This is a genomic window from Chryseobacterium oranimense (assembly GCF_900129755.1).
Lineage (GTDB): Bacteria > Bacteroidota > Bacteroidia > Flavobacteriales > Weeksellaceae > Chryseobacterium > Chryseobacterium oranimense.
Genome location: NZ_FQWT01000001.1, coordinates 576,713 through 634,383 on the forward strand (window position 1 = coordinate 576,713; position 57,671 = coordinate 634,383).

The following is a 57,671-nucleotide window of genomic DNA, read 5'->3' on the forward strand; positions in this document are numbered from 1 at the left end:
TCAACTATAGAAAGTACAAATTTTATTTTAGAAAAAGTAAAAGTTTTTTTTAATGAAACCAATGTCAAAACTTTCCTTTTAACATTTAACTTTTCTTGTGAAACTTTAAAGGAATGTCTACAATCAAAAAATAGTAAAGAAATTTATGATTTTTTCTTTCATTCGAAATTCACAAAAATAACAAGTGATTTCTTTTCTTTACTTGATTCACACAGTCTAATATTACGCCAACGGTTCATACAATCTCTTTCATTATATTATAGATTAAATGGGAGAATAAATATTAATGAAATAGTCAATATTGATAAAAAAATAAATGAAGGAAAATATGAATCATCATTAGAACATATTTATACTATTGCAGAAACAATCAATAGATTAATTAAAGCATACAGAGATGTAAATGATAATAAATGCAATATCATAATTGATTCACTTAAAAACTCATTTGAAGTAAATTTTTTTAAAGAAAGATTTTCCGGGTTTTATTTAGTAACTGTGAACAAGAAAGAGAAAACAAGAATTATAGATATTGAAAATAAAGTAAAATCCCTATACTTGAATGATTCCGAAAAAGCTGATAAAGAGTTTAAAGAGAACAAAAATTTTGACGATAAAGAATACCGAACTGATGATTTCAAAAATGGTTTATTTAGTTCACCCGATGTAGAAAATTGCATCCAAAAAAGTGATTATCATATTTTTATCGATGATGATAATTTACATAATAAAAATATAGACGCCATTATGTATAAAGAGGACAGTGATGATTCAATGATTCATACCGAACATGATGAAGAAACATTAAATAAAGGTGAATTAAAGAATTATTTTACCTATAAGTCATTAGAGTTACAATCTCTAAAACTTATTTGCTTAATTAAACAACCTGGATTGATTACTCCTTCTTCGATCGAAAGAATAATGAATATTGCTTTCAATGCTAAATTAAATTCAGGGTGTATTTCAAGACAAGTAGGTGCCGTTGTTACAGATAGCTCATTTTCTGTTAAAGCAATAGGATGGAATGAAGTTCCTGAAGGACAAACGCCATGCTCACTAAGAAATATTTACGATCTAAAAAATGATAAAAATTTATCAGCTTTCACTAATTATGAAAAAAGTAATACTATAGTTGGCACATATAGAAATGGAAAAACTTTTAAGCAAAATGCTACTGAAAATTTAGCTCCCGAAATAGAAATTTTAGACAAATTACAGGAAAGAAGTTGCTCTTTTTGTTTTAAAGAATTTCATAACTCTTTTGAAGGAGAAAAAAACCAAGTACATACCCGATCCTTGCACGCAGAAGAAAATGCCATGCTTCAAATAACAAAATATGGTGGCCAACCATTAAAAGGAGGAAATCTGTTTACAACAGCGAGTCCTTGTGAATTATGCTCAAAAAAAGCCTTTCAGCTTGGCGTTAAAAACATATTCTATATAGATCCTTATCCCGGAATTGCGAAAACTCAGATTCTTGGTGGTGGTAATATTTCAGATAATAACCCTAACCTTTTTATGTTTCAAGGAGCAATTGGAAAGGGGTTTAATAAATTATATGAACCTTTTATGTCAATAAAAGATGAAACAAAAATAAGATCAAATATTAGGCCTCTTAAGGTAAAGCCTAAACAAAAAGATTTAGATAATATGTTAGCTGAATTTACAACAGAAGAAGTGGTAATGGCACTTGATAGAATTAATAGAAAGAAAACTGATGGAATAATAGATTTTTCTAAAACTGATAAAAAAACAAACACATAATTATCAACATTTATAAGACTATTAAACTTACTAATGTATCCCCACTACAGCACGAATCTCTTCGTATCGTTTTTAGCATTAAATATCCTTGTCAAGGTTTAAAACCTTGACAAGGATGCAAAAAACTCTCTTTCCTTTGCGTGACCACTATCCTTCAAAACAAACTCCCCAAATATTCCGTTTGATTCTTAAATTTGACTCATGCGAAAGAATTCCAAAACGATAAAATCAGCTTCCATATCTATCATAGTGGGATATATTGGGAAAGACTCATTAACTGAATTTTTAAGAATTAGTTGAATAAAAAAACACCCTTTAGTTAGGGTGTTAATTTTTTAAGAGCCAATTGGAACGCAAGAACATACGCAATCATAAATACCCTGGTCTGGATCACATACGTATATAGATTCACATTTGAGATAGTGTTTAGCTGGACATACAATTGGATTATCAGCACCCTTAATTGCTTTTAAATTTTCTCTTGAAAGTTTTTTGAATTTTTTCATGCTTAAATTTTAATTTGTTCAAAGCTAAATATACATAAATTCTTTATTGTGTGAATAATAAATTCCATACTCTCTGCTACACAAAATTTTTACTTTCTGTTGGAAAGTAAGGCTTACTTTTTCTATTCTTCAAAATCTCCTCAACAATAGTATCAAAACAAAAACGATCATCTCTCAAAAGAAAACGCTAAATATTCCGTTTAATTCTTAAATTTGGCTCATGCGAAAGAATCTTTATTTCATCATTATATTATGTTCTCTTACCAGCTGCTATACTTATCAGGTAAAGAAGCCAGCGGATCCGGCGGCCAACGATAAGCAGTCTAAAAAGAATACAGCAATGGCTAATAATACTGCCAACCCAATGAAAAATGCAGCTGCTGAATCCCAAAACCCACAGCCAATGCCCGCCCCGGTGAATGTTCAGGAGAAACTTGCCGCCGGTAAAAATGTGAAAATAGATGTGGATGGCAGGAGCTACAAAGTAATTGTTGATAAGTGGGAAAGCGACAGCCTGGTAGCACACCCGGTTCATAATCCTAAAAAAATCCTGAAATTCCATAAGAACCAGATCAATGGGGAGAAAATTGCAGAAAAACGCTTTTCGCAGCCCATAGCAGATATTATTACCGTAGTGGCTTATGCCGCCATTGGTGTCGGAATTTATCTTCTTGTCCGGTAATTTTCAATAAACAGCCTGGAAAAACATACCGGGAATTAGTAAAAAGCCCCTTACAAAGCCTGTAGGCCTTATCAAAGCGTCTCCGGGCACTTCCCCAACCATCCGGAGGCACTTGCCCAACTGCCGATACCCCTTAAGGAACGGCCGATACCCCCTTACCCAAGGGGGTAAAACCACTTGCAAAACGGTCTCCCGGGGCTTATCAAAGGGGCTTCAGGCCGTTATTAAAGACCTATTGGCCCTGTCACACTCCCTGAAGACGGTTGTGAACGGGGTGCGGACATATCTGATAAGATCATTAAACAAAAAAATGATCAATCTAACTTAAAAAAGAAATACACTACCGCCGCCCACTCTTTTCTGATGCCTTTAGCATAGCCAATAGTACTCCGGCTGCTGTTTTCCACAGTTCCATCGTCTTTAATGTACCCAATGGTGGAACGGCTGCTGTTTTCTACTGTCCCGTCTTTTTTTACATAACCTACGGTAGAACGGCTTTTATCTTCTATGGTGCCATCACTTTTAATGTAACCGATGGTCGAGCGGCTTTTATCCTCGATCGTCCCGTCTGACCTGATGTATCCTACGGTCGAGCGGCTGCTGTTCTCGATGGTTCCGTCCGGCTTGATGTAGCCCGTTGTACTCCGGCTTCCCGATTCTATAGTTTGTGCACACACAATGGAAAGATTCAGTAAAAGGAAACAGATCAATAGAGTTTTTTTCATGGTTTTTAATTTTTTATACTTAAAACAGGTAATGTAAAATACGGATTTATAGAAGAAAATCAGGTACCTGTTCAGCATATCTGTAATTGTTTTGGAATCTGTCTTCTTTCCCGTTAGTTTTAATGCACATTAGCACTGTCTTTAGTAACGGTTGAGGTATCGGAAACTTCAGGTATTACACGGATGGTATCAGACTTTCTATCGTTTACGGTAGATTTCTTGTCAACCTCATTTCTGTATTGGGTTTCAGATTTGGTGCAGCCTGCAAAACAAAAAGAATGATGATAAAAAATAGTTTCATAAGAATATAAATTTTGGTTACCTCAAACTTAGAAAATTAAAAAACGCATTTTTATGATCTGGACCACATTACAGCAATTAATAATTCATTATTGGTTCCGGTTACATGGATACACAATAATAATTTCTGATATAGTCAGTACTTTCATTTTAATATAGCTATTGCTTCCATCATATTATTTGAACGCAGGCTGATTATGACGCCGATCATAAAGTAGCCGATCAGAACTTTATACCTTTGATTAAAGGGGTTGGTAATATACTGTCGTCAATTGACCCAAGTCATATTAACTTCCCTGTTTATTCCCGAAATTAGGTTGGTATAAAGAGGAACTTACGGAATATGAACCTAAGGAATCCACAATTTGATAAAGCCAGAGAAAAATTCTCTGGCTAAAATCCCGGACCGGAACTGTTAAAGCTATTTAAATTATGAATCTTCAAAAAGATTTACTGGAATTTATAGGCCTTCATTTAAAGAAGCAAAACGAGACTGTTTCTATTGCCGAAAGCGTAACGGCAGGCTTTTTACAGTTTTCGTTCTCACAGATAAAGGATGCTTCAGAACTGTTTAAAGGCGGCCTTACGGCCTATACCCTTGAAGAAAAGGTGAAGTTGCTGCATGTAGATGAACATGAAGCCAGGCTATGTGACTGTGTTTCCCCTGAGATTGCCGGGACCATGGCATTGAATGTCTCTCACTTATTCAATACAGACTGGGGAATTGCCGTCACAGGATATGCAACTCCTGTTGAAGAATCAGGCTACAAGCTTTTTGCTTACTTCTCTTTTGCCTACAAAAGTGAAATTCTTCTTTCCAGGAAAATGGATCTCTACCACAGAAAAGAATCGATAGACGCCCAGCTATGCTACAGCGAATTCATTCTTGAATGTCTGAAAGTGGAAATGGAGAAGCAATCTGTACAATAAAGAAAACTACAATTTAAAATATATAAAGGATTTACAAGCAATACGAAATATAATAACAATGAACGGCGTAATTATACAATACTTTCACTGGTATTATTCAGGATCTCTCTGGAACGAATTTTCCGGCCAGGCAGAACTTCTAAAAAATCTCGGATTCACAGCGGTATGGTTCCCGCCTGCTACAAAATGCAGCCTGGGGAAAGACGGAAGGGGCTATGACACCTACGACCCGTATGATCTTGGCGAATTTGATCAGAAAGGAGGAATCCCCACCAGATACGGGACAAAAGAAGAATACCTGGCCGCCATCCAAAAGGCCCATGAAGCAGGTTTGTCCGTATATGCAGATATAGTCCTTAATCACAGGATGGGAGGAGATGAAGAGGAAAACATTACAGTGCATGAGGTGAGCAGTGAAGACCGGAATCAAGTTCTTACAGCCCCTATGGAAGCCTCAGCCTTTACAAGATTTACTTTTCCTGGAAGACAGGGAAAATATTCTGATTTCATCTGGGATCACCAGTGTTTCAGCGGAATAGACATCATCACCCAAAATGGAGAAAAAAAGGAAGGCATCTTTAAAATTCATAACGAATACGGAACAGACTGGACGGACGCAGTAAGCCACCAGTTTGGAAACTACGATTATCTGATGGGCGCAGATATAGAATACAGAAATCCTTATGTAGTACAGGAAATGAAAAACTGGATCCGATGGTATTTTGAAACCACAAAAGTGGATGGAATACGTCTGGATGCCCTAAAGCACATTTCTTCCGATTTCCTTAAAGAATGGATCACTTACATTAAAACAGAACTTGACCCGGATTGCTATATTTTAGGCGAATTCTGGAAAGATGAAGCTGAGAAAATCTCCTATTTTTCAGATAAAATGGATGATCTTATCTCCTGTTTTGATGCGCCTTTACACTATAATTTCTTTGAAGCTTCAAAAGAAGGTAGAAATTATGATCTCTCTCAAATCTTAAAAGGAAGTTTCCTCGAAAAAAAACCGGTATTTTCCGTATCTTTTGTTGAAAACCATGATACGCAGCAGCTTCAGGCACTGGAATCATCAGTACAGGACTGGTTTAAACCGTTGGCCTACGCAGTTATCCTCTTATCCGAAGACGCCTATCCCTGTGTATTTTACCCGGACCTTTTCGGGGCAGAATACACCGATATCCGGGATGATCAGGAAATAAACATTACAATTCCGAAAGTGGAAGCTTTGCCCAAACTCCTGGAAGCAAGGCAGAAGCTTGCGCATGGTGAACAGGTTAATTATTTTGATCATCCCAATTGTATTGCCTGGATCCGCAAAGGCAATCCTGACAATAGCGGATGCATAGTGATATTATCCAACGGCGATGAGGGCTTTAAGGAAATTAACATTGGACAAGAATATGCTCATTTCAAATACAGGGATTTTCTGGAACACCGAAATGAAGAAATCTCAGCAGATGAAAACGGGAAAGCAACATTCCGGGTAAATCCCGGATCGGTAAGCGTCTGGTACAGCTTTTCTCCGGAAACAAACTAAGGTAATCCCGGCCCATATTTCCGGAAAAGGTGCATGAAAACCTGGAATGAATATCCTTATCCAAACATTTAGTTCAAACTGTCATTTCCCTTTTGAACAAAATCATTCCACTGCCTGTTCAGATATACAATGGCTTCCTTTTTCTGGTCTTTATTCAGAGAAGAATAATTAACGGAGTTAAAGACAAGCTTTTTAAGTGCTTTCACATCCAGTTCCCAGTACATAAAAGCTACCCAGAAATCATAGCTGAGGCCTTCATAGCCATATACCGACGGATCGTCGCTGTTAATGGAGCACTGCACGCCGTTGCTCAGTAAAACCCTTGCAGGATGGTTCCTCAGATCGCTTACATAGCCCAGAATCTGGTTGCTGATGGGGCTTACCTCTACCAGTTTGTTCTGCTTCTTAACCTCTTCCATGGTGGCAGGGAAATAGATCAGGTTAAGGCCATGCCCTATCCGCCGGTTATTCAGCAGGGAAACATCCAGGATATTTTTATTGAAAACAGAATTGCTTTCGCCGGCATGAAGGAAAAGAGGCATGTCTACCCCATATTTTTTAGAGAGTTCGTTCAGCTTCATCCAGTCTTTCTGAAATGAATAAATGCTGTTTCCGGCAGCCTCATCCGCCACAAGATCAAAACCCGAAATCATGTCCGGGAATTCTTTTTTGAGCTCAAAAGCAGTTTCAAGCTGCTTTTCCACACTCTTCGGATCCAGAAATTTAAAGCTGGAGTAAATTAATTTTAAGCTGAATTCCGGATTCGTCCGACGGACTTGCTTAAGAACGTCCTGCAGATCTGTAATTGACATTTTTAAAGGATATTTTCCATGCTGAAAATCGTATAGTTCATCAAATATAAACCTGATTTCCACATGCTGCACATGATCTTTGGCCAGATCCTGGAAACCTTTTAAATAATATTCTTTGAAGAAAGGACGGTAAGGCAGCAGGAGATTGATACGCTTGAAACGTTTCTCAAACTCTACCCAGTAATCCGTATAGGTACAGAGCTTATCCCTTTTCAAGGTAAGAAGATCCTGCAGTTCTTTTTCAAAACCAGGATTCGAAGTCAGTTTTTTATCCAGGCTCACAAATCCTGCCGGAACATTTTCCCTTGCAAAGAAAGCCAACTGCCCGAAAATATACTGTTCATTATCCTTCTGATCGTAAACATAGCATTCCTTATATTTTCTTGCCGCCGAAATCACCCATTTTACATCTGCCAGCCCTCCGCTGTGGCTGTGCAGCAATCCTCCTTTCGGCATCGTCCGGATGATTTTAAACAATCTGCTGGTTTCAATCAGGGGTTTCAACTCATTAAAAGAGCTGTTGAACAGGGATATTTTTTGTGTTTCTGCTTCGGTAAGGACTTGTTTTCTCAGCTGAAACAGTTTTTTATCCAACGCTATTTCCGCATCCGATAATTTTATATCTGCATCAAAAGCAAGGGCTTCGTTCTTCTGCTCGGATAATTTCCAGTCCTGAGCATAGGTAGATTGTCCGGCCATTTTATTCTGACCGCCGAAAAAAGGAAATCCAAGGAGTAAAATATAAGTAAGATATCTTTTCATATTAATGTGGGAACTTGTTGTGCATAGGTGCTGCAGTTATCATTAAAACAATTCTGCTGAAAAGTTTCAATAAAACTACAAAGTTAATGCATACCACGCAATTCTACCAGAATATTTCACAAACGGACTTAAAAAAAGCACTGTAATGATACTCTACAATGCTTTTCAAACTGGTTATGAATACAGCTATCAGTTTTCCAGATGATTATTCTTTAAAAACTCCCCTATTTTGTTCCATTCGATCTGCCCGGCAATGGAATTGGAATTCGCATCAAAAACATGTTCACCGTAAGGAATTTCAACATAGGAAACCGGAAGCTTCAGCTCCTCTGCTCTTTTCACAAACTTCCTGGTAGCTTCTACATTCACAACGTGGTCTATTTCTCCGGCAATAATAAATGTCGGGGAAATCCCTTCCGAAAGCTGGTCTATCAAATTCAGCTGTGCATACCGCTGTGGAAATTCAGAAGGAGAACCTCCAAGGTATTTTCTCGCCGCATCTTTGAGGTCGATATTTTTTTTCTCATCTATTTTCTGCCAGAGTTCGAATAAGCTGACCGGCGGATAAATAGCAATAACTGCTGCCGGAAGCGGTGGTTGCAGAGAATCATAAGGCTTTGCAAAACCTTTCCTCAGTCCCAAATCTGCCTGCATCACTAAAGCCGCTCCCGCAGAACCGCCAACCAATACCAGTTTGCCCGGATCAACATTGAACTTCTTTGAATTTTTTGCAATAAACCCCATGGAAGTCACTACGGAATTTACAGCAGATTCCCAATTCTGGCGGTCATATTTTCCCAAAGGATAATCAATAGAAAAAACAGTATAGCCGTGATCTTTAAACCAATTGGCTGCATACCCCACCTGGGTTCTGTTCCCCTCAATGAAGGCACCCCCATGAACAAGAATAACAGGAATTGTGGGTTTTGAAGACTTTTCAGGATAGAAAACATCCATATGCTGTTTTTCATTGTAAATAGTAAGATAAGAATGGGTTTCATCAGGCTTTACGGGTTCTTTCTGACTTTTTAGCCCCTGAGAAAATGAACCAAGGGTTTTATATTTTCTGGCAGTAGACAACATCACCGCCGTGAAATAAACCTGGGCAAGAAAAAACAGAACCGAAAGGATCAGATTAACCCTCAGTAGCTTCCGCCAATACTTTCCATATCTATAAAAAAAGAAACAGATCACTAGTAATACCAGCCCTAAAACCACAAACTGGGAATTGAACTGAATGGTAAACGAACTGCTGTAACCGCTCAGGAGCATCGGCGTTTTCAGATACACCGAAATCATGGGAATAACCAGTAACAACAGGATAATGAAGAGCAAAACGGCAAAAAATATAGTTAAAAACTTTTTCATCATGCTAAAATTTATAGGTTACCGTAAGATAAGCGGAAGTAGGCGGAATGGCAATAGTGAAGTAAGGTGTATTATTGGCTACTGCCGAATTATATTCTGCCTGGGTAAAATTTTCGAAACCGGCAAGCTGCTGCTGAAGCGTTCCCGGTCTTTGATAGCTCATCACACCATACTTATTAAACACATTATTCACATTCACCAGCATACTGATGTTTTCATTTAAATTATACCCTATTCCAAGGTCAAACTGGGAAAATCCGGGCAGTTTATAAACATTGGTGTTACTTCCTTCCCTTTTACCCATATAGCTCCACGTTACAAATCCGTAGGCTTTGCCGACTTTCAGATTCGGGGTGACGTGGGCCATAATCTTCGGGGTATAGGCAATTGTAGTTCCCGAATACGAGGAAACAGTATCATCTGAAGGACCGGCATTTCCCAGATTCCATAAATATCCTTCTTTAACTTTCGGGTTTTGCAGGGTAAGCACCGCTCTGATATTGAAATTATCAACAGGCTTTATATTGGTTTCCAATTCAATACCGAAGGTTTCGTTTTTATTGTACAGGGACGGTGTGGTATAGAATCCGCCTTTGCCGTCATCCGCCATAAAGCTGTAAGGAATATTGCTCAGTAAACTGTAAAACGGGGTTATAAAGGCATCAAAATAAGTGGTTTTGGTTTTAAAGCCCATTTCCACCTGCTGTGTTTTTCGGGATTGCGGGTTTAATAAGTCTATAGTTTCCGGCCTGTTGGCTGCAAAGAACATATCAAGATCCGGAGATTTGCTGCCTTTGGAATATCTGGCATATACCGCTACGTTATTATTGAATTTATAATTCAACGCTGCTGAATAGGAAAAGTTTTCCAGCTGTCTGCTATAGGCAACATTGGTAAGCTTCGTTAAAGCATTGTTATTGTACAGGGTAAAAATGTTACCATCCGTCCCTCCGTTTTTATCTGAAAACAGATAGGTTCTGGTATTATCCCCTTTGATCCATACTTTTTCATACCGGATTCCCCAATCTAGGGTCAGGTGATCCGTGATATCCCAGGTATGCCCAAAAAATACAGCTCCCTGCTGCTGCCTGGCTTTGAATTCAATCAAATCTCCTGTACTGCCTGCTGCCTGTGCAAAACCGTCATTATTGGTCAGCTGGTAAACGCCAGGTTTTGTAAAATCTAAAGTAGTGACACCTGTTAAACTTACATTCAGCATTCTCGGTCTGTTTTCCAAAGTCGTAAGCCCTATCCCGTTGATTCCTGAAAAACGCCATACATCAGAATAGCCGTAATATCCACCAAACGAGAAATTCATATTGTTCCATTTTTTATTGATGGTCAGCTGATTCATGGATTCTTTTACTTTATTTTCATAAAAATTGAGCGCCGACATTACAAATGAATTATTCTGGATCGATTGACCCGGAAGCTGGTTTTTGGTGATCTGGTAAACCGGCAATCCTCCCGCTCCCAGGGTAGCATTCACACTGGCAAGTTCCTGTCCTGTAAGTGCATCCTTAAAAGAGTACGTCCCGACTCCCAATCCGCCAACTAAGAAATAAGAGGTCATATCATCCAGTGAGGTAAGAAAAGAATTTCCCACACTGTTCTGCACCACATCATTATCAGAATATTTGCTTGCAAAGAACAGCTTCCAGTCATTTCCCAGATTATGATCCCAGTTGAGTCCTACGGAACGGTATTTATTGCTTACCAGGCGACCAGAATTATAATCTACATTGCCTCCATGAATAAAATCCGGAGAATTATACTGCAGCTCCGGAATAAGCATAGATGAACTGCTGTTGAACCCTTCTGCCGGTTCGGGAGACGTATAGTTTCTGGTAGGAATCAATTGTGCATAGCCATTTCTGTCATCCAGGTATTTAAGGAAAACTTTAAGGCTTCCTTTATTGTATTTCTTTACAATATTTGCTTTTACCTGGCCTCCGTTATTAAACGGATAGCCTGCATACCGGGCCCCTAAATCATACCGGTAAAAACCGCCTACGTTAAAAAACCAGTTATTTCCCAAAGGTCCTCCAAAGTCGGCATCTAATCTATGATACCCTGAATTATTAGCTCCCTGAATTCCATATTTTGCACGGATCTCCCCCTCAAATTTATTGCCTCCCGTTTTGGAAATATAATTGAAAATTCCTCCCGGTGCGTTGGCCGCCGTAATAGAGGCAGGTCCTCCTCTTACCGCATCAATCTGTGAAATTGTTGCATCTGCTCTCAGGAAAAAATCCGGGCCATAATTATAATAGGTGGTATTGGTTACCGGCAAACCGTCTTCCTGCATCGATATGTATTCATAAGCAAATGTACCGTCCGCAGAACCGGCACTGATTCCTCTTGAGCTTACATTGTTCCTGATCTCTCCCAATGATGAGTTCACGTATACTCCGGGAACGTTTTTCAGCAGATCTGCAGCACTTACAGGGACCTGCTTCTCAATGACCTCGCTTTTCAGAACCGAGATAGCCACGGGGGCATTCATCCTTGTTCTTTTATCAAATACCCCGGTCACGATCACTTCATCAATATCTTTTGCTTTCGCTGTATCAGCTTCTTTTTTCTGGGCAAGCAGGTTTGAGGAGGCGGTCAGAAAAAGTATGGCTGCAGTTATTTTTGTATTTAAAAATCTAGTCTTCATATGTTTAACAGTTAATTTGTACCATATTTTTTAAGCCATTCCGCCACATTGGTGAATACGGTCTGTTCATCTTCCGGTAGTTTTGTGATGAGATGCCCTGCTCCCGGAACTACTATCATTTTATACTGCACACCCTTAGCTTTCAGGGCATTTTCCAGGATGTAGGCCTGCTGAATAGGAACAACTTCATCTTTATCACCATGGATAATCATAGTGGGAATCTGATTCACAAATTTTGCAGGGCTGGTTTTGACGTAAGCATCGGGAATCTTATCGCCCGGACTCCAAACAGCTTTATTACCTGACATTTTATCCAGAACTTCTAAAAGGTTCGCTGATTTTATATACTGCAAGGTCTGAACATCTGTAAAATCCACCGGACCACACATTTCTATTATCGTTTTAATCTGTGGATTCCTGGTATAGGCATACATCAGTGAAACATGGGCTCCCGAGCTTCCTCCGGAAATTGAAAAGCCGTTTTTCCTAGTATTCCATTCTTTGGAATGAGAAGACAGATACTTTACAACATTATCAATATCGTCCAGAAGCTCCGGAAGATGGGTGTCCGTAAGATTGGCGTATCGGTAATTCAGATTGGCAACGGCAATTCCCTGTGAAAGAAGGTATTCGGAGATTTTTGTATCATAGGTTTTGTCACCCTGCGTCCAAGCTCCTCCGTGGATATGAACAAGAAATGCGGTTTTCGGGCTTCTGTCTGCAGGAAGGTAAACATCCATCACATTTCTTTCGTGAGAGCTGTATTTTATGTTGGTAAGCTTTTCCTGCTTCTGATTTGCGGAGACTATTTGAGTGCTTCCGCTATTTTGTGTGAAGCAGCCTGTTGCCAATAATCCAATGGCCAGAACTGCAATTTTAAAATAATTCATTTCAAATGGTTTTTAAATTTTTTTTAAGTATTTTTCCTGTTGCGCTTAAAGGCAACTCGTCAATAAATTCTATAATCCGGGGATATTTGTATTGGGCAATTCTCTCTTTTGTCCATAGCCTGATATCTTCTTCAGAAGCCTGACTTTCTTTTTTCTTTACAACAAAGGCCTTTATTTCTTCGCCCAGCTTTTCATCCGCAACTCCTATAATGGCAACCATAGAAATATCCGGATGCCTCATCATCAGTTCTTCTACTTCCCGTGGGTAAACATTCATTCCACCTCTGATAATCATTTCCTTTTTACGGTCTACAATAAAGAAAAATCCATCTTCATCCTTTACAGCGATGTCTCCGGAAAACAGCCAACCATTTTTCAGGACTTCCCGGGTTTCTTTTTCCTTTTTATAATAGGATTTCATTACGTTGGGACCACGGAAAATGAGTTCGCCTTTTTCACCTACCGGAAGCTCATTGCAGTCATCATCTACAATTTTCACCTCAACTCCCCAGATAGGAGTTCCTATGGAGCCGGGTTTACGCCCTATTGTCAGCTGGTTAAACGTCACGACAGGAGAACCTTCAGACATTCCGTATCCTTCGATAATGGGAACCCCGAAACGGCTTTCAAATTCATCAATGATTTTTACCGGAAGGGATGCTCCGCCGGAAACACAGATTCTCAGGTTTTTAATGCTGTTTGTATTTTCTTCGGAGTTTTCCTCATTCAAAAGAGCCCAGTACATGGATGGAACACCGGCAAAAATCCGGATATCAAAACGGATAATTAACCGGTAAACTGCCTGGGCATCAAATTTCGGCATCAGAACAAGGTGGAGTGATCTCCGGATTCCTGCAAGCATCATCACCGTTAAGCCAAAAATGTGAAATAAAGGTAAAACAACAAGCTGAGCTTCAAATTCTGTAGATGCAATTATAGAGGTGCTTGCTTCCGAGTTGGTATAGAGATTAATATGTGAAAGTTCGGCTCCTTTTGGCTTTCCGGTAGTTCCCGAGGTGTAAATGATAACGGCCGTATCTTCTGATGAGGTGATATAAGACTCAAATTGTGTTTCTTCATCTTTAATCAAATCATCAAAATTCTCCACATCTTCAGCCAGATTCCCTATGCTGATAAAATCTTTGCATGAACCGCTTTTATCAAATCCTTCCTTTCCGAATTTTCCTACAGGCATCTCCGGAGTTCCTGCAAAGCACAGAAACATTTTACTGTCAGAATCGGACAATTGATAAGCAATTTCTTCAGGTTTAAGAAAAATACTAAACGGAACAACAGCTGCCCCGGTTTTTAGTATTCCGAAAAAAATAACCGGGAACTGCAGGATATTAGGACATAGCAAAGCAACCTTATCACCATAGCCAATTCCTTTTTTTGCGAAGGCATTAGCTGCCTGGCTAACTTTTTCATGAAAAATTTTATAGTTGATTGTGGTTTCTCCAAGGCTTAGGGCTGGCTTTTCCGGATTCCTTCTAGCACTTTCTTCCACTAAAATTGATAAGTTCAGCATAGTTTTGTTCACATTAAGTTAATATTGATATGAAAAACTGCCTTAGTTAAAGGAAATTTCATATGAATTAATCTTAACTCCAAATTAACAATATGCTGAACAGGTGCTGACACGAAAAGGAAATTCCGTGATACGAAAAAGAAATTTTTTCAAAGTGTATAAAAATATAAGCCACTATAAACCATGATACAATCAATATTTCCAGTTTTTCATTCAAAAGTGTTTAAGTTTTAAATCATCTTTAAAGACCGACTTGTGATATACAATCATTAAGAAATGATGTTCTTGTCTTAAACTTGTTGTAATCAGGCTTTTTGATTATATTTAAAAAATTAATCCAAAGATTATTTGAAGATATTTATTTAAAGATAAAGCTGCAATAATGAAAATTATTTTACGTCTTTTATGCTCTGTTCAAGGTTTATTTCTATTGGGACAACAACGGGAACCTATACATTCCGATAGTATTTCCACTTATTTCGGGGAGATTCAAAATGCAACTCAAAAAGGATTTAAAGTGTGGAACAAAGATTTATATGGAAGTATTCTCCTGGTTGATCCTAAAACACGACAGATTTACAGTAATGAGCAGAATGCGGATAACAGCTTAAAACTTCAAAATAAAATTTACATTGGTCAATTACCGGATAGTATGAATATTGCCAATACTTCTGTTCAATGGAGTGGCAAAAACTGGGCAATGATCATGCTGCCATTACCCAAAAACCATGATGAAAGGGTCAATCTACTGGCTCACGAACTTTTCCATAAGGCACAACCTTCCCTGGGATTCCCCCAGAGCAACAAGGAAAGTAATCATTTGGACCAGAAAGATGGGAGAATATACCTGCGGTTAGAACTTGAAGCTCTGAAAAAAGCCATCAATTCCGGTTCAGAGAACGAAAGGAAAATGCATTTGACCAACGCCTTTATTTTCAGGAAATACAGAAATACCCTTTTTCCAGAATCTGCAACCATTGAAAACCAGCTGGAACTTAATGAGGGTATTGCCGAATATACCGGGTTCATTATCAGTGGCAGAAATAAAGAGCAGGCTAAAAAACATTTTATCAGCTCTATTGATACCTTTTTTTCAAATCCTACCTATGTAAGATCCTTTGCCTACCATACCGTTCCTGCTTATGGGTACTTGTTGAGTTTAAAGAATAATTTATGGAATCAGGAGATTTCAGCAAATACAAATATTGCTGACTTTTTTATTAAAAAATTTGATATTAATATCCCTGTCAGTTTAAAAGCTGCTGCTGAAAGAAGCTCCAATCATTATAACGGAATTCAAATTTTCAAAGAAGAGCAGGCCAGGGAAAATAAGATCAAAAAACAGATTACTGAATATCAATCCAAATTGATTGAACAGCCTCACCTGGAAATCCGTTTTGAGAAAATGAATGTTTCCTTTGATCCCAGAAACATTTTACCCATTGCAGATAAAGGAACTGTTTATCCTAACATCAGGGTCACTGACAATTGGGGAATCCTTGAAGTGGAGAATGGTGCATTAATGAGTCCTGACTGGAGCAGAATGTCCATAAGCATACCCACAAAAATTGAAGAACAAAAAGCTGAGGGAGATGGCTGGGTACTGCTTTTAAAAGATGCATTTACTATAAAAAAAGACGAAAAAACGAATAATTACAGGATCATCAAAAAATAATAAGTCCTTTTGATGAACAGCAAAATTAGCTGAAAGTTTACTGGCGTTCTTCAGACGGAAGTTTCCCGAAATGACGGTGATAAAGCTGGGAAAAATGCCCTCTGTTATTATACCCGATAAAATCACTGATCTCCCCTACTGATTTTTCGGTTTCCAGAAGCATCGCACGGGCTGTCTCCATTCTGGTTTTGATAATATATTGATGGATCGGTAGTTGGGTATAATCTTTAAATCCTTTTTTCAGATCACTGCTGTTGAGTCCGCAATACCGGCTTATCTCTCTGATAGCCAGGCTTTGGAAGGCATTGGTATCTACAAAATCTTTTGCCAGTTTTATTTTATCTTCAAATGCCTTCTTATGCTCAAAAGTCTTCTCATCGGATAGCAGGTAGTGAATCCAATAGCTTAAGAACTCTAAAATCCGGCTTTCGAGAATGATACTGCATGAAGCATCATCAAAAGGAGTATCGAAAATAGTTTTGAGTTTTTCCTGGCTCAAGTAATTGCGCTGTGCATTTTCCAGCTTTTCTTTCAGGAGTCCTTTGTCTTTTGAAAATATGGTTTTAGGTACAAAAATCCTTACACCATCAATATCAGTAGTATTGTGTTCAAATTTTTTTTCGTCATTAATAAAATTACTGCTGATCTTCCCTTCTTTATTGATACGGAAATCCATCATGCCATTGTCTCCTACTTTATGCGGGGAATGAAAAATAGTTTCTTCATGAAAATTCCATTTTCCCCGGAAAAAATGAAAATTCTTCTTACTGAAAAGAATCAGTTTTCCGCTTCCCAAATCCTCCGGCATTTTCAGAACCGTAGAGTTCAGAAAATCTTGATCACAAAATCTGTAATCCTGAATCAGACCTTGTTTAAAACCATCTGATTCCAGGTAAGGAAGAAGTAATTCCATAAAACGGTAATTTATTGAGTCTAAGTTAATAAAATTCTAAAACATGACAAATGTCATATTTTTTTACTTGAAAATCTGTTGTGTAAACTGATACAGGGACCTTCTCCACGTAAGCCATTCATGGCGGGTTTCGGGAGATTTATATAGGGTATAAGGATATTTATTCTGGTTTAAAAAATCCGTTAACAGCTGATTAAATTTAAAAAACAGCATGTCTTCTTTTTCCCCGATTCCGATAAAGAAGTAAGGCTTTTTCTTTGACTTCAGTAAATTTCCGATGGGAAGTTCTTTAAATGGATCTTTTTCTGTTCCTTCATAAATCACCGGACTGAATGCTCCGATGGCAGAAAATATTTCGGGATGGGAAACACCAATAAGCATAGCCTGGTAGCTCCCTCTGGAAAGTCCTGCAATAGCTTTTTTACCGGAAGTTTTATATTTTTTTTCAATGTAGGGAATCAGTTCGCGGGTAACGATTTGATCAAGGTTTTTAGAAGAGAGAACGGTTCTTGGATAATTGTCCGGCATTTTTTCCTGTTCAGGATTCAGCGCAACTCCATAATCCATTACCACTATCATTTCCTGAGCCTTTTTTTCTGCAAAAAGATTATCAAGGATATTGAGGATATGGCCTTGCTTTTCCCAACCTGTGATATCTTCTCCGGTTCCATGATACAGGTACAGAACAGGTAATTTTTTAGTACCGTAATTTGGGGGCAGATATACTTTAAAGTTTCTCTTACCCTGTGTAATTTGTGAATTTAAACTGTCATTAATGATTTTTCCATGCTTTACATTCTTCTCCGAGAAAAAGTCTTCTCCTGAAGGGACTTCAATCCCGCTGGTTGGTTGGCTATACCCAAAATACAGCTGGGTATTCGGATCATTGGTCCGCTGCCCGTCTACATTGAACCAATAGTAATGAAACCCTGTTTCCATAGGCGTGGTAGAGATATTCCAAAAGCCGTTTTTATCTTTGGAAGCTGAAGATTTTATACTTTTCATTCCGTCACCTCCGTCCAATGTTACGGTTTTCGCATCCGGAAAATATACCCGGAATTCTGCCTTTTTTTCAGAATCTATTCTCGGAAATTCTTTTCCCGGTAAAGCCGTTGATGAAGTTTTGTAATCCTGTGAAAATACGATGGAAGAGAATAATACGAAAACTAATGATATTTTTTTTGAGTACTGCATTCTTTTGGTTTTAAAGTATAAAGAATCGGGATTATTTAAGGAACTGCTTCATCAGTCTGATGGTGATATCTATATTTTCCGGAAGCGGCATTCCGTGGGCATATCCAGCAAAAAGATGCAATTCTGTAAAAATACCTGCTTTTATCAGACGGTCTGCATAGGCCAGCCCACTGTCCCGTAAAGGATCTGCTCCCGCTACAAAAATTACCGCCGGAGGAAGGTTTGAGATATCTTCAATATTTCCTGGCAGTACATATTTCTCTTTCGGGTTTCCGTTTTTCCCGATATAAAAGTCTTTTAAAACCGGAACATCATCACTTTTGAAACCGGGAATCCTTTTAAATTCAATAATTGAAGGATAATCCATTCCAAAATCTCCCGGAGGCATTTCCAGAACCTGCAAACTGATTGCCGGGCCTTTATGATCTCTTGTATATTGTGCCAGGCTTCCGGATATCCCAGCGCCTGCACTTTCCCCTCCCACAGCAATAAGTTTTGGATTTCCGCCAAGACTTCCTGCATTTTTGTTGGCCCATAATAAAGAAGCATAGGCATCATGAAGTGCCGATGGAAAGGGATTTTCAGGAGCGAAACGGTAATCTATATTGATCACGACGGCATTTCCTTTCAGCGCATAATCTGCACACCTCTGATGATCCCATTTGGGTGTTCCGTATACGAAACCTCCTCCATGGAACCAAAGAAACAGGGGAAGATTCTTTGCATTTTTGGGCTTGTAAATTGTTACAGGGATTTCGGGATCTTTTGGGTTCAGGCCGGGAATTTTGGACTGAATGACCTCAACGCTGTCTTTATTTTTGAGTTCCGGCCAGGCCATTTCCGCCTGGGCTTTACGTTCTTTTTTTACTTCTTCAAACGTAATATCGTAAATACGGCCATTGATCAAGGGCCTGAACTGTGACAGTAATCTTTTTTCTGCTTCCTGAAGGGTAAGCGGATGGTATTGCTGCGCCAGAGACCAGCCCGGAATCAGAAAAGCTAATAGGAACAGTATGTATTTTTTCATATTCATAATCATGAGATTCTATTCTTTCAAAAATAATATTATGCTTACCATCGGATGATACGAAAAAGAAATTTTGTGATACGAAAAGGAAATTTGTATTGATCTTTTTGTATTTGCAGTAAGAGTCTTTTTAGTTTTTAAACTGTTTACGGAAAGCAGCCGCGGTCATTCCTTTATGTTTTTTGAATTGCCGGCTTAAATGGCTTTCATCGGAAAACCCCAGATCATCCGCAATTTGCCCTATTGAATATTCGCTGTAGATCAGCCTCTGTTCAACAATATTCATTTTATACTGGGTCAGGTAGCAGTGCAGACTGTTTCCGGTAAGATTTTTAAAATATTCACCGATATAATTGGCAGACAGGTTGAACTGTTCTGCAAGATGCTTTATTCTTAAATTCCTGGGGCAATGTATATGCTGATGCAGGTAAACCAGTATTTTATTGATCAAAGGCTCATCCCTGGTTGTATCCGAAATGATCTGCTGGGGATTCACGTTACGGGAAATAATATTTAAAACCAGAATAACCAGGTGCTGAAGATTTTCATCAAAATAAGAAGGCTTATTGGTGTATTCAATGATCATATTCTCAATCAATGAAGCGATCATATTGCAGTCTCTCTCTTCTTTAATCAATACCTGTTCAAAGCGGTTGTGATGTGTAAAAATGGCTTCCAGCTGCTTTAGCCATTCTATCACTTTTTCTTTTTCGTGCCTGGTTTTGTACTGTTCGAGGAAGACTTCGGAAAAACGGATGGAGCAATAACGGGTATTGGTAGTGCTCTCAAATCCTCTGCAGTCCAGCGGGGTAAATAAAAAAATACTACCTTTACTATAAGGAAACCTGTTTTCATTAACAATCCGGGTGCCTTCCCCTTCCATGATCTGTACAATCTCAAAGAACTGATAGATCAGCGGACGTTCGTGCCAGTGCTCCATATCGGATACCAATATATCTAAAGGTTTATGTAAATATTTATTTTTCATTACCCGAAATGTACAAAAAAAACCGTCCGATATTCCTGTTTTTACCTTCCGGTTCATGTTAATTTTGTTAAAAAAAGATGTTACAGAAAAAATTAACCACTCCGTTTATCAGTGAAAAACTTTCTCTTTCCAGCAGGGTTGTAATGGCCCCGATGAACCGTCGCAGAGCTGTTAAAGGAATTCCGTCACCTTCCATGATTACCTATTATCAGCAAAGGTCCGGTGCCGGATTACTGATATCGGATAATATTGCTGTTTCTTCTAACGGCAGTGCCTATATGAATACTCCCGGAATATATAATCAGGAACAAAAACAGGCATGGGAAAAAGTAGTGGCAGGAGTGCATGCAAAGGGTGGAAAGATATTTGCCCAATTGGTACAGTCAGGCCGTGTCGGGCATCCTGCCATTCAGAATAACGAGCCATTGATTGCTCCATCTGCTCTACAGGTGAATGAAACCATCCGTACTCCCGATAACAGTTATAAAAATATGACACTCCCTGTTGCCATAAGCACAGAAGAAATCCCTGTTTGGGTAAACGTTTTTAAAGAGGCGGCGATCAGTGCAATAGAAGCCGGATTTGACGGTGTTGAAATTCATGCCGCCCATGGCTTTCTGATCGATCAGTTCATCAATCCTTTAAGCAATATCAGAACCGATGAATATGGCGGAAGCATCGAAAACAGGACCAGATTTCTTTTTGAAGTGATGAAAGCTGTAATTGCAGCTATTGGTAAATATAAGGTAGGAATAAGACTGTCTCCTTTCCGCGAAATTTATGATTTAAAGACTTATCCTGAAGAACTGGCTACCCACGAGTACATCCTTGACGAATTACAGAAGCTGGATATTCTGTATGTTCATTTTTCTAATGCCATAAATGACGGAGAGCCTTCAATTCCTGCTATTTTTTTAGAAAATGCCAGACAGCGCTTTAAAAACATCATCATGATTGCTGGCGGCTTTACTGTGGAAACAGCGGAAGAACTATTGCAAACCGACCTTGTGGACCTCATTGCTTTTGGCAAGCTGTATATTTCAAATCCTGACCTCGTGGAACGCATAAAAAACGACCTTCCGCTGGCAGATTGGGATGAAGAAACGTTTTATTATGGGGAAGATAAAGGATATATTGATTATCCGAAAATATCATTTCAGGATTGCTCAAAGTCATAAATTACAGCATCATGAAAAAAATTGGAATAGTCGGCGGAATGACCTGGGTATCCACGGTGGAATATTACCGGCTCATTAATAAAGGGATCAATGAAATTTCAGGAAATTTAAATTCTGCCGAATGTCTTATTTATTCTTTAAATTTTGAGGAAATCATCAATAAGGACTGGGAGGGAATTTATTCTATTCTCCTGAACGCCTGTAAAATGCTGGAGAAAAGCGGTGCAGAACTTATTATTTTAGCGGCCAATACTGCCCATTATTTAGCAGACAGGCTACAGGCTGAAATTTCATTACCCATTATCAATATCATTTCAGCAACTGCTGATGCAATACATCAGAAAGGGCTTGAAAAAGTAGGACTGCTTGGTACAAAATTCACTATGGAAACGGGTTTTTACAAAAATAAACTGGCCCAGGAAGGCATTCAATCTGTAATACCGGAAAAACAGAGTACGAGAGATTTTATACAGGACACTATCAGTTATGAATTAGAAAAAGAAATTATAAAGACCGAAACAAAAGAAGCTTTTCTCACTATCATCAGAGAGCTTACAGACCAGGGAGCTCAAGGAATTGTATTGGGCTGTACGGAAATTCCGCTCCTCATCAAACAATCGGATGTGGAGGTTCCTGTTTTTGATACTATAGCAATTCATTCGGCAAAAGCCGTAGCTTTTGCGCTTTCTTCAAAATGACAAGTATACTTTGAGATTATACAGATCCCCAGGCAGTTACCTTGGGGATTTTATTCAGTCTGCTATATTCTGTTTTTTAAAATACAAACCTAGCTGCGCCTCACGATGTAATAAGCCATTTCGACCTCGCTTCTTTTAAGATTATCCACCCGTGTAAAGCCCGCTTTTTCCAGTACCTTCTGTGAACCTGTATTATCCAGATCCGTTACAGCTACAATCTCATTTCCCTCAGTATTTAAGAAGCAATACTTTACCAAAGCACGGCTGACTTTCGTTGCAATCCCTTTCCCCCAATATTTTTTGCTCAAAGTATATCCTATTTCAATCTGTCCGGATACATCTGCAAAATTTCTGGCAAGGCACATCCCAATAAAATCACTGTTTTCAGCATTAAATATTCCAAAACGGCCAAACGGCCCATTCCGATAGTCTTCCAAAGCGATTTCAAACATTTCCATATACTGTTCCAGGGAACGGTACGGAAGATATCTGGTAACATCTGTGTCTTTAAAAAGATCACAAAACAGTTTCTTTTCTTCTGCAGAAAATTCGCGGATAATAAAATTTTGATCTTGATGAAGAATACGCATATTCAAAGGATATAATTATGAGGAATAAAGGTACGGATTATAATATGTGTCAGCAATAATGGGAAAGGTAAACTTCAGATTTTAAATCCAGCATTTTTTCACTAGCAAAGATTTGTGAGCTGTACATTAATAGTTTAAAGCAATATCAAAACTATGTTAATTTAACTTACAGCTCCCGAAAACATAGCGGATATTTCCCAAAACACCTTTAAATAAATCATTTACAAACTCCTTCACATACAATGGCATACATAATATCAGCAGGTCACTCATTACGGATATTAAAAAAAAGTATTACTTTTGCTTTAACTAACAAGATTGTTTTAAGAGCTTTTTATTAGTAACTTTAAGACACAAATTTATAAAACATTAAAATCCCTCCACATGAGAAAAATAATTCTACTCATTACATGCATGTTCGGTATTTCAGTTTTCTCACAGATTAAAGTGTTGAAAAATGAAAGCTTGGTGGAAATTGGCAAAGATAATTCCGTAGGTTTATATAAAAAAGAAGATAAATTTACCATCAACTATCAGGATCTTAATACCAGTAACCTGAATACCATAAGATCTTTTTCCTTTCAGAATCTGGACAGTGATGTATCCGGTCTGTATAAACTGATCATGGACGGTTTTATATCCACTCCGGATGAAAATATCATTCTGGAACTTCCTAATGATATCATTGAACTTCATTATGAAAAAAATTACGGGCAGCCTACGGTACAATTTATCCAGTACATCAACAAAAACCGTAAGTATGTTGGAAAATCTCAGTTTCTAAACAGAAAACAGGTAGATAAAGTTTTTGGCAAAACGAACGGAAAATCGGCTCTGTATGAAAAACCGGGCACCATGCGTCAGATCAACGGTACAAGATCCGCTTCAAGCCAGGCATCTACAGCATTACCTGCTTCAAGTACCAACAGCAAAAACAAAAAATCAAAAAAATAATCGCATTATTTTTCAATATTACCCAACTCATTCACCCGAATGAGTTTTTTATTTTTACTTTTGCAGAAAGACATTACTTATTATGCCGCTTCAGATAATCAATTTAACCAAAAAATTTGGGGAACAGACTGCACTAGACAACATTAACATTTCTATTGATAAAAATGAGATCATTGGCCTTTTGGGTCCAAACGGAGCAGGAAAATCCACACTGATGAAATCCATTGTCGGAGCATTAAAAATTGATCAGGGCGAAATTATCTTTAACGGAATGAATATTTCCGAAAACGAGATCGAAAGCAAGAAAAAAATAGGTTTTCTTCCTGAAAACAACCCGCTGTACCTGGAAATGTATGTGAAAGAGTATCTTCAGTTTGTCGCGAATATCCACAAAATCTCTCCAGCCAGGGTAGATGAAGTGATCGAACTGGTTGGCATCACTCCTGAAAAATCAAAAAAGATCGGGCAGCTATCCAAAGGATACAAACAAAGAGTGGGACTTGCCCAGGCTATTATTCATCAGCCAGACCTGCTGATCCTGGATGAACCTACCAACGGCCTGGATCCTAACCAGATTATTGAGATCAGAAATGTGGTGAAAGAGATTGGGCAACAGAAAACAGTATTGCTTTCTACTCACATCATGCAGGAAGTGGAAGCATTATGCTCCCGTGTTATTCTTATTCACAAAGGGAATATTCTTCAGGACTGCCCTATTGACGAATTTAAAGGCAGATTTAACAGTCTGGAAGAGGCTTTTGCAAGCTATACCGCCGTCTCTTAATTAATTTTTATGGAAATCCACATCACTCACGGACAGGACATTATCAAAGTTCTGTACGATGGTTTTGCCAGCTGCTTAATCATCAGGCGTCCTGTGGCCGTTAACTGGCCGGACTTCCGGGGAAGTGTAGGTGAATATTATGCTGTATCCGAACTTTCCGAAGACGAAAAAATAGCATTGGCAGACCGTCTTAACCGTTCACTTACAGAAGGAACAGAAGCAGAAATCATGATGGGAATTGAAGATTTCCTTACCCTCTTTGAAAATGGAACCTATCAGGTGAATCTGGGTGAAATTCCGTTTGAGAATTCCACTTTTCATACAATTATATCGCTGCCTGATGAAAATGCCGGCACCCGAAGATTTTCCGGATGGTTCTACCCTTTTAAGGATTTTAATTATCTGTATACTCTGGAAAATAAAAGCATCAATCCAGAAAGAGTACAATATTATATGGAACTCATTAAAAAAGGAAACCGCCCGAAACCCATTATCCTTAATAGTTTGTACAATGTGGATCCGCAGATGTGCAATGCTTTCGTACTGGACGGACATCATAAAATAGAAGCTTATACCCGGCTGAAAATGGATATTCCTGCTGTATTTATTACAAGGAATAACGAAAGTTACAGTCCTGCATCCGAGCTGATGCATGAAGCCCGTAAGCTTCTCAGTGATGTGGAGTTTGAACACCTGTTTCAAAACAACGATAACAATCTGCCCCATATTGATTTCGTCAATGATGAAATACTGACCAATGCTTTGGATACGATGCTGAGAACGTCGGAAAGAATTGATGTTTCCATTATTGAAGTTTTGATCAGGCATCACCAGTCAGCTTCGCCGGATGAAAGAAGATGGCTGACTAAACGCCTTGAATTTTTAAGGGAAAATATTCACCTCAGTACTTTAAATGGAAAAAAAGGGTTAAACTTATATTCGCGTCAATATATCAAAGATTATAAAGCAAATGTCTGGTTCCTGAAAACCCTCATAAATACAATGGAACTGAATGCATGGATCAATGAGACGATCTTAAAGTAAACATCAAATGGCTTCATATTTGATTGGGTGTAACCCTAACCAATAACCTAATATGCAATGATCAGAAAGATTTTACTGGGAGCCTTTTGTACAGCTCAGTTTTCTTTAGCCTATGCCATCGAAAAACCATCTGTAGTGCTTAACTCAGTTACTGTTTCCAATGATATCCAACCTTTCCAGAAGGTGCCCAAAACAGTAATTATCAAAACAAAGAAGTTCAAGATCAGAATCGACAAACAGCCTAACGGAAAATACCTTTACCAGTCGTGGGCTGCCAATGCCAGGATCACTTCGAAGCCAAGCATGATCATCAGTGACGGAGAGTTCATCCCTGACGGTTCCGGAGGAAATTACTATTTCAACTTTGTGAATAAGGGGTATACTTATCAGGTGTGGAGAAACTACCTTACTGATTCTGCTTCCAAAGCACCTTATACTCTTACGGTGACTGATGAAAACGGTAATGAAGTGGTACGTCAGGATGCCCTCGTTGTTAAACAATAAAAACAGCGAAAATCAAAGCTGTAATAGCGTTTAAACTGTAAAAAACTATATTCATCCTACAGATTACAAAGTTCCGGATCGCTGAAATTTGTGTAATCTGTGGGATTTTTTGATTCAAAAATTTAAACAAAGTAATTTAATGAGTGGAATTATGTTCAGGCCTGTCTCAGATGTGTATTAAAACGGCTTGCTTCATAACTCTCTTCAGCAGCTTTATAGCCTACATTGAAAATTTCTTCCAGACGGTCTTTCCTGCGTTCGAAAGTTCCGTAGGATGAAAGTTTTTGTGAAGTGATAAACCAGTCGCAATAATCGAATTTTCCTTTTTCTATCCTGTAGGAAAGAAGATCGTATGAGCGGGAAACAATGGCTTTGATAGATTTCAGGTCTTTGATATCAATATCGTGGGGAGGAGAAACAAAAACACCGATAAGTTTGTCACATTCATCCCTGATGATATCTGCCGGAAAATTATTCAGGACACCTCCGTCACAATACATTTCATCGCCGATGATATAAGGTGTTGTAACTCCCGGAATGGAACATGAAGCAATGATGGCATCCACCACTTCAAAGTTTTCATCAAATATTTTCTGGGTCCCGGAAACAAGTTCCGTAGCTACAATTTTCACTTCTTTTTCCAGGTCTCCAAGCTTCATATCCTGAAAGATCGGTTTAAGATAATTCCTGAAAATAACGGAAGAAACCAACCCCGGCTGGTTGAAGGTAAAATGTTTCCAGTTGAAAAAATAAACCGAATTGAAAAATTCCAGGATCTCATCCGGCGTTTTTCCTATTGCATACAGACATCCCACAATAGACCCTGCACTGCAGCAGGACAGTACATCTATATCTATATTTTTCTCGTTCAAGAATTTTAAAACTCCTGCATGGGCAATTCCTTTGGTACCGCCTCCTGACAAAACCAGCCCTGTTCTCTCAAAATTCATAGAATAAATGTAAGAAAACAGGGCGAGAAATTCAGATTAAATTTTATAAATATTATGTTAAAATTATTTCAACAGGTATTCCTGCATAAACCTGATCACGGCAAGGCGTTGAAAATCTACATTTTCCTTCTTCCTGAACCCATGGCCTTCATTTTTTGCTTCCAGATACCATACTGTTTTTCCCTGGGCCTTCAGCTTGTCCCTCATCTGAACAGCTTCTGTGACAGGAACTCTGGGATCATTGGTTCCCTGGATAATGAACATAGGTTTCTTGATCTTGTCGATATTATTCAGAGGGGCAATTTTAGTGAAGAATTCTGCCATTTTAGGAATTCTCTCGTCACCATATTCTACCCTTCTAAGATCTCTCCGGTATTCTTCAGTATTTTTAAGGAAAGTATTAAAATCGGAAATTCCAACAATATCTACTGAACATCTGATCTTGTCTGCATATTCGTAAGCTGTGGCTAAAGTCATAAAACCACCGTAGCTCCCGCCCATAATCATGATCCTGTCTTTATCCAGCTCAGGCTGTTTGGCGATCCAGTCCAGAAGGGCGCCTATATCTTTCACCGAATTCATTCTCAGGTCCCAGTTATCGGCAGCAATAAATGTTTTTCCGAAACCGGATGAGCCTCTTACATTCGGATAGATTAAAGCCACTCCCATTTCATTGGTAAAGTAATTGGAAGACCCCAGAGAAGATGCCATAGACTGACCTTCCGGTCCTCCGTGGATATTAATAATCACCGGTCTTTTTCCTGTAAATTTTGATGGCACCGGATAATAGAATCCTGAGATCTTCATATTGTCAAAACTCTTCCATTCTATCAGTTTTGGGACGGACATATCGGCTGGCTGCATTTCGCCCTGTTCACTTTCCGTCCATCTTTCAATATTGCGGGTTGCCATGTCCATTTTATAAACATCTGCTCCCGAATCTGCTGCTGATCTGGAGAAATAAAGAGATTTCCCGTCGCTGGAAAATTTCACACCGCCTATAAGGCCGATCGGCAGGCTTACCGGCATATATTTTCTGGTCGTTGTATCAATAATATATAATTTATTGATCCCGCTTTCATTGGTTACAAATGCCAGTCTGGATTTATCTTTAGAAAGATCATAATTTTCCACATTCCATGGAATGGAAGAGGTCAGGTATTCTGTTTTTTTGGTTTTTAAATTTAAAACTGCCAGCCTGCTGAATTCATTATTCCGGTCTGTAAGGTAGAAGATTTCATCAGGATTTTTGCTGAAAACACCAGCGCTTTGCACGACTCCTTTTTCTTTGCGGTCCGTGATGGGCTCCAGCTTTTTAGTTTCCAGATCATACAGATACAGATAGGAATCGTTGGCCGAAACATATTCCGAGATCAGAAGCTTTTTACCGTCTTCGGAAAGATCGGAGATCCCCCAGCCGCCGCCTTTTACTTCAAGAACAAGCTGTGTATCTTCCGGTTTTAAGGGATTCATATAATAAATATCCCTGTCGCCGCCATTTCTTTTGGTGGATGAAAAATAGAATCCTGAGCCGTCTTTTTTCCAGGTTACCCCACCGTTCTGGGATCTTCCGCCATCGGTAAGCAGTTTGGATTCCAGGGTTTTCAGGTCGAGGCTGTAAAGCTGCCCGAATTCGTTTCCGCCAGTATCTTTTGTATAAATAAGGTATTCTCCTTTTACAGGTTCATAGGATGCATTACCAACAGGTTCATCAAAAAAAGTGATCTGCTTTCTGGCTCCCATCGGTACAGAAATCCTGTGCAGCTGATTGGTGGATGCAAAACGGGTTACTGTAATGATTTCTTTCCCGTTGGGATGAATGTCTGCAATACCTGCGTTTCTGCTTTCTGAGTACTTTTTAATAGCCTGATTCAGACTTTTGGGAATGGGCAGGATATTTTCTGCGATAAGATTCTCATTAGGACTTACAAATTCATTTTTTGTTTGCGCGGAGAGGAGCCCGGCTAATGAAAGGGTAAGAATAATATAATGTTTCTTCATTTTTTAATTTTGCCTGAATTTACAAAAAAACCACAGACAAATGCCTGTGGTTGGTATATAAAGATCCTAGACCTTATTAAATATGAAGTGCTAAGACTGATCTTAGATGTGGATTACTTCACCGTAAGCTGCTGCTGCCGCTTCCATAATTGCTTCAGAAACAGTCGGGTGCGGGTGGATCGATTTGATGATCTCATGGCCTGTTGTTTCAAGTTTTCTTGCCACTACTGCTTCTGCAACCATATCTGTAACTCCTTCCCCGATCATGTGGCATCCTAACCACTCACCGTATTTAGCATCAAAGATTACTTTGATAAATCCGTCTGTATTTCCGTTAGCAGTTGCTTTACCGCTCGCAGAAAGTGGGAATTTACCTACTTTGATTTCGTATCCTTTTTCTTTAGCCTGCTTTTCCGTAAGACCTACAGAGGCTACTTCAGGGTGGCAGTATGTACATCCAGGGATATTACCGTAGTCGATTTTCTCAACATGCAGTCCCTTGATTTTTTCAACGCAAGTGATTCCTTCAGCAGAAGCAACGTGTGCCAAAGCCTGTGTAGGAATAAGATCACCGATTGCATAGTAACCCGGAACTGAAGTTTCGTACCATTCGTTCACTAAAACTCTTCCTTTATCTGTCTGGATTCCTACTTCTTCCAGTCCGATATTTTCAATATTGGCAGCAATACCTACGGCAGAAAGTAAAATATCAGCTTCAAGGGTAATATTACCGTTTGCTGTTTTTACCGTTGCTTTTACGCCTTCTCCGCTTGTATCAACGCTTTCTACTGATGCATTGGTCATAATCTCGATTCCTGTCTTCTTAAGAGATTTTTCCAGGTGTTTAGAGATTTCTTCATCTTCTACAGGAACAATATTTGGCATGAATTCTACAATGGTTACTTTGGTTCCCATTGTATTATAGAAGTCGGCAAATTCTACCCCGATAGCTCCTGAACCTACAACGATCATAGATTTCGGCTGCTCAGGAAGAGACAGTGCCTGTCTGTATCCGATTACTTTTTTACCGTCCTGAGGAAGGTTAGGAAGTTCTCTTGAACGTGCACCCGTCGCAATAATGATATTTTCTGCTGCATATTCAGTTACTTTACCGTCTTTATCTGTAACAGAAACTTTTTTACCTTTCTGAACTTTAGCTGTCCCAAGAATTACATCAATCTTGTTCTTCTTCATCAGGAATTCAATTCCTTTGCTCATTTTGTTGGCTACGCCACGGCTTCTCTGGATTACGTTTGGAAATTCAAAGCTTCCTTCCACTTTATTCAGACCATAGTCTTCAGCATGGTTGATATAATGAAAAACCTGAGCAGATTTCAACAAAGCTTTCGTAGGAATACATCCCCAGTTCAGGCAGATTCCCCCTAAGTTTTCTTTCTCGATAATTGCAGTTTTGAAACCCAATTGTGCTGCTCTGATCGCTGTAACATAACCGCCAGGACCGCTTCCGATGACAATGATATCGTAGTTCATTATTTTAAAAATTTTATGCGAATTTAAGGAAAAATATTGGATGTTCTATGTTCTGCCATTCATATTTCACTGAAGGTTAACTTCATTGTATCCACTATTTTAATTTATATCCTTTTTTATCTCTTTTTAAATTAAATGGAAATGTTTTATTGAATTAAACAGATAAAGCAATATTGAAATTACACATGCAATTCAATATAATAATTAAAAAAAATAACCAATTATAAATCAATATATTAAAATAATTTCATAAGTTTATATAAAATTAAATAAATGAAAAGCAATATTTTTATTCCCGTATTTTCTATAATGACTTTGTTTTTTAATGCACAGGTTGGTATTAAAACCTCAACACCTAACAGTACTTTAGCAGTTGCAGGATCTTTGGGTGCCGATTATAAGCAAATTACAGCAGCCACTTACTCCATCACCGCCACGGATCATTATCTGACATACGATGGAACGGGTAATACGACTTTCACCCTTCCTGTCATCGGAACCGGTACAACGAGCTATTCAGGAAGAATTTATAAGATTAAAAATATTTCAACCTCCAGTATTACGCTCCAGGCATCGAGTGGTAATACATTAAGGATCGATAATAATCCTGTTTCATCTTTTGTAATTCCCACCGGGGCATATGCCGAAGTTGTAAACAACAGTAATACCAGCGGGGGAACATGGGACCTTTCTTTTACCGTTCTTCCCAAGCCGAGCAATGTAGAAATTTACGGAATACAGCTTCTAATTCCTCCGCATGCCAACGGCTCCTCCCCTGTTGCCGACTGGTCCAATCATACGGTATCAACCTATGATACAGGAACAGGGACAGATGCATGGTGGGTAATCAGTAAAAGCTCTGTTACCTATGCCCATACTTCCACTTATTCCAATGCGAGCCGTATGACTCTTGTTTATGAATATCAGGGAACTCCCTTTAATGTCAGCAATATGTATCCTATTTTAACGGCAGGAAACAATTCCAGCTTTCCGGATGTTTTCACGGCTTCATTTGTAAGTCTGGCCAACAACGGAACTTCAGGGAGAACAAGACTTACTGTTTCGGTTTCTCGTATAGACTTTATAGGAAGCAACGTAAACAACAGTAACTGGACGGGAACTTTTCTTCTGAATCTGCTGTTGGCAAGAAAGTTATATTAGAAATAAAAAATCCGTTTTACTGCTTGTAAAACGGATTTAATATTAATAGTCTTAACATTACATCTTTTTAAGTAATCTTTTCTCAGTTCTGTATCTTTCATTTAAAGCCTTCATCTGATCTCTCTTCATCTTTTTTGTCGCAAGCGGATGACTCATAATCAGTTTCTTTTCTGTATTGTATTTTTTGTCCAGCTCACGCGATTTAATACTGATCAGTTCACTTTTGGAAGGGTGTGGAGGTGCCGGCGGTCGTTTCTGGGCATTCACACTCATCGATAAACCTAGTAACAATACGGTTGATATAAAAAACTTTTTCATGACATTTTATTTTTAAGAATGATTTCAAATGATTAATTAATTTCCATTCAATTCATTCAGGTTTTGCAATACCTATTACATATATCATACCAGAGTTTAATACTTTCACGCCGATCTTCTGTCAGCAGGCTTTACAAAAGGGTAAATCCATATTAACAAGAAAACTATTCTATTTCAATATTCTGTTTTAAAGGGAGATTTTTGGAGGAATTTCCAACCATAATTCTGTAGGTTCCTTTTTCTACTGTCCAGTTCATATTTTCATTAAAAAAGATTAATATAGCCCAAAGTGGCTAATAAAGAGTAGTTTACAAGAGTGGGAAATCCAATCGGTAACGATTTAGTAATGGTGCTTACTGCACTCGCTTTCATCTGATTACCTTGTAAATCAATACTGCAAATATAAAAAAATAAAGGGTAAAGTACATAGGTGCTTTACCCTTTTTTTCTTTCCTCTCATACAAAAATTATGAAAAAAAATTCCCCCACTGTGGGGAACCTGTGATATTTATTCCAGTATATTTTCCAAATTTTGGTTCATCATCAATAGATGTAATTCCGAAACAGATAGTGATAACTTTTAAAAGACTAAGCTATGGAAATCCTGTTGAGTAAAATATTATCGCAAATAAGGTATCAAGAAGATAAACTCGCTTCCGATTTGATGCCAACGGCGGAAAAGGCGTATCAAATGACCTTATTCCTGAATGAAATGCTTCTTAAAGTAAAAGCCAAGATTGTGCAAAGTGGGTTTAAGAACGAACAGCAGGAAATTAACTTTTTTAAGAACATCAAACCCCAAATCTTAGGAAAGCTCATCTACTACAATAAAGTATTTCGATTTGAAACGACCTGTCCGGTCAGCACAGGGAAAATACATCAGAGTTATTACGAGAATGAATTAAAATCTCTCAAATCAGAATATAAGGAGAGTATTTGCAATACCTATTTTTACAGGTACTACCGTGCAGGAAGAACAGACCGTGACCACAGCTATTTTATGCTCGGAAAAATTAATTACCACGATGGTTTAAATAGCGGAGTTTTTGAAATAGACCTTAGCTTTTCCACTTATTACGATAACAAAATAGCCCATATTATTGCCAATGAACTACTCTATACTTATTTGCTAAACAAAATCAATCCCGAAGAAAATCCTGACTTCGTTTTACTAAATGACGATGTGAATAAGGATATTTCGTGGACTAATTCGCAAAACGCACTTATCGAACTGATATATGCCCTGTATGCTTCCAGTTCTATCTCACACGGAAGTATCGGTATCAGAAAACTGGCTTTGATTTTTCAAATCCTGTTCCGAACTCCTGTAAATGATATACATCACGCTTTCCACAGAATGAAAACCCGTGCAGGTTCCCGAACGGCATTTTTAGACCAGCTTAAAGTTTCATTGGAAGAATATATGGATAAAGACCTTTGACTATTAAAAGGCATTGGTTCAAAGCAGTACATTTATGTGTACTGCTTTTTTTTACCCATATCTGCCAATTGGCAAATGAAGGCAAAATAACGTAGTTAATAATTCAAAAGCCCTCGAAACCCTTATTAAACAAGGGTTTTTCCCGATTGCAAAAATTTTCAAAAAACCGTCAAACCAATTGGCAGACATTGGCAGACAAACTTTGCCACCCTTAGCAATTTTGCATTGTGAACATTAATAGCAATGCAATGAAAATAATCACTATCGAAGAAGAAGCGTGGCAACAGCTCAACAGCCGTATCAATGCGATTGCCGATTATCTCAAAAGGTTAAATGATACAAGCTACGATGACTTGTGGCTGAACAACCACGAGGTATGCCAATACCTGCACATCAGCGAAAAGACTTTGTGGCGTATGCGTACCAAAGGCGAAATAGCTTATTCAAAACTTTACGGGCAATACTTCTATACGATTGGAGCAATCAAGGATATGCTCAATGCCAATGCTATACAAAGCAATGATGAATTTGTACAGGAGCTTATGGCAAAAGGCAAAAGCTATATCAAGAAAGGTAGAAAGCTGAAATCAGGTAAATCTTAAAACGTGCGGTTATGAACATTGACAGAATGGAATTTTTGGCGTGGATGGAACGCCTAATGGAACGCCTCGATATGCTGGGCGACAATATAGACAGCTTACAAAAGAAACGCAACAGCATTGACGGAGAGGAATTGCTCGACAATCAGGATTTACTGCAAATGCTGAAAATCAGCAACCGTTCCCTGCAACGGTATCGCTCCATCGGCAAGTTGCCCTATTACACCATAAGTGGCAAACTGTATTACAAACTGTCTGACGTGCATCAGTTCATCAGGGAAAGTTTTAATCCGCCTTTACCCAAACTGAACGCCAATGGATGACAAACACTGCCTTTGACTGCCATATCAGGCAAGTGAGCAAACGCTTCATATACATTCGGCATTTGAACTTTAAAATATTCAGATTATGAGCGAAGAAACAGAAAACAAACAGCAAACTCCCGAACAGTTATCGGATATATTACTGGTATTGGATAAGCAAAAGAATAAAATACAGGCGGTTACCGGCATAGACGAAAACGGCAAATTGAAGACTACTGACCCCACAAAGGAAAACCAAAGCCAGTTTATGCGTGTGGATAAGCACGGCGATTTGTTCTCCAACTTCTTCTCTAACTTTTGGAGGCAGTTAAAAAATCCGACCAATTTTTCATTCTTCAAAGTATCGGCTGATGAAGCCGTAGATAAGGCTAAGGAAATGCAAAAGCAGGTAGATAATCCTACACCCGAAGGCGAAAAGGAAATGAAAAAGAACGAGGTAAAAGCCGAACCCGAAAATGAACAAAAACAAGAAAATAAAAATGATATGGCAACAACACAGACAACACCGGATACCAGCGAATACCGCTACAAGCCGGAACAGATTGATTGGGAAACAATGAACAATCTCGGAATAGGCAAAGAACGCCTTGAAAAAATGAACCTTTTAGACCCGTTGCTAAGAGGTTACAAGACCAATGACCTTGTACCTGTAAGCGTAAACCTCGGCGGGGCTATTGTTCGCACAGATGCCCGTTTGTCTTTACAGACTGCACCGGACGGAACCGTAGTGGCAGCGATACACGGTATCAGGAAAGAGCCTAACCTGAACTTTGAGTTTTTCGGACACAAGTTTACCGATGAGGATAAGAAAAACCTGCTCGAAACGGGGAATATGGGTCGTGTGGTTGACTTGACCAATTCCAAGACAGGCGAATTGATGCCGTCAATTATCAGCGTGGACAGGCTAACCAATGAGCTGATTGCCCTGAAGACCGAATTTGTCAAAATTCCCGATGAGATTAAGGGTGTAAAATTGAACGATGAGCAAAAACAAACCTTGATGGAAGGCAAATCGCTTTATTTGGAAGGAATGATTTCTAAAAAGGGCGATGAGTTTAGTGCCAATGTACAGTTTAATGCGGATAAAAGATATGTTGAGTTTCTGTTTGATAGAAGTAACAATAATCAGCAAACACAAGAAAACCGGCAGAACAATCAGCAAAGCCAACCGCAGGAAGCTCCGAGAACTTTTAGAGGTAAGGAACTTGATGATGAACAATACAATAAGTTCAAAGCTGGACAAACTGTTTATATAGATGGTCTGATAGATAAAAAAGGACAAAAATATCAGGGCTACATCACGCTCAACAAAGAAACTGGCAAAACAGATTTCTCGTTCCAAAATCCCGACAAGCTCAAAGCCCAAGCGAAACCAACCGAAGCCCACAAAACGCAGACTGCGGTTAATTCCGAGGGAAAAACCAACGAAGCAACCAAGAATATCAAAGAGCCTTTGAAATCGGGGCAGCAAACACCCAAAAATGAAAAACAGCAGGAACAACAGAACAAACCCAAAGCACCTGCAAAATCCAAAGGCGTAAAAAGATAGTGAATAATGAAAACAATTATTGCAGAAAAACCAAGCGTAGCAAGGGAAATAGCCGGACTTGTGGGAGCATCCGATAAAAAGGACGGCTACCTTACGGGTAACGGCTATTTTGTTACGTGGGCATTCGGACATCTGATAGGATTGGGAATGCCCGAAGATTACGGCATTTCGGGGTTTGACAAAGCATCCTTGCCGATACTTCCAAACCCTTTTATGCTGACCGTTCGCAAAGTCAAAAAAGACAAAGGCTATCAAGCCGATGCTGGTGCATTGAAACAGCTAAAAGTGATTGAAAAACTGTTTAACCAAAGTGAAAGCCTCATCGTGGCAACCGATGCAGGTCGTGAGGGCGAACTCATCTTTCGGTACATTTATGAGTATCTGAAATGCTGTAAGCCCTTTAAACGGCTTTGGATAAGCTCGCTGACCGAAAAAGCCATTAAACAGGGCTTTGACAACCTAAAAGACGGAAAGGAATTTGACGGATTATATCAGGCGGCACAAGGCAGAAGCCGTGCCGATTGGCTCGTAGGCATCAATGCTACACAGGCATTGAGCATTGCCGCAGGCAACGGTATTTATTCGCTCGGAAGAGTGCAAACGCCTACACTGGCTTTGATTTGCAAACGGTATATAGATAACAAGAATTTCGCCGTACAGAAATATTGGCAGATACAATTATCCCACTCCAAAGAGCAAATTGATTTTAAAAGTATTTCTGCTACCAAATGGCAGGATAAAAAGCTGGCAGATGATACATTAAAATCTATTGAAAGGAATGGTAATACTGTAACAGTTACTTCCGTAGAAAATAAGAATATAACGGAGCAGCCGCCTTTGCTTTTTGACCTCACAGGCTTGCAAAAGGAAGCCAACAAAAAGCTGAACCTCTCTGCTGAAAAAACTTTGAATATTGCTCAAAGCCTGTACGAAAAGAAATTCATTACCTATCCACGTACCGGGAGCAAATACATCCCCGAAGATATGTGGGCTGAAATTCCCAACCTCGTGAGGGCATTGCAGAACAGGGAAACCTGCAAAGCTGCTTTATCCAAAATTAAATGGGGGCGTTTCAATAAGCGTATTGTAAATGATTTGCGTGTTACCGACCACCACGGATTGTTGATTACAGATAAAGTCCCGTCCGTTTTGAGTGCAGACGAAAATGCGGTGTATGATATGATTGCCTTTCGCCTGCTCGAAGCCATTTCGCAAGCCTGCATCAAAGAAATAACCGATGTTTCCTTACAGGCAATGCACTATGATTTCACCGTAAAAGGCTGTAAAATTTTGGAAGCAGGCTGGCGTATGATTAAGGGTAATTTTTCGGAAGATGATGCAGAACCTATACAGGATTTGCCCGAATTGAAAAAAGGCGATGAACTTAAAATAAAAGAAGCTGCCATTCTCGAAAAGAAAACCAAACCTCCTGTGCTTTATACCGAAGCTGGGCTTTTGTCGGCTATGGAAACCGCAGGTAAGGAAATCGAAAACGAAGAAGAACGGAAAGCCCTGCAAAACATCGGTATCGGTACTCCGGCTACAAGAGCCGCCATTATCGAAACACTGTTTACCCGTAACTATATCCAACGAGAAAAAAAATCTTTAATACCAACCGAAAAAGGATTGCAGGTTTACGAATTGGTTAAAGACCGAAAAATTGCGGACGTGGCTATGACCGCAGAATGGGAACTCGCTTTGCAGAAAATTGAGAACAACGAAGCGAATGCCGGAAGTTTTCAAAAGGAAACGGAAACCTTTGCAAAGTCCATTACCGATGAATTGCTGCAAACCTCCATTGCTCAAAACAGCCTCCCTAAATTGGTTTGTCCGAAATGTAAAAGCCAACAGCTTATTATCCGTGATAAGATTGTTAAATGCTCCGATGAAGTTTGCGGCTGGATACAGTTTCGCAATGTGTGCGAAGTGCAAATCAGTATTTCCGATATTGAAAACCTTGTGAATAAAGGGAAAACCAATCTTATCAAAGGAATGAAAAGCAAGGCAGGAAAGAAATTCGATGCTTATATCGTATTGGATGCCGATTGCAAAACCTCTTTTGAGTTTGATAATAAAAAGCCAAAAAGATAATGACCGATATTACCATATCCCAAAAGGAAATAGCACCGCTTATCCATACCATTAGGGATAAGCAAGTTATTCTTGATGCTGATTTAGCAATGCTCTATCAGGTAGAAACAAAAGCCCTAAACAGGGTTGTAAAGAGAAACCAAAACCGCTTTCCCGAAACTTTTTGCTTTCAGCTTAGCGAACAGGAAGTAAAATCTTTGAAGTACCAATTTGGCACTTCAAACGTTGGACGGGGCGGGAGGCGTACGCTACCCTTTGCATTTTGTGAGCAAGGAGTGGCAATGATGTCCGCATTGTTGCGAAGTGATATAGCGGTAAAGGTCAGCATTGAGATTATGAATGCCTTTGTAGAAATGCGGAAAATGCTTATCAGCAATGCTTCGCTGTTTCATCGTTTGAATAATATAGAACTGAAACAACTACAAGCCGACCAAAAATTTGAGGAAATCTTTAAGGCATTGGAAAGCGACAAGCTCCACAGCGAAAATGGCATCTTCTACAACGGTCAGGTTTTCGATGCTTACGCCTTTGTGTCGGATATTGTACGAAGTGCCAAAAGCTCCATTATCCTGCTGGATAACTACGTGGACGATACAGTGCTGACTTTGCTGGGCAAGCGCAAGGAAAATGTAACCGCTACAATCTATACCAAAACTATCAGCAATCAGCTACGGCTGGATGTACAACGGTACAACAGCCAGTATGCTCCGATTGAAATTGAGGTTTTCTCCGATGCTCACGACCGCTTTTTGATTATTGATAATGCAGAACTATACCACATCGGGGCATCTCTCAAAGACCTGGGCAAAAAATGGTTTGCCTTTTCGAGAATGGATATTGAGGTCGGCAGGATGCTCCAAATTCTAAACAATCCATAAAATGAACCTCTGAATTTTCAGAGGTTTTTTATTGCTCATTGCGACAAATCCTGCCACACAAAGCCAAACCCTGCCACTTCTTCAAAGGCACTTATCTACCGCTATAATTTTAGGCTTCAAGCAAAATTCTAAACAAAATTATAGTATGAGTACACAGCAAAAAGACTTGTCGTATTACAGATTACGACTACAAGAACATCTTAATTCAGGCTTTCCTGAAAAAGCCAGCGACCACAAATTTATCGACCAGCGTTCTTCGTGGGCTGCCAATGCTTACGAGGGTGCTTTCAGTTCGGGAAACGCTATTGAGCAGTGCAACGAAATAGCCAATTACATTCTCTTTGAGGGCTTACATTTTTCAAGGTTCGATACCATTTTTCAGGTGGTCTGCAATGAGTTCGATACCCTAATGGCAGACGAGGAACTTCGACCATTTGCCCTGAAAATGTTCCGTGTTTGCGAGCCTGTTTTTGCCAAATATAAACTGACCGATGATTTCGCCTACGGTTATGAGTTTGATGTACTCTACACCGAAATAACGGGAACCATCGCAATATGGATAACCGAAAATGGGCTTCAGTAAAAAGCAACATCTCCAACAGAATATTGATGCCCTGCGAATTGCTTTTAAACTGGAAAAGGAGAACCGACAAGCCACCGTAGGCGAAAGACTGCTAATGATGCAATACAGCGGATTTGGCGGTCTTAAATTCGTTCTGAACCCCGTTGAATATGAGATGGACATCAACAATTGGAGAAAGACCGAACACGACCTTTTCTCTATTACGCAGGAGCTGCATCAGGTTTTAAAAGAAAATGCCACAGACGAAAAGCAATACAAACGATTTGTGGACAGTATGCGAAGCTCCGTACTCACAGCATTCTACACACCGCCGGAGGTTATAGATGCCGTTTCTTCCGTATTGCGTGATAGCGGTTTGAAGATTGATAAATTCCTCGAACCCTCCGCAGGTATCGGCTCATTTATACAATCCTTTTCGGAAAATCAAAAAGCCAATGTTACTGCTTACGAAAAAGATTTGCTAACGGGCAAAATCCTAAAGCAGCTTTATCCCGCAAATAATATCCGCATAAGCGGTTTTGAGGAAATCCCCGAAAAGGAACAAAGCAGTTACGATGTTGTTGCCAGCAATATCCCGTTCGGTGATACCTCTGTATTTGACCTTTCATACTCCCGAAGTAGAAACCCCGCAAAGGAGCAAGCTGCCCGAAGCATTCATAACTATTTCTTTTTGAAAGGAAATGATATGCTCCGAGAAGGTGGTTTGCAGGCTTTCATTACCTCACAGGGGATTTTGAACAGCCCGAATAATGAGCCGATACGCAGGGCATTAATGGAAAACAACAATTTGGTTTCAGCTATCCGCTTACCCAACAATCTGTTTACAGATTATGCAGGTACAGAGGTTGGCTCTGACCTGATAATCCTGCAAAAGAATACAGCAAAACCAAATTTGACCGAAGCGGAAGAATTGTTTTGCCAAAGCAACAAAACAGGATATGGTACACCCAGCAATGCTTTATTTGAGGACGGTACAAGAATTATACATACGCATTGGAAAGTAGATACTGACCCTTACGGGCAACCTGCATTAATCTATACACACAAAGACGGCGTTGAGGGCATTGCAAATGCCCTCAAAGAGATGCTTTCCGAAGATTTTGGTAACCACCTGAATTTGTCTTTATACAAAGGCGAACAACACGATGAACCTTTTATACAAATTCCAACGCCGGTAATTCCGCCTCCCATTGTTGAGCGTGAAATCATTCAGCCCCAGCAACAGCTTTTTACGACACCTGTGATAAGACAGGAAAGTCCGCAGGAATTAAAACAGCTAAGCATTTTCGACCTATTTGAAAATACAGGTGAAACTGTGGCTGTCCTTGCTCCGCCAAAAAAAGCAACATCAGCCAAAAGACAGACCAGCCAGAGAAAACGAATGCCTATCAGTCGCCAGCCCGACCTGTTCAGTTCTGCAATGCAGCAACCTTACACGCTTCCTGTTTCAAATGGCAATAAAACATTTAATGGCAAAGAACAGGAAGTAATCGGCGATTTGTTTTCGCAACAAAACGGGAATGGCCAAGCTGATAAGCCAGCCATTCCCGTAGCCGTTCTTGCCGCCATTCCCGAACCTGCGCCGTTTAGTAACGAACTGCAATCGTTCCACCGAAACGATTGCCTTGTGGTAGATAATGGCTGGGTGGGTTATCTGCAAAGTGTAGATACCGCAGACGGTACGGCTGTCTTCCACCCGTTGCAATTACCTCCTACGCAAAAAGCAAGAGCCGAAGCGTATATACAGGTACGTGATGTTTACCAACAGCTTTATACCAAAGAAGCACAGCACCAAACTGAACACAAAGAAGAAAGGGAAAACCTTAACCGATTGTACGATGCCTTTATCAAAAGGTATGGCAATCTGAATAGCGCCGATAATATCAAGCTCATTAAAACGGACAGTGCCGGAAAGGAAATGCCTTATCTGGAGCGTGTGGTGGGCGGCGTGGTACACAAAGCGGATATATTCAGCCGTCCGGTCAGCTTTTCCATCACAACATTAGCTACCGACAATCCCGATGAAGCGTTGGCGGCATCGCTGAACAAATACGGAAGTGTGGATTTGGACTATATGTCCGAAGTGAGCAATATGACTGCCGATGTGCTGAAAGAAGCCTTACACGGCAGGATTTTCTATAACCCTTTGCAACAGGAATATGAAATCGCCGAACGCTGGATTGCAGGTAACGTGGTAGAAAAAGCGGCGGATGTAAGAAACTACCTCGAAAACAATCCCGATGATGCCCAAGCCAAAGAAAGCCTTACTGCTTTGGAAGAAGCCCGCCCAAGACGAATTGAATTTGAAGAGCTGGACTTTAACCTCGGCGAACGCTGGATACCGACTGGCGTTTATGCCCGTTTTGCTTCGCATCTTTTCGATACGGATGTGCGTGTACATTATTCCGAAAGCTCCGATGACTTTTCTGTAACCTGTGGACAGAAGAATGTGCATATATGGGACAAATATGCTGTTAAGGCAGAGAGCAGAACGTTTGACGGGATTAACCTGCTGAGGCACGCCCTTGTCAATACTACGCCTGATATTACCAAGAAAATCACAATAGATGATAAGGAAGTAAAGGTTAGGGATATGGAAGCCATTCAAATGGCAAACACCAAGATTGACGAAATCCGAACTGCCTTTACAGAGTGGCTCCACGCCCAAAACAATGAGTTTAAAAACAGGCTGACCGACCAATACAATGATACCTTTAACTGTTTCGTCCGACCGAATTATAACGGAACACATCAGGAGTTTCCGGGATTAGACCGCAAGGGGTTAAAAATCCAAGACCTGTATGATAGCCAAAAGGACACCGTTTGGATGATTAAGCTCAACAACGGTGCTATCTGCGACCACGAAGTAGGTGCAGGAAAAACGCTGGTAATGTGTACGGCAGCACAGGAAATGAAGCGGTTGGGGCTGGCTCACAAACCAATGATTATCGGGCTGAAAGCGAACGTACCCGAAATTGCCGAAGCATATAGAACCGCCTATCCGCACGCTAAAATACTCTATCCGGGCATTGACGATTTTACGCCTAAAAAACGCTTGCGGATTTTTGGTGATATTAAAAACAACGATTGGGATTGCGTGATACTCACACACGACCAATTTTCTATGATACCGCAATCGCCCGAAATGCAAAAGGAAATTCTCGAAATAGAACTGGACAGTGTGGAGCGTAACCTCGATGTGCTGCAATCGCAAGGAAATGAAGTTACCAGAGGGATGCTTGCCGGAGCGATAAAGCAAAAAGAAAATCTCGAAGTAAAGCTGAAAACCCTGCAACACGATATTGAGAACCGTAAAGATGATGTGGTGGACTTCAAAATGATGGGCATAGACCATTTGTTTGTGGATGAAAGCCACCAGTTTAAAAACCTCATTTTTAATACACGCCATTCAAGGGTTGCCGGATTGGGAAATATGGACGGAAGCCTAAAGGCTTTGAACCTGCTCTTTGCCATTCGCACTATCCAAGACCGTATTGATGCGGATATGGGTGCTACTTTTCTTTCGGGTACAACCATCAGCAATTCACTGACAGAGTTGTATCTGCTGTTTAAATACCTACGCCCAAGAGCATTGGCAAAGCAAGGCATTCATTCTTTTGATGCGTGGGCGGCTATTTACGCCCGTAAGACCACCGATTATGAATTTTCGGTGGCTAATAATATCGTGGCGAAAGAACGTTTCCGCTATTTTATCAAAGTACCGGAACTGGCTCAATTCTATTCCGAAATCACGGATTACCGTACAGCGAAAGATATTGGAATTGACCGCCCCGAAAAGAATGAGGTGTTATACAACATACCGCCAACTCCCGACCAGGAAGCATTTATCCAAAGCCTGATGCAGTTTGCCAAAACGGGCAATGCCACTTTATTAGGAAGAGAGCCGCTTTCTCAACGGGAAGAAAAAGCAAAAATGCTGATTGCTACGGACTACGCCCGTAAAATGTCGTTGGATATGCGAATGGTAAGCGATATTTATGAAGACCACCCCGACAACAAGGCTTCTCATTGTGCCGCTAACATTGCGAAGTATTACCACCAATACAATGCGCAAAAAGGAACGCAGTTCATTTTCTCGGATTTAGGTACTTATAAACCGGGTGAATGGAATGTATATTCTGAAATTAAACGCAAGCTCGTGGAAGACCACAACATACCTCCACACGAAGTCCGGTTTATACAGGAAGCTAAGAATGATAAGCAGCGTAAGGAACTTATCAAAGGAATGAACGAGGGCAAAATCCGTGTGCTGTTCGGTTCAACAAGTATGCTCGGCACTGGCGTAAACGCACAGAAAAGAGCCGTTGCCGTACACCATTTGGATACACCGTGGCGACCGAGCGACCTTGCCCAAAGGGACGGGCGGGCTATCCGAAAAGGCAATGAAATTGCAAAGCATTTTGCGGACAACAAAGTACAAGTAATTATCTATGCCGTAGAAAAATCACTGGACAGCTATAAGTTCAACCTGCTATTCAACAAACAGCTTTTTATCGACCAGCTAAAGAATAATAATCTCGGTAAGCGTACCCTTGACGAGGGTAGTATGGACGAAAAATCGGGTATGAACTTCTCGGAATATGTAGCAATTCTCTCAGGAAATACCGACTTGCTGGATAAAGCCAAAATAGAAAAGCAGATTGCCGGACTGGAAAGCGAAAAGCAGGCTTACAGTCGTTCTAAATACAGTGCCAAATATAAATTGGAAGACTATACAGCCGAACTTGACAAAGCCCAATCACGCTTTGACCGTATGAGCCTTGATTGGGGAAACTTAGAGCAACGGTTACAAAAACGGCAGGACGGTACGGTTGTAAATGCTCTTGTGCTGGACGGTTTATCGCCGAATGCCGATGTAAAACAGACGGGTGCAAAACTTAACCAGCTTGCGGACAAAGCACGTACAGGAGGCGATTATGAAGAAATCGGTAGCCTGTATGGTTTTCAGCTATTGGTAAAAACCGAAGTTTCCCAAAAAGAGGGCGTGGATATTCGTGTGAACCGATTTTTTGTACAGGGCGAGGGCAATATCAAATACACGTTCAATAACGGTGTTATGGCAAAAGACCCCGAAACGGCATCACTGAATTTTTTAAGGGCTTTGGAAAAGCTGCCTGTCTATATTAAAAAGGAACAGGAGAATATTGCCGAGTTCCAAAAAGATTTGCCTGTGCTTCAGGAAGTGGTTAACGGTACGTGGTCTAAAGAAACCCGTTTAAGCGAACTTAAAACTGAACTGGCTGCCGTAGAAAGGAAAATACAGCTTTCCATAGAACCTGTTAAACAAGTAGAAGAACCTGCGGAACAAACTGAAAAAAAGCAGCAAGCTCCAAAGGTGTCAGAAAGCATTATCAGAACTAAAGGTATCCATTTGCCACGAGGCGTACTATGAAAAGAAAACGGGGATCTGCAAGTCCCCGTTCCTTTTTTATCAATTTCTAATATTCATCTTCTTCCAGCTCATCCATCCGTTTTATCAGCGCATCACGCAGGCTGTCAAGAAACTTCGTCCGGTTTATTTTTCGGGCTTTCAGCTCCATAAATGTATGGTAAAAGTCGCCTAAATCAACATTAAAGATGCTTTCAAATGTTTTGGCGATTACTTTAATATCCGTATTGTCAAATACACCCTGAGCGTGAAGGGCATATATCAATTCTGTCAATGCAGTTTTACTGCCTCGCCAATTTAAGTTAGGTAATTCTATTGATTTGCTTTTATGTATCGGGCTGTGAAGCTGGTCTTCAAGATATACTTGTATCAGGTCATTGGCGATGATTTTTGCAGCCTTATAATCGTGGGAAGTGGAAAAATTATGGTCCGCTTCAAAATAATAGGTGTCCAGACTTAGTTTAATGTCATACTTTCCCCGTACAAATAGCTTATCATCTATAAAAGTATTATTGGTTCTGTAATATTTATAAAATTCGAGGTTATTGTCAAAATATCTTTTGAGTTTTTCCAATTCATCATTATAGTATTTCTTCACTGCCTTACCGCCATAAGGTTTCTTTGTTTCGATTTTATAGATAGCGTTATAATAGATGAGCTTTGAAACAATAGCGGGCTTTTGATGCTTGAAAAAACGAATTTCTTCCTCTACATTTTTAAATCCTCTGTTCAATACATATTCTTTCACATTAGACAGGCATTTGATGATAAGTTTTATTATCACTTCAATCTGTTGTATGGAGCAATCCGTTTCAGTTTCTAATTCTTTGATTGCGGCTTCCAGATTATTCAACGTTTCGTTATAAAATTTATCCATCCTGTTTATTTTGAAATTTCTATTGGACACCTACATTGAATTAGTTGATGTCATTACATAGGGTTAGCTAATCGGTCAAAGTGCCTTTTTACGATTTCCTTTCGATGATTTAAAGGTTAAAACAGCAATTACCGCCAAAGCCAACGTAAGCATACCTCCATACAAGAACTCTTTTTCGGGAAACCGTGTGCCTAAAAAACCTGCTATCGGGTATGCTATTGCCCACCACAAATGAGAAAACGCAAAGTGAGAACCGTACACCTTACCTTGATTTTCTGATGCAATGTTTTCGCCTATTAATGTTTCTGACGGCATATCGGCAAGCGTTTGACCTATACCTGCCAAAACCCATAAGAACAGCAAGCCGTTGTACGGAACAAAATTGGCAAAGCTGATAGCTAAACCTATCAGGACAGCCCCGCTTATCAGCGATATGCTCCGTGTTTTGGTTTTATCAAGGCTGCCTAACAGAAAAGCCGTGATAGCTGCGCCTACTCCGAAAATTGCCATTATCCAGCCGTAATGCTTATCATCTAAAGCTAAAGATGTTTTTACCAAACCAACGGTATTTACCAATACCATAGCTCCGGCAATAGCAGATATAAATTCAATACTTAAAGAGAACCTTAAAATCTTGTTTCCAAACAATAAGCGAATACCTTTTATTACTTCGCTCCACGTATTGCCGGGCGGTGTACTATCGGTATTCACTCCTTTTTGCAGTGCTGCCACCGGTATAGTCAATATCAGTAGTATGGCAATGAATAATGTTGCTCCATTGACAAAGAAAATCTGCTTGGCTCCTAACCATACCGCAAATATCCCCGCCAATGCAGGACCAAATACGCTTAACAACTGAAAAGTTGCCATTGATAAGCCGTTGGCTTCCCTGTATATTTCTTTGTCTACTATCTGTGGGATAATAGCCCTGTATGTTGGCGTGAAGAATGCAGCGAATACGTTCAATGCAAATATCAACCCATACACCTGCCACTCGGCATTTACAAACGGCAGCATACACACAATTGCCATTCTTGCCAGTTGCGTTATCAGCAATATGTTTTTTCGCTTTAATTTTTCAGACACTACGCCTGCAAAGGGCGAAAAAATGATATACGCCGTTACCCGCAAAGTGAGAGCCGATGCCAATATAGCTGCCGCATTATCGGGGCTGATTTCATAGGTAAGCAATGCCAATCCTAACCACGTAAAGGCATCCCCGAACAAACTTGCGATTTGGGCAAAATAAAGCCTTGCGAAAGTCGAGTTCCGTAATGTTTTAAATGGTTCTGTAAACGCTTTTTTTAATAATTGTAATTCCATTTTACATTTTTAAATTATTCTTATTAAGCGGATAAGCACCGCCGTCAGACGGTGCTTTTTTCTATCCGCTTCGTTATGGTTTCTTAAAAATTCATTATCAGTTTCACACTGATATTACGTCCCATATTGAAAACGCCCATTCTTCCCGTTGCCGGATTTTCAGGAGCATATTTCAGTCTGCTTAAATGACTTTGATAAGCCACATCAGCAAGATTTTCTCCACTAATGAACAAAGACATAAAGTCGCTCCGGTTGAACGCCTTAATATTTGTTCCGATACCTGCACTCAATAAAGTGTATGCGGGTGTTGCTGTTTCTGTTCCGTAAGCACTGAAAAACTTATCCTGCTGAAAGAAGTGGTTAATCCCAAATTTGATGTAAGCGTTGGAAAACGTTCTATTTACATTCCTTAATTCGGCTTTGATTTCGCCCCTGTATCTCGGGGCTGGGATAAACGGCAAGTATTTCGAGCTTTCGGGTTGGCTGCTTTGGGTAGCCTGTACATACGAAAATGAGTTTTCCAAATGCAGCCATTCTATCGGTTGCGGGTGTATGTCCAAATAAATTTCGCCACCAACTAAGGTAGCGTTGCCCGCTGTATATTGAAAGGCTGGCGCACCATCAACAGGGTCGGGAATAATTTCCGTTCCGTCTTCCGCAACAAGTTTTTCGAGATAGATATAATTTTGAATGAAGTTTACAAATGGCGTAAGCTCCAACGTAATGTGTTTGGAGTTCAGAAAATAGGCAACATCTATCTGGTGACTGATTTCTGATTTTAAATCAGGTGTTCCGAACAGATAACGAAACGTTCCCTCGTGTCTTCCGTTCGCTGACAGTTCCGTACTGTTCGGCGCTCTGAAACCTCTCGATACATTGAATTTTAACGTAGAATTTTTATCGACTTGATAAGACAATCCTAAGCTACCGGAAACGCCATTGTAGTTTTTATTAAAGGCACTGAACTTTAATTCCGCATCGGGGTCTGTACTTTGCACAGGCTCTTCGTCTTCATTAAGATAGAGTTCTTTTGAGTTCATAGACCTGTTGTCAAATCTAAGTCCTCCGGCTAAAGTGAGTTTGCCAAAAGTTTTCTGTGTAAAAAGAAATGCTCCGGCATCAAACAGATTATAGGCAGGTATCAAAAATTCTTCCCCTCTGTTGGTGTTGGATTGCCACATACCACCGATACCAACCGAAGTTTCCCAGCCTCTTGATTTTTCAAAATTATACCGCACATTATAATTAAGTGTGTTCAAATCAAAGAACAATGCCGGTTCATTGGGAGCGGCGGGGTTTTCATACTCTCTTCGTTTATTGTTCTGAAAACCGAAATCGGCATTAATTGTACCTTTATTCAATATGAAATAATTGTTGGAAGAAACGCCCAAATGGTTGATGGTCTGATGTGGAAAACCGACCTTATACCCTTTATAATCATTTCCGCTTGCAACTACTTCATCGCCATTGGCATTTTCATAGATAAATCTTCCTAACTCGTCCCTTTCGCCCTCTACAAGATTAAGCGTGTTGTTATAAGAGCTGACGGTGAGGTGCGAGTGTCCCCACCTTTTGTTTATTCCCAAGAACAAGCTGCCGTTAAGTTCCTTAAAACCCGAATTGAAGACTTTCCCATCGTAGGCATTTTGATAGTTGCCCGCAAATTTATTACTAAACCTGCCCAACCATTGTAAACCATCCTTATTGCCTGCATTGGAAAGGGAGTAGCCTATCAGGTTATTATTGCTTTGGTAATTCGTAGAAACCTGCGTTTTTATCTCACCTATTGGCAAGGCTTTAGGAGCAAGAAAGTTAAGCACTCCGGCAATACCGTCCGAGCCGTACATCAGGCTGCCGGGACCTTTCACTACTTCCACTCTGTCCACCGCATTCTCATCTATTTCAATACCGTGTTCATCTCCCCATTGCTGCCCTTCTTGACGAATACCGTTATTCAATGTAATCACCCTGTTGTATCCCAATCCTCTTATGGTAGGTTTTGAAATTCCCGTACCCGTTGTTATCTGGTTTACGCCCGGTATGTTTCTCAAACCGTCAATCAGGTTGGTAGCACTGTTTTGTTTTAAGGTGTTGCCGTCAACCGCTTTGACAATAACAGGGCTTAATCTTAGTTCTGTCGAGCGGGTTACACCTGTGATGATTAACTCGTTCAGCTCCGTAATGGCAGGACTTAATACAAAGTCCATAACCGTATCTTGTGCTATCGTTATTTTCTCGATTATTGGTTCATAACCTGTAAAACTTATCTCTAAAAGATATGTTCCCCGTTTCAGGTTTTTGATTTCATAATTACCGTTTACATCCGTTGTGGTTCCGGCTTTTAAATCAGCAATATAGACTGATACCCCGGCTAAATTTTTATTATTTTCCTGGTCTTTTACTGTACCGGAAATTCTGTTTTGTGCAAATATGTTTAAGGTTGCTGAAACAAAGGCAACCAATAGCAATACGCTTTTTAAATTCATAAATCTGATTTTTTAATTCTTATAATTTGAGCTGGATAAACAGACGCTCCGGCTGCTTACCTCTATAAAAAATCAAATTATTGGCGGACCTCTGTTTTGGGTTTCAGGAAGTGTGGCTTCGTAAAAATTTGCCTTATATAATGTATATTCCGAACGATGTTCAACATTAATGCAAACAAACTGTATAGCGGTAAAAAGATGAACAGATACACAATGATTGTCACAAAGAAAACACTTCTTTAATACTTTGCTAAGGTGGGCTTTATGTTCGCAGAAACTATTGCTGCCATCTGAATAGTAAACAGTTTTTTCACATTTGGTTGCTTTTTCAAATGCAATAATTTCATCGTGGTGGTGAAACATAAGTGCAGGGCTGTTGCCGAACAGGTATAACAGCAACAGAAAAAGTCCTGCAAATTTTATGTTTCTTTTATCTTTCAATTTTAGCTACGATATGGTTAAAAATGTTTTGGATTTTCCTGTAAACTCAACGGGTATCTACCAAAGACAATCCTGAAAATCGGTTGCCATATGTAACAATAAGCCCAGCGCAACAATCCTGACTATTTTGTTGCCGAACAGCAAGAGCAAGAAATACACTGCTATTGCATAATACGAATGCAGGTAGTGAAAGCCAACGCTGCATCTGTTCGGGTCGAATATCGGTTCTGCAAACAGGTGGTCTATATCAACAAGCATTGTTGCTAACAAAATTATCCAGACCATCTTCCATTCCTTTCTGAAAAACACGAAGGCAACCAATCCCGGAAAGAGAAGGTGCAAAGCGTAGTGGATAATATTTTGCAGTACGAATAAGGACATTTAGTTATTTTTCTTTGGTCGTTTTTTAGTCGGGTATGAAGCCTATTAATAGTTTATGTTGATTTGTTATGGAAATAAAGCCTTGCGGAAGTCTTATTCCACAAAGCCTTATTATTTCACCGCCAATTTTAGATGAAAAATTAGTGTTGATGTCCGTGTGCTTTGTCAGCAGCAGAAACCTCATTTTTAAATTTTCCAACCAACTTTTTGCCCTCATAGGTAATCGTAACGGTGCAATTCGTATGGATGCCATTTTTAGGCAATGCCACTGTCAATGCTCCATTTTTACCTGCGATAAGATTAGCTGTTGATTTACTGCCATTTTCAAAAGCAAATTCTACCGAGCCGGTAGCCGTTTTGGTTAACGTTTTAGCATTGGCATCCAGCACATAAAAAGTAAGCGCATTGTTGGCTTTTACCATTTCGATATGGTAGTTGTCAATATCTACCATTTTACCCCCGTGTGGAGCTGCACCGTGTCCGCTTTGAGCCATTGCAGGGCTAATTGCTAAAGTTGCAATAGCAACCACTAAAGCCATTCCGATTGATTTGATTTTTCTCATTTTTTTTGATTTTTAAAAAGTGAATAATTAAGAATTAAATTTTTACCCTAAGTAATTTGATTGAATTAAGAAACACCAGCGTATCAGGTAACAGGTGGATGATGGCTGCCTGCACCGGTCCTAAAACTCCCGTTAACACCAATGTGATACCTACAACGTGTACCACACCCACACCGCCGATGATATTTTCCTTAATTGTCCTGAATGCTTTTTTACTGATGGCTTTGGAACGGGCTATTTTTTCCAGCTTATCTTCCACCAATACAATATCAGCCGCTTCCATTGCAGCTTGTGTACCCACTATGCCCATAGAAATACCTACATTCGCCTGTACCAAAGCAGGTGCATCGTTAATGCCGTCACCAACCATTGCTACTTTTTCGCCTTTGGATTGTAGTTCCTGTATCGCCTTGATTTTGTCTTCAGGCAGCATATCTGCCCTGAATGATGTAATACCTAATTGTCCTGATACGTGTGCTGCCGTCTGTGGATTGTCGCCTGTGAGCATAATGATGTTTTCTACACCGCTTCTTTTCAATTCCTCAATCATTTCCTTTGCTCCCGGACGTATCGCATCTGACACATAAAACACAGATGCCGCATTGCCATCCACCGCCATATAGATAGCCGTATCGGTGAGGTTTTCGCTATTGACGGTTACGGAAATAGTATGGTCGTCCATCAGCGTTTTGTTACCTATCAGCACTTTTTTATTGTTGATGGTAGCACTGATACCTTTCCCTTTGAATACCTCAAAATCCGTAGGCTCTGATAACGAAGCACCCATATTGTCCGCATACATCAGTATAGCATTGGCAAGGGGGTGGCTGGAACGGTTTTCCGCTGATGCCGCTAATTGCACCAATTCTTTTTCAGTAAAGCTGTCATCGAGTATTTCAACTCTGTTTACGGTAGGCTTACCTATGGTCAATGTGCCTGTTTTGTCAAAAACAATGGTTTTTATCTTCGCCAATTCTTCCAAAAACTTACCGCCTTTTACAAGTATTCCTTCTCTTGCGGCTCTTGCTATGGCAGAAATGGTTACTAAAGGCGTAGCTAAGCCTAATTCGGCAGGCGAAGTGAAAATAAGCAGGGCTATCACGAGCTTTACATCTTTAGTTAGTAGGTAAACACCCAATACAAAAACGAAAACAACGGGTATCAGCCACGCCGCTACCTTATCCGTTAATTTTTCAATAGGGGCTTTACTGCTTTCTGCTTCTTCTACCAAAGCGATAATGCGTGAAAACACCGTATCTTTTCCCGCTTTGGTCATTTCTACGTCCAAAGCCCCTAACTCCAGTATTGTACCTGCAAATACTTCTGTACCGGAATTTTTTTCTACGGGTACGCTTTCTCCTGTTATGGGGGCTTGGTTTACAGACCCCGAACCCGCCACTATCTTACCGTCAACGGGTATTTTTTCGCCAGCCTTTACCACCACAATATCACCCACCGTCAGTGATGCAATAGATACGGGCTGCTCGTTACCGTCCTTTTTCAATATGGCTGTCTGTGGCACAGAACCGATGAGTTCCTTTATAGATGCTCTTGCTCTTTCACCGCTTGCACTGGCAATGTATTCGGCAATCAGGATAATCATCAGCACCACAGAACCCGCTAAATATTCTTTACCAACGACCGATACGATTACGGCAATGGAAATAAATAACTCCGTACCTATTTTCCGTTCCCTGATTAATTCGAGAATGGCAGTTTTTAGCAATGCGTATAAACCAAAAGCCGTAGCTGCCAGCAAGACGGGAAGTGGTATAATTTCTAAATAAAACAACAGGCTGGCAATACCCACTGTAATAATGCGTATGATTTCCCAAAAAAATTGCCGGGAAAAAAAGGTTTGTAAATAGTTCATATTGTTATGATATTAATGGGTATGCCCTTTGGATATACCCAAGTTTGAAATAACTACCGATAATATGAGCAATGCTATAAACAATACTACCCCAAGGGCAATCAAACCATACTTCATCTTTTTAGATAGGGGTCTGTTATTTGTACCTCCTTTTCTTTTCGGAGGAGGTACAAATTTTTTCCTCTTTCTTGTTTTCCGACTTCTATTTGTTCTTGATTTCATACAGTAGATAGCATTGTCTTATTCTTCCTCTTCAGCGTTTTTAATTGCCGAAAGAATGGTATAAGCATTTTTAGTAACTACCTTTAATGATTGCTGATTAACACTTTGAGGCAATTCGATAGCCGTATAGCCTTCCTGTTCCATACCTTTGGCAACTTGTACCAACTGGAAGGTATAGCCGTCTTTACTATCCGCTGTTTGAATAATGATGTAATCCAAACCGTCCAACTGAACAATGGCATCATTCGGTACTGCACTCTTTTGTTCCGTTCCTGTTTCTACCCACGCCTTTACATACATTCCCGGTAAAAGTTTTGCATCTTTGGTAAAGCGGCAAAGCACAGGTATCATTTTTTTGTCATCGGCTGCCTGACCTACCAAGTACACTTTTGCTGTGTGGCGGTAATCATTCTCATTAGATAATGAAAACTTAACCGTTTGCCCAACCTGAATTTTTCCCAAGTCTTTTTCAAAGGCATTTAAGGCAAGATGCAGGGCATCTGTACCTGTTATCTCAAACAGCACATCGGTAGGGGCAGCATATTTACCAATGTTGGTATTGCTGCTTTTGATATAACCTGAAATGGGTGCATAAATGCCCGCAGTTCTGGAAATTTTATTGCTGCTTTTTAAACTTGCGCTGCTGATGCCAATGAGTGCCATTTGCTGTTCTAATCCGGCAATACGGGCTTTCATTACATTATAATCTGAACTTACCTGTTGAAAAGTCTTTGCTGCATTCACATCCTCGTTTCTCAATTCCTGCTGCCTTTTGTATTCCTGCGATAAATATTCCAACCTGCCGATACTTTCCAGATATTCCTGCTGAATGGTAATAAATTCCGGGTTTTCAATGGTGGCTAATTGCTGTCCTTTTTTTACAGCTTGCCCCGGTAGCAGCCCTGCTGTTTTTATATAACCTCCCAATGGTGCTGACACTGTGGCTATACTGTTAGGGTCAGCTTCGATAGCTCCCGTCAGCTTGATGATATTACTTAGGTTTCTTAATTCGATAGCACCTGTTTGTATCTCTGATAGCTTATACTGGTCAGGAGTAAACGTAATTTGTCTGACCGAAGAAGCTGTGTCCGCCTTGCTTTCTGCGGTAGTCTGCTCCCCGGCAGCTTGCTCTTTTTTATCCTTACAGGATACTACCACTATTGCTGATAGCAGTAGGAGCGGTATATATTTTTTAAATGACCTATTCATTATTTTAATTTTTTTGAATGATTAATTTTTACCTGAAATTGCTTCTATGGAAATAACGACCCTGTTGAAATTATACAGGTTGTCTATATACTCCGAATGGATGTTATTGGATAGCGTAAGGTTTTGCAAATATTGTGTATAGGAAATATCACCGCTTCTAAAACCTTTATCCGAGTTGTTGATAATCAGGTCTGCCTGCGGCAATGCCTGTGTCTGATAATAGTTTATTGACTTCTGATATTTCACATACTCCTGCGCCAGCTCTTTTAATTGTCCGTTCAGGTTCATCGTTGTCAGTTCCACCTGTTTTTGTGCAATCTGCTCGTTGATTTTAGCCGCATTGATTTTGGATTTATAACCTCCGGGGAAAAGAGGAATAGCAACACCAATCTGGAAAAAATTAAACCGGTCTTTTCCGGTATAGGTTCTGTCTATACCGTTTATTGTTTGCAAGCCTTTGTAGGTTTGACCGTTATAACCTAAAATAATATCCGGTAGCATCTTGCTTCTCTCCAAAGAGATTTCTCTTTGGCTTACATTGATTTCCTGTTGCAGATATTGAATGATGGGATTATTGGCAGTAGATGCGTTATCCATAGGCAATAATATATCTCTTGGAACTAATGCGGTATCTGCTATACTGATATCATCGGTTGTGTTGAGCAATGTCTGTAAAAGCTGCTTGGCAATTTTTATATCGGCTTCGTTCTTTTCCAGCTCATTTTGAATTTGCCGGTACTGTACAGATGAAGTAGCATTTTCAAGGCTTGTACTTTCTCCTGTCCGGTATCTCACGTCGCTTGCTTTGCTTAGCTTACTAAAAATGGTGTCCTGCTCTAACAACAGCTTCCTTTTTTCCAAAATGTACTGGTATTGCAGGTAAGCCAGCTTCACGTCTTCTACAAGGTCGTTTTCGGTCACAGCTTTGTATTTTTCGCTGCTTTGTATTCTTTCCTGCGCCAGCTTTGACTGGTTGCCGTAAACCGTTGGAAAATCAAAACGCTGTGTAACACTGATTAAATTATCATTAATGGTAGGATTACTCACTACGCCCTGCGTATAGGAAATTTCTGTCTTAGGAATAGTAACGCTTCCTTTTTTTAAAGCCTGCTGGACATTGATGTTATACTCCGCTATCTTGATGCTGTTGTTGTTTTTTAACGCCTCGTCAATAGATTGCTGCAAGGTCAGCACTCTCGTTCCCGAATTGGATGGTACTTGCGCCTGCATTACAGATGGGAAACAGAAAAATCCCAATAGCAATATGGCGGTAGGTAAGGCTTTGTTTTTACGCATTTTGAAAGATGATTTAGTGAAGTAGATATACAGTACCGGCAGCACTACAAGGGTTAAAGCGGTTGCCGTTATCAGCCCTCCAATAACTACCGTAGCCAACGGGCGTTGTACTTCTGCACCTGATGAGCTGGACAAAGCCATTGGTAAAAAGCCTAAAGAGGCTACGGCGGCTGTCATCAATACAGGTCTTAACCTTACCCGAGTGCCAATACGCACCCTTTCGTAAATATCTTCTACACCGTCTTTTGCCAATCGGTTAAATTCCGCTATCAATACAATCCCGTTCAGAACCGCAACCCCAAACAACGCAATAAAACCTACACCTGCAGAAATACTGAAAGGCATATCCCTGATAAGTAGAGCAAATACACCGCCTATTGCAGACAATGGAATAGCTGTGAATATTAATAAGCCCTGCTTTACCGAACGGAATGTAAAGTATAAAAGCAATAGGATGAGCAATAGTGCGACAGGCAAAGCTACTGCCAGCCTTGCGTTGGCTTCTTCGAGATTTTTAAATTGCCCGCCATAGGTGATATAATAGCCTGATGGCATCTTAACCTTAGCATTCACAATATCCTGAATATCGTTTACGATGCTTTTTACATCTCGGTTTCTTACGTTGAAACCAAGTGTAATCCGTCTTTTCGCATTATCTCGCTGTATTTGTACCGGACCGGGTTTGTAAGCAATATTCGCCACCTCGCTTAAAGGGATTTGCTGACCTGTGGGCGTACTTACAAATAGATTTTGAACATCTGTAATGTCTGCTCTTGAAGCATTATCCAATCGTACTACCAAATCAAAACGTCTTTCTCCCTCGTACACCAAACCTGCTGCTTTACCGGCAAAGCCTGTTTCGATGGCACTGTTCACGTCCTCAACGTTCATTCCGTATTGGGCTATCTTATCTCGGTCAAACTGTATGCTGATTTGTGGTAAACCCGTAATTTCTTCCACATACAAATCTTCTACACCCTCAACATTTCTTATTTTCCGACCTACATCTGAAGCAAGGTCAGAAAGCACATCTAAATCTTCACCGTATATTTTTAAAACCACATCCTGCTTAGCACCGGTAAGCAATTCGTTAAAACGCATCTGTATGGGTTGCTGGAAACTGAATGTTGCATTGGGGATTACAGATAGAGATTGTTGCATTTTTTCAATCAGTTCTTCTCTGTCGCCTGCACTTGTCCATTCTTTTTTAGGCTTTAGCTTAACAACCATATCTCCCGCTTCAATAGGCATTGGGTCTGTCGGAATTTCACCCGAACCTATTTTGTTTACTACCTGTTCTACTTCGGGATAGTTCTTCAATAAAATGGTTTGTGCTTTTTGGGAAACGTCTATCATTTGGGTGATGGAGCTTCCCACGGGAACCCTTGTTTCCACTGCAAAATCGCCCTCGTCCAACTGCGGGATAAATTCACCGCCCATTCTGTTGAATGTGATAAGTGTGATGATGAACAATACCACTGCAACCGATACTACCAAAAGTTTTCGCTTCATCGCACCATTAATGATAGGTGTATAAACTTTCTGTATGGCTTTCATCATCCTGTCCGAAAAGTTTTCTTTGTGCGTTGTCTTTTTACTCAACACCAATGCAGACATCATCGGAACGTAAGTGAACGATAACAGGAATGCGCCTAAAATGGCAAAAGAAACTGTTTGTGCCATTGGTCCAAACATTTTACCCTCAACGCCTACCAATGCTAATAAAGGCAGGTACACGATTAAGATAATAATCTCGCCAAATGCTGCTGCGGAACGTATCTTACGGGACGACTGATAAACTTCTTCGTCCATTTGGTCTTGTGTCAGTTTAGCCACGCCACCGTACCGTTCCTTGCTACCTGTAATCCTATGCAACACCGCCTCAACTATAATGACCGTTCCGTCAACGATTATCCCGAAGTCAATTGCCCCCAAGCTCATCAGGTTTCCTGAAACTCCAAAAACCCGCATCATTGCTATTGCAAACAACATTGCCAGTGGAATTACAGAAGCCACTACCAATCCGCCTCGCAGGTTTCCTAAGAAAAGTATCAATACAAAAATTACAATTAATGCCCCTTCAATAAGGTTGGTTGAAACGGTTGAAATAGCTCCGTCCACCAATTTTTTACGGTCGAGGAAAGGCTCTATTTCTACACCTTCGGGTAAACCTTTCTGAAT

45 protein-coding genes and 1 pseudogene (2 of these 46 running past the window's edge) are annotated in these 57,671 nt (G+C 39.9%); 21 read left to right on the plus strand and 25 right to left on the minus strand.

The features are described 5' to 3' along the window. Positions 1-1,767, plus strand: partial view of a cytidine/deoxycytidylate deaminase family protein gene (locus BUB03_RS02670; protein ID WP_073060117.1) — the 3' portion only. The gene continues 390 nt to the left of window position 1, outside the view; only the last 1,767 of its 2,157 coding nucleotides appear in the window; the start codon falls outside the window, past its left edge; the stop codon is at positions 1,765-1,767. 335 nt (positions 1,768-2,102) lie between these two features. Here BUB03_RS02670 and BUB03_RS21755 read toward each other — a convergent pair whose 3' ends face one another. Beyond that, entirely contained in the window at positions 2,103-2,273 is a 171-nt protein-coding gene (locus BUB03_RS21755; protein WP_155859086.1) for a bacteriocin-like protein, read from the minus strand. 220 nt (positions 2,274-2,493) lie between these two features. Between BUB03_RS21755 and BUB03_RS02675 the strand changes: the two genes are divergently transcribed. Beyond that, entirely contained in the window at positions 2,494-2,955 is a 462-nt protein-coding gene (locus BUB03_RS02675; RefSeq protein ID WP_073060120.1) for a hypothetical protein, read from the plus strand. Between the two features lie 314 nt (positions 2,956-3,269). Here the strand turns inward: BUB03_RS02675 and BUB03_RS02680 are convergent, their stop codons facing one another. Further along, positions 3,270-3,680, minus strand: coding sequence for a 5-fold beta-flower protein (locus BUB03_RS02680; protein ID WP_073061282.1), 411 nt, complete (start codon positions 3,678-3,680; stop codon positions 3,270-3,272). A gap of 732 nt (positions 3,681-4,412) precedes the next feature. Here BUB03_RS02680 and BUB03_RS02685 point away from each other — a divergent pair. Both BUB03_RS02685 and amyA read left to right on the plus strand, forming a co-directional pair. Further along, positions 4,413-4,910, plus strand: coding sequence for a CinA family protein (locus tag BUB03_RS02685; RefSeq protein ID WP_073060122.1), 498 nt, complete (start codon positions 4,413-4,415; stop codon positions 4,908-4,910). Between the two features lie 58 nt (positions 4,911-4,968). Continuing rightward, positions 4,969-6,453, plus strand: a complete 1,485-nt coding sequence (gene amyA, locus BUB03_RS02690) for an alpha-amylase (RefSeq protein WP_073060125.1) — start codon at positions 4,969-4,971, stop codon at positions 6,451-6,453. Positions 6,454-6,521: 68 nt separating this feature from the next. Here the strand turns inward: amyA and BUB03_RS02695 are convergent, their stop codons facing one another. The 5 genes from BUB03_RS02695 to BUB03_RS02715 form a co-directional block, all read right to left on the minus strand. After that, the gene (locus tag BUB03_RS02695) at positions 6,522-8,027 is read right to left on the minus strand and encodes an amidohydrolase family protein (RefSeq protein ID WP_073060128.1); all 1,506 of its coding nucleotides are present in this window, start codon (positions 8,025-8,027) and stop codon (positions 6,522-6,524) included. Between the two features lie 189 nt (positions 8,028-8,216). After that, positions 8,217-9,395 carry an alpha/beta hydrolase gene (locus BUB03_RS02700; protein WP_175547473.1) on the minus strand — a complete coding sequence of 393 codons (1,179 nt, stop codon included), beginning with the start codon at positions 9,393-9,395 and terminating at the stop codon, positions 8,217-8,219. 4 nt (positions 9,396-9,399) lie between these two features. Next, positions 9,400-12,057: a TonB-dependent receptor domain-containing protein gene (locus tag BUB03_RS02705; RefSeq protein WP_073060134.1), complete on the minus strand. Its 2,658-nt coding sequence runs from the start codon at positions 12,055-12,057 to the stop codon at positions 9,400-9,402. An 11-nt stretch (positions 12,058-12,068) separates the two neighbouring features. Further along, positions 12,069-12,947, minus strand: a complete 879-nt coding sequence (locus BUB03_RS02710) for a prolyl oligopeptidase family serine peptidase (protein ID WP_073060137.1) — start codon at positions 12,945-12,947, stop codon at positions 12,069-12,071. Between the two features lies 1 nt (position 12,948). Further along, positions 12,949-14,475: a long-chain-fatty-acid--CoA ligase gene (locus BUB03_RS02715; protein WP_073060140.1), complete on the minus strand. Its 1,527-nt coding sequence runs from the start codon at positions 14,473-14,475 to the stop codon at positions 12,949-12,951. Positions 14,476-14,857: 382 nt separating this feature from the next. Between BUB03_RS02715 and BUB03_RS02720 the strand changes: the two genes are divergently transcribed. Further along, entirely contained in the window at positions 14,858-16,150 is a 1,293-nt protein-coding gene (locus tag BUB03_RS02720) for a hypothetical protein (RefSeq protein ID WP_139258749.1), read from the plus strand. Positions 16,151-16,187: 37 nt separating this feature from the next. Here BUB03_RS02720 and BUB03_RS02725 read toward each other — a convergent pair whose 3' ends face one another. The 4 genes from BUB03_RS02725 to BUB03_RS02740 form a co-directional block, all read right to left on the minus strand. Beyond that, entirely contained in the window at positions 16,188-17,063 is an 876-nt protein-coding gene (locus BUB03_RS02725) for a helix-turn-helix transcriptional regulator (protein ID WP_073060147.1), read from the minus strand. A gap of 63 nt (positions 17,064-17,126) precedes the next feature. Beyond that, a complete protein-coding gene (locus BUB03_RS02730; protein WP_073060150.1) occupies positions 17,127-18,257 on the minus strand; it encodes an alpha/beta hydrolase-fold protein in 1,131 nt (376 codons plus the stop codon). 31 nt (positions 18,258-18,288) lie between these two features. Beyond that, a complete protein-coding gene (locus BUB03_RS02735; protein ID WP_175547474.1) occupies positions 18,289-19,284 on the minus strand; it encodes an alpha/beta hydrolase in 996 nt (331 codons plus the stop codon). A gap of 130 nt (positions 19,285-19,414) precedes the next feature. Further along, positions 19,415-20,272 (minus strand): AraC family transcriptional regulator, encoded by an 858-nt coding sequence (locus tag BUB03_RS02740; protein ID WP_175547475.1) that lies wholly within the window; start codon positions 20,270-20,272, stop codon positions 19,415-19,417. A 77-nt stretch (positions 20,273-20,349) separates the two neighbouring features. Here BUB03_RS02740 and BUB03_RS02745 point away from each other — a divergent pair, with 77 nt between their 5' ends. Both BUB03_RS02745 and BUB03_RS02750 read left to right on the plus strand, forming a co-directional pair. Further along, positions 20,350-21,450 carry an alkene reductase gene (locus BUB03_RS02745; protein ID WP_073060158.1) on the plus strand — a complete coding sequence of 367 codons (1,101 nt, stop codon included), beginning with the start codon at positions 20,350-20,352 and terminating at the stop codon, positions 21,448-21,450. Positions 21,451-21,461: 11 nt separating this feature from the next. Beyond that, positions 21,462-22,148, plus strand: coding sequence for an aspartate/glutamate racemase family protein (locus tag BUB03_RS02750; protein ID WP_073060159.1), 687 nt, complete (start codon positions 21,462-21,464; stop codon positions 22,146-22,148). A gap of 89 nt (positions 22,149-22,237) precedes the next feature. On the opposite strand, the gene BUB03_RS02755 is transcribed toward BUB03_RS02750, so the two are convergent. Next, entirely contained in the window at positions 22,238-22,738 is a 501-nt protein-coding gene (locus tag BUB03_RS02755; RefSeq protein ID WP_073060161.1) for a GNAT family N-acetyltransferase, read from the minus strand. Between the two features lie 384 nt (positions 22,739-23,122). On the opposite strand from BUB03_RS02755, the gene BUB03_RS02760 reads away from it, so the two are divergent. From BUB03_RS02760 to BUB03_RS02775, 4 genes are all read left to right on the plus strand, one after another. Then, the gene (locus BUB03_RS02760; protein WP_040994103.1) at positions 23,123-23,692 is read left to right on the plus strand and encodes a hypothetical protein; all 570 of its coding nucleotides are present in this window, start codon (positions 23,123-23,125) and stop codon (positions 23,690-23,692) included. 82 nt (positions 23,693-23,774) lie between these two features. Continuing rightward, positions 23,775-24,476 carry an ABC transporter ATP-binding protein gene (locus tag BUB03_RS02765; RefSeq protein ID WP_040994101.1) on the plus strand — a complete coding sequence of 234 codons (702 nt, stop codon included), beginning with the start codon at positions 23,775-23,777 and terminating at the stop codon, positions 24,474-24,476. Positions 24,477-24,485: 9 nt separating this feature from the next. Continuing rightward, a complete protein-coding gene (locus BUB03_RS02770; protein WP_073060163.1) occupies positions 24,486-25,520 on the plus strand; it encodes a hypothetical protein in 1,035 nt (344 codons plus the stop codon). 57 nt (positions 25,521-25,577) lie between these two features. Next, positions 25,578-26,024 carry a hypothetical protein gene (locus BUB03_RS02775; protein WP_073060165.1) on the plus strand — a complete coding sequence of 149 codons (447 nt, stop codon included), beginning with the start codon at positions 25,578-25,580 and terminating at the stop codon, positions 26,022-26,024. 155 nt (positions 26,025-26,179) lie between these two features. Here BUB03_RS02775 and BUB03_RS02780 read toward each other — a convergent pair whose 3' ends face one another. The 3 genes from BUB03_RS02780 to lpdA form a co-directional block, all read right to left on the minus strand. After that, the gene (locus BUB03_RS02780) at positions 26,180-26,974 is read right to left on the minus strand and encodes a patatin-like phospholipase family protein (protein WP_040994097.1); all 795 of its coding nucleotides are present in this window, start codon (positions 26,972-26,974) and stop codon (positions 26,180-26,182) included. 63 nt (positions 26,975-27,037) lie between these two features. After that, positions 27,038-28,975, minus strand: a complete 1,938-nt coding sequence (locus tag BUB03_RS02785; protein ID WP_073060167.1) for a S9 family peptidase — start codon at positions 28,973-28,975, stop codon at positions 27,038-27,040. A 102-nt stretch (positions 28,976-29,077) separates the two neighbouring features. Then, complete coding sequence (lpdA, locus tag BUB03_RS02790; protein ID WP_040994093.1) at positions 29,078-30,466, minus strand: dihydrolipoyl dehydrogenase; 1,389 nt, start codon at positions 30,464-30,466, stop codon at positions 29,078-29,080. A 273-nt stretch (positions 30,467-30,739) separates the two neighbouring features. Here lpdA and BUB03_RS02795 point away from each other — a divergent pair, with 273 nt between their 5' ends. Continuing rightward, positions 30,740-31,627 carry a hypothetical protein gene (locus BUB03_RS02795; protein ID WP_040994091.1) on the plus strand — a complete coding sequence of 296 codons (888 nt, stop codon included), beginning with the start codon at positions 30,740-30,742 and terminating at the stop codon, positions 31,625-31,627. Between the two features lie 57 nt (positions 31,628-31,684). On the opposite strand, the gene BUB03_RS02800 is transcribed toward BUB03_RS02795, so the two are convergent. After that, positions 31,685-31,945: a hypothetical protein gene (locus tag BUB03_RS02800; RefSeq protein WP_040994089.1), complete on the minus strand. Its 261-nt coding sequence runs from the start codon at positions 31,943-31,945 to the stop codon at positions 31,685-31,687. A 595-nt stretch (positions 31,946-32,540) separates the two neighbouring features. Here BUB03_RS02800 and BUB03_RS02805 point away from each other — a divergent pair. The 9 genes and pseudogenes from BUB03_RS02805 to BUB03_RS02840 all read left to right on the plus strand — a co-directional run bounded on the left by BUB03_RS02805 (position 32,541) and on the right by BUB03_RS02840 (position 44,822). Continuing rightward, on the plus strand, positions 32,541-33,386 hold the full coding sequence (locus tag BUB03_RS02805; RefSeq protein WP_002996078.1) for an RteC domain-containing protein: 846 nt from the start codon (positions 32,541-32,543) through the stop codon (positions 33,384-33,386). A 248-nt stretch (positions 33,387-33,634) separates the two neighbouring features. Next, the gene (locus BUB03_RS02810) at positions 33,635-33,988 is read left to right on the plus strand and encodes a helix-turn-helix domain-containing protein (RefSeq protein ID WP_002996076.1); all 354 of its coding nucleotides are present in this window, start codon (positions 33,635-33,637) and stop codon (positions 33,986-33,988) included. Positions 33,989-33,999: 11 nt separating this feature from the next. Then, the gene (locus BUB03_RS02815) at positions 34,000-34,308 is read left to right on the plus strand and encodes a helix-turn-helix domain-containing protein (protein ID WP_002996071.1); all 309 of its coding nucleotides are present in this window, start codon (positions 34,000-34,002) and stop codon (positions 34,306-34,308) included. An 85-nt stretch (positions 34,309-34,393) separates the two neighbouring features. After that, positions 34,394-35,857 carry a DUF3945 domain-containing protein gene (locus BUB03_RS02820; RefSeq protein WP_002996066.1) on the plus strand — a complete coding sequence of 488 codons (1,464 nt, stop codon included), beginning with the start codon at positions 34,394-34,396 and terminating at the stop codon, positions 35,855-35,857. A 6-nt stretch (positions 35,858-35,863) separates the two neighbouring features. Beyond that, positions 35,864-37,948, plus strand: a complete 2,085-nt coding sequence (locus BUB03_RS02825; RefSeq protein ID WP_002996062.1) for a type IA DNA topoisomerase — start codon at positions 35,864-35,866, stop codon at positions 37,946-37,948. After that, positions 37,948-38,226 (plus strand): annotated as a pseudogene (locus tag BUB03_RS22285) (ORF6N domain-containing protein); the annotation flags it as partial. The gene BUB03_RS02825 and the pseudogene BUB03_RS22285, both read left to right, overlap by 1 nt. 3 nt (positions 38,227-38,229) lie before the next feature. Continuing rightward, positions 38,230-38,826, plus strand: coding sequence for a hypothetical protein (locus tag BUB03_RS02830; RefSeq protein ID WP_455550099.1), 597 nt, complete (start codon positions 38,230-38,232; stop codon positions 38,824-38,826). Positions 38,827-38,971: 145 nt separating this feature from the next. Continuing rightward, the gene (locus tag BUB03_RS02835; protein WP_024567727.1) at positions 38,972-39,409 is read left to right on the plus strand and encodes a DUF1896 domain-containing protein; all 438 of its coding nucleotides are present in this window, start codon (positions 38,972-38,974) and stop codon (positions 39,407-39,409) included. After that, positions 39,396-44,822: an N-6 DNA methylase gene (locus BUB03_RS02840; protein ID WP_024567728.1), complete on the plus strand. Its 5,427-nt coding sequence runs from the start codon at positions 39,396-39,398 to the stop codon at positions 44,820-44,822. Before BUB03_RS02835 ends, BUB03_RS02840 begins: the two co-directional genes overlap by 14 nt. Before the next feature lie 46 nt (positions 44,823-44,868). Here BUB03_RS02840 and BUB03_RS02845 read toward each other — a convergent pair whose 3' ends face one another. The 9 genes from BUB03_RS02845 to BUB03_RS02885 all read right to left on the minus strand — a co-directional run. Continuing rightward, positions 44,869-45,696: an RteC domain-containing protein gene (locus tag BUB03_RS02845; RefSeq protein WP_024567729.1), complete on the minus strand. Its 828-nt coding sequence runs from the start codon at positions 45,694-45,696 to the stop codon at positions 44,869-44,871. A gap of 75 nt (positions 45,697-45,771) precedes the next feature. Beyond that, positions 45,772-47,019, minus strand: coding sequence for an MFS transporter (locus BUB03_RS02850; RefSeq protein WP_024567730.1), 1,248 nt, complete (start codon positions 47,017-47,019; stop codon positions 45,772-45,774). A gap of 83 nt (positions 47,020-47,102) precedes the next feature. Then, positions 47,103-49,505: a TonB-dependent receptor gene (locus tag BUB03_RS02855; RefSeq protein WP_024567731.1), complete on the minus strand. Its 2,403-nt coding sequence runs from the start codon at positions 49,503-49,505 to the stop codon at positions 47,103-47,105. 72 nt (positions 49,506-49,577) lie between these two features. Further along, positions 49,578-49,946, minus strand: coding sequence for a hypothetical protein (locus tag BUB03_RS22020; RefSeq protein WP_024567732.1), 369 nt, complete (start codon positions 49,944-49,946; stop codon positions 49,578-49,580). Positions 49,947-50,003: 57 nt separating this feature from the next. Next, positions 50,004-50,327: a DUF6122 family protein gene (locus BUB03_RS22025; RefSeq protein ID WP_024567733.1), complete on the minus strand. Its 324-nt coding sequence runs from the start codon at positions 50,325-50,327 to the stop codon at positions 50,004-50,006. Between the two features lie 140 nt (positions 50,328-50,467). Beyond that, positions 50,468-50,866 (minus strand): hypothetical protein, encoded by a 399-nt coding sequence (locus tag BUB03_RS02870; RefSeq protein WP_139258751.1) that lies wholly within the window; start codon positions 50,864-50,866, stop codon positions 50,468-50,470. A gap of 58 nt (positions 50,867-50,924) precedes the next feature. Continuing rightward, positions 50,925-52,649 (minus strand): heavy metal translocating P-type ATPase, encoded by a 1,725-nt coding sequence (locus tag BUB03_RS02875; protein ID WP_228417746.1) that lies wholly within the window; start codon positions 52,647-52,649, stop codon positions 50,925-50,927. A 354-nt stretch (positions 52,650-53,003) separates the two neighbouring features. Then, the gene (locus tag BUB03_RS02880) at positions 53,004-54,194 is read right to left on the minus strand and encodes an efflux RND transporter periplasmic adaptor subunit (RefSeq protein WP_024567736.1); all 1,191 of its coding nucleotides are present in this window, start codon (positions 54,192-54,194) and stop codon (positions 53,004-53,006) included. Between the two features lie 21 nt (positions 54,195-54,215). After that, a protein-coding gene (locus BUB03_RS02885) for a CusA/CzcA family heavy metal efflux RND transporter (RefSeq protein ID WP_024567737.1) crosses the window boundary here: on the minus strand, positions 54,216-57,671 show its 3' portion. Its footprint extends 939 nt past the window's final position; only the last 3,456 of its 4,395 coding nucleotides appear in the window; its start codon lies beyond the right edge, outside the window — the gene reads right to left on this strand; the stop codon is at positions 54,216-54,218.

Bases quoted from the DNA above. Each gene is read 5' to 3' on its own strand.
- BUB03_RS21755 (WP_155859086.1), bottom strand. From the start codon at position 2,273: ATGAAAAAATTCAAAAAACTTTCAAGAGAAAATTTAAAAGCAATTAAG.
- BUB03_RS02675 (WP_073060120.1), top strand. From the start codon at position 2,494: ATGCGAAAGAATCTTTATTTCATCATTATATTATGTTCTCTTACCAGC.
- BUB03_RS02680 (WP_073061282.1), bottom strand. From the start codon at position 3,680: ATGAAAAAAACTCTATTGATCTGTTTCCTTTTACTGAATCTTTCCATT.
- BUB03_RS02685 (WP_073060122.1), top strand. From the start codon at position 4,413: ATGAATCTTCAAAAAGATTTACTGGAATTTATAGGCCTTCATTTAAAG.
- amyA (WP_073060125.1), top strand. From the start codon at position 4,969: ATGAACGGCGTAATTATACAATACTTTCACTGGTATTATTCAGGATCT.
- BUB03_RS02695 (WP_073060128.1), bottom strand. From the start codon at position 8,027: ATGAAAAGATATCTTACTTATATTTTACTCCTTGGATTTCCTTTTTTC.
- BUB03_RS02700 (WP_175547473.1), bottom strand. From the start codon at position 9,395: ATGAAAAAGTTTTTAACTATATTTTTTGCCGTTTTGCTCTTCATTATC.
- BUB03_RS02705 (WP_073060134.1), bottom strand. From the start codon at position 12,057: ATGAAGACTAGATTTTTAAATACAAAAATAACTGCAGCCATACTTTTT.
- BUB03_RS02710 (WP_073060137.1), bottom strand. From the start codon at position 12,947: ATGAATTATTTTAAAATTGCAGTTCTGGCCATTGGATTATTGGCAACA.
- BUB03_RS02715 (WP_073060140.1), bottom strand. From the start codon at position 14,475: ATGCTGAACTTATCAATTTTAGTGGAAGAAAGTGCTAGAAGGAATCCG.
- BUB03_RS02720 (WP_139258749.1), top strand. From the start codon at position 14,858: ATGAAAATTATTTTACGTCTTTTATGCTCTGTTCAAGGTTTATTTCTA.
- BUB03_RS02725 (WP_073060147.1), bottom strand. From the start codon at position 17,063: ATGGAATTACTTCTTCCTTACCTGGAATCAGATGGTTTTAAACAAGGT.
- BUB03_RS02730 (WP_073060150.1), bottom strand. From the start codon at position 18,257: ATGCAGTACTCAAAAAAAATATCATTAGTTTTCGTATTATTCTCTTCC.
- BUB03_RS02735 (WP_175547474.1), bottom strand. From the start codon at position 19,284: ATGAAAAAATACATACTGTTCCTATTAGCTTTTCTGATTCCGGGCTGG.
- BUB03_RS02740 (WP_175547475.1), bottom strand. From the start codon at position 20,272: ATGAAAAATAAATATTTACATAAACCTTTAGATATATTGGTATCCGAT.
- BUB03_RS02745 (WP_073060158.1), top strand. From the start codon at position 20,350: ATGTTACAGAAAAAATTAACCACTCCGTTTATCAGTGAAAAACTTTCT.
- BUB03_RS02750 (WP_073060159.1), top strand. From the start codon at position 21,462: ATGAAAAAAATTGGAATAGTCGGCGGAATGACCTGGGTATCCACGGTG.
- BUB03_RS02755 (WP_073060161.1), bottom strand. From the start codon at position 22,738: ATGCGTATTCTTCATCAAGATCAAAATTTTATTATCCGCGAATTTTCT.
- BUB03_RS02760 (WP_040994103.1), top strand. From the start codon at position 23,123: ATGAGAAAAATAATTCTACTCATTACATGCATGTTCGGTATTTCAGTT.
- BUB03_RS02765 (WP_040994101.1), top strand. From the start codon at position 23,775: ATGCCGCTTCAGATAATCAATTTAACCAAAAAATTTGGGGAACAGACT.
- BUB03_RS02770 (WP_073060163.1), top strand. From the start codon at position 24,486: ATGGAAATCCACATCACTCACGGACAGGACATTATCAAAGTTCTGTAC.
- BUB03_RS02775 (WP_073060165.1), top strand. From the start codon at position 25,578: ATGATCAGAAAGATTTTACTGGGAGCCTTTTGTACAGCTCAGTTTTCT.
- BUB03_RS02780 (WP_040994097.1), bottom strand. From the start codon at position 26,974: ATGAATTTTGAGAGAACAGGGCTGGTTTTGTCAGGAGGCGGTACCAAA.
- BUB03_RS02785 (WP_073060167.1), bottom strand. From the start codon at position 28,975: ATGAAGAAACATTATATTATTCTTACCCTTTCATTAGCCGGGCTCCTC.
- lpdA (WP_040994093.1), bottom strand. From the start codon at position 30,466: ATGAACTACGATATCATTGTCATCGGAAGCGGTCCTGGCGGTTATGTT.
- BUB03_RS02795 (WP_040994091.1), top strand. From the start codon at position 30,740: ATGAAAAGCAATATTTTTATTCCCGTATTTTCTATAATGACTTTGTTT.
- BUB03_RS02800 (WP_040994089.1), bottom strand. From the start codon at position 31,945: ATGAAAAAGTTTTTTATATCAACCGTATTGTTACTAGGTTTATCGATG.
- BUB03_RS02805 (WP_002996078.1), top strand. From the start codon at position 32,541: ATGGAAATCCTGTTGAGTAAAATATTATCGCAAATAAGGTATCAAGAA.
- BUB03_RS02810 (WP_002996076.1), top strand. From the start codon at position 33,635: ATGAAAATAATCACTATCGAAGAAGAAGCGTGGCAACAGCTCAACAGC.
- BUB03_RS02815 (WP_002996071.1), top strand. From the start codon at position 34,000: ATGAACATTGACAGAATGGAATTTTTGGCGTGGATGGAACGCCTAATG.
- BUB03_RS02820 (WP_002996066.1), top strand. From the start codon at position 34,394: ATGAGCGAAGAAACAGAAAACAAACAGCAAACTCCCGAACAGTTATCG.
- BUB03_RS02825 (WP_002996062.1), top strand. From the start codon at position 35,864: ATGAAAACAATTATTGCAGAAAAACCAAGCGTAGCAAGGGAAATAGCC.
- BUB03_RS02830 (WP_455550099.1), top strand. From the start codon at position 38,230: ATGATGTCCGCATTGTTGCGAAGTGATATAGCGGTAAAGGTCAGCATT.
- BUB03_RS02835 (WP_024567727.1), top strand. From the start codon at position 38,972: ATGAGTACACAGCAAAAAGACTTGTCGTATTACAGATTACGACTACAA.
- BUB03_RS02840 (WP_024567728.1), top strand. From the start codon at position 39,396: ATGGGCTTCAGTAAAAAGCAACATCTCCAACAGAATATTGATGCCCTG.
- BUB03_RS02845 (WP_024567729.1), bottom strand. From the start codon at position 45,696: ATGGATAAATTTTATAACGAAACGTTGAATAATCTGGAAGCCGCAATC.
- BUB03_RS02850 (WP_024567730.1), bottom strand. From the start codon at position 47,019: ATGGAATTACAATTATTAAAAAAAGCGTTTACAGAACCATTTAAAACA.
- BUB03_RS02855 (WP_024567731.1), bottom strand. From the start codon at position 49,505: ATGAATTTAAAAAGCGTATTGCTATTGGTTGCCTTTGTTTCAGCAACC.
- BUB03_RS22025 (WP_024567733.1), bottom strand. From the start codon at position 50,327: ATGTCCTTATTCGTACTGCAAAATATTATCCACTACGCTTTGCACCTT.
- BUB03_RS02870 (WP_139258751.1), bottom strand. From the start codon at position 50,866: ATGGCTTTAGTGGTTGCTATTGCAACTTTAGCAATTAGCCCTGCAATG.
- BUB03_RS02880 (WP_024567736.1), bottom strand. From the start codon at position 54,194: ATGAATAGGTCATTTAAAAAATATATACCGCTCCTACTGCTATCAGCA.